The following is a 43,050-nucleotide window of genomic DNA, read 5'->3' on the forward strand; positions in this document are numbered from 1 at the left end:
CATCAGGAACTGTGTAACCTTGATCGATAATTAAAGCTACAGCTTCTTCTTTAAATGCTTTCGTGTAAGTTTTGTATTGTCGTTTTTGATTCATAAACACCTCGATTAACTAGGATATTATCCTTTATCAAAGTGTCAAATGCCATTAAACCAGATCAAATCGTAAAAAACAAAACAAAGAAAAATCAGATAAGAAACCAGGTGGACAAGAAGGTCTATACCCTTATCCAAACAGACACGCCCGATGCCGTTAACGTTATTTTTGTTGACCGAAAGGGTCTACCTCAAGGTAAATATCGTGATGTAGGGGTCATTAAGCGACAGGTTGTTAATATAGACATCAGTAAAGTGGTGACAGAGTACCAACAATCAAGGTGAAAATGATATTCGTATGACGAAAATACATCAACAGATATCAGGGTGTTTTAGAAAGATGAACGGCGCTCAAATGTTTTGTTTACTAAGAAGTTATATTTCAAGCTGTAGGAAACAACAAGTAACCGCCAGTCATGCACTGAAATTATTGTTTGAAAAGCAATTACCTGATATTTTTAAAACTACTGTTCAAAAACCCTTTTCATATCTTCATGAGCTTTTTCATACCATCCTTCTTTTACACACACCACAGGTAAGGCTTCGATTTCAATAACACCACTTTTTGCTGTACGTTTTGATTCATTATAAATAGATAAAATATTTTTAATGACCACAGGTTGCGCTTTGAGGTTTAATTTTTCGACTAACACTTTAGTGCCTGGTTCAAAATTCTCAATTTTACCTGATTGTGAACGAGTGCCTTCAGGAAATATGATCACCTTTTTACCTTTACAAGCACGAACATCTTTTAGCAACTTAATGATTGCCCTTCTGTCTTGTTGATCTACCGTAATATGCCCCACTCTACTAACGATGCGAGAAATAGGCCATTTATCCATTATTCCAGTTCTACCAACAAAGCGCACATCGTTACCGATAACTTCCTCTAATACAAAAATATCAGTCATGGTTTGGTGGTTAACAATTAAAATATCAGTATCATCATCAATAACCCCTGTTAAATTAACAGTAGCCCCGGCATTTCTAACAATAGCAATACTAAAAAAACGACGTAATTTATTAAATAAACTACCATGGCGTGGACACAGAGAAAGCACAATAGATTCAGCAGCAATAGTTAAATATACTTTGTATTTTTTGAGGGTAAAAGACAACATAAATTTTGATCAAGTATCGCAAAAACAATCGTTTAAGCTTCTATACCCCAACCATCATTATAACCAGAAAATTTGGTTGCCAGTTGCTCAAAATCAGCCTCTTGTTTCACGACCGCTTCATGGCTTGGTACCATTTGTACAGTGCAGTCAACATCCCAAACATTGGGCGTTTCATCGGCATGCACACTCACTTTAACATTGGCTATATTTTGCGTAACAAAATCTGCCATTGCTTGCGCTTGAGTTTGCTGCTCAAACAAATGAAAAAAAACCACATCATGAGAGATGCTAAGATCAATACCTGCTTGCTGCATTTCTGTTAACACTTGGCCAGTTTCATCAGAAGGAAAGTTCATATACGCTTTTTCTCGGCTTGATTTAAATTGCTTGCTTAATATGTGCATTATAAACAGTGGAGAACACCTTGAAAAGTTTTTTGATTAATTTAGTCCAATCAAATAAACATAGGTGATCTATTAAAATGGCCTTATACCAATGGTAGAGCTGCTACAACAATGCACACATAACAACTAATTCATTAGTATTGTACTTTTAGGGTAAAGCGCCAACATTAAACTTACTGCTTGTTGGATTTTTTCATTTAGCTTTGCGCTATTGTCTTTAACGTCAATATCTAACGGATATGCACTACGCCAAACTGAACGCTTATTTTTCGGATCAACTAAGTCTAAAATCAAGCTTCCTTTGGCAATATTTGAATATTGGTTAGTAGTTTGCCAAGCATTAGCACGCAGACATTGAACACAAAACCGTACAACGTCATTGTATTTAGCGTATTCAGTGGAATTTCCATTAAGTAAATAATAAGTCACAATTACATCAGCTTGTTCTAGCTCAGCATAGTTAAATTTATTAATACTCATATTACGTTCTATCGCAAGTTCAATTGCATTTCTACGTGTATCAATGAGACTTTGACTGTCTGTAAAAGGAGAATTACGATTATATAAACTGTAACTTTTCACCTGTGAAAAATCAAAACGGTCATGATAAACAACCCCAACTTTATGATTACTTGAACAGGCATTCAGCAGGACACATAACAGGGTTATAGAATGGATTTTAAGCATGGAATATTAAGGTTATAAAATAAAAGAACTCACCCTAGACTAGCAAGTTCTTTATTAACAATATACTCAAGTTACTTCAAAATGCAGGATTTGGCTGGAATTAGAAACGTCTTGGGGATAAAGCAAAGTAGATCTACATTAAGGCATCATAGTTAATGTCAGCAAAGCTTAATACTTTGCCACCAAACTCTTTAGCAAATGCTTGCGCATCATGTTGCTGGCTAAAGCTGGCTAAGGTTTCGCCCATAGCACCCGTTTTTTCTGAGCCGGCAACATACCACGCTGTTTTAGCATCAATAAAATACTTGTCATCAATACTGTCACTGCCCCAAGGCATTTTACTCATATCGTGTACGAGCATTTGCGCAACATTGCGTTTATTTTCTGGATCTAAATAGTAGCTAAACATATCACGCGTTGAGCAAAATTTAAAAACCTTGTCTGCTGTTTCTTTACGAAACACTTCGCCTTTAGGACCATCAAAACGGGTAATTAACATGCCACATAAATGACATTCATCCGCAGACTCCATTGCGACTGCTTTATGTAGCATTTGCTCTTGTTCCGCGTTATCAGAGCACGACATTAACGAAGTAACGGCGATTGTAAGTACAGTAATGATGGCTAGTAGTTTATAGGGTTTCATTGTAAATTTTCTCGTAAATAATACCAAGTGAAGTAATCGATATAGGTTAAAGGGTCTTTTTCTTGAATATAAAAATGGCTAAAGTTAACGGTAAAATTACCCAAGCAACCAGGGCAGATATTAACTGAACTTGCGATAAACTGGCATTGATGGCAACCGCTAATGCGCCATTTACATCACTGCTATCTAGCCCTGAAAGGTTAACTAATCTAAAAATATCGGTCGGATTTAGCATCATCAACTGCGTTAAGCCCTGTTGAGTAACACCATCTTCAACACCAACTAATAAAGCGAGCAATGCTAAATCAAATGCAAGCGCAAACAAAAACCAAGTGATCAACGCAAAACCGGCTGCTTTAGATTTTTCACTCACCGAGAGGCTAATCAAATAGGAAATAGCTGTAAAGCTTAACCCCAATAATATCGCGCTGATAATAAACAAGCCAAAGGCACTAAAAATTTCAGTATCCCCTAACTGGAAATATAACAACACCGCAGAGGCGCCAAAACCAAGTAAGGTTGCAAGGGCAATAATACCACCTTGCCCAATAAATTTACCTAATAACAATTGGCTTTTACTTAAGGGGTAAGTGAGCAGTAACAACAAAGTTCCACTTTCTTGTTCACCAACAAAACTGTCGTAACTGAGTAACAAAGCAATTAGCGGAATGAGGAATACCGCTAAACTAGCTAAACTGGCCACGGTGGTTGAAAGTGAAGTAACACCAACCGCACCGGATGCCGCTGCGCCAAAATAAGTTAAACCAACAGATAACAAGGCAAAAATGAGGGTAATTGATACTAACCAGCGATTTCTTAAGCCATCATGAAATTCTTTATTGGCAACCGTTAAAATTTGTTTCATTAGTTCTGCTCTCCTTGAGTTTTTTGCTGTAAATCAAGCTCATGCTGCTCAAGAAAATGTTGATATACTTGTTCTAAATTTGCCGACTCAACATGAATATCGTCAAGCCCGTCTAGGTTAAGAAGTTGTTTTAATACCGCCAATTTATCTTGCTCTGGCACCATTAAGGTCTGTTGACAATTTTTAGTTAAAAAAGCGTTTAATTTACTATCTTGTGCCACTGCGCCATTTAAGCCAGAAGGTTTAATAATAACTGGCAACGCGGCTTGTTGACGCAATTCACTTAACGTTCCCATCGCTAATAACTTTCCAGAAGATAAAATCATCGCACGGTCAATATGTTGCTCTACTCCCGGTAAAACATGGGAGCACAAAATAACACTTGAGCCATTGGATTTAAGTTCATCAACCGTTTTATAAAAGTCTCTTGTTGCAATAGGATCAAGACCAACGGTTGGTTCATCAAGTAATAATAATTTCGGCTCGCCAATAAAGGCTTGCGCTAAACCAAGGCGTTGACGCATACCTTTTGAATACGTTTTCACTTGCCGCTTCATCGCATAGGTTATACCTACTTGCTCTAATAAATCTATTGCCTGCTTTTTACTAAAACCTTTTAGTTTGGCAAAATAAGTCAGTACTTCTAAGCCAGTTAACTGTTCATAAAAACTCACATTTTCAGGTAAATACCCTACTTTGCTACGAGCATGCCACGCTTCTTTTGAGTCAGGAGCCATCCCCATGACTTCAACTTTGCCTTTATCTGGTGAAATAACACCTAGGATTAGCTTCATCATGGTGGTTTTCCCTGCACCATTATGACCAAACAAACCGAGCACTTCGCCTTCATTTAACGACATAGTCATAGCGCTTAATACGTCTAATTGACCATAAGTTTTACCTGCCTCAACTAATGAGACTAATGGGGTATTCATAATTTATCTTCCTGCAAGGACTCTATCTTTGGGTTGCTAGCTAACGATACTTGTTTTTTACTAGCGTTATCTTGAGAAAAGTGGGGGGTCATTAACGGATAGCTATCTTTAACACCTGGCGGCTTTAATACCGGAAACTGTTTTTGCACCCAACGTAAAATTAAAATAGCCGGGCTATCCATGATCATTTTCATTTCAGGGTACTGCCACACTAATTTATCAATACCATCATTGGGTTCAAAAATAGCATCGCCAATACCGTCATTATTCATATCCCAACCTAAATAATTACTCCAGTAATTACCGCGGCCATCCTTACTCCATTCTTGCTTTTTATTTGAAACATATTTCACTTGCGTAGGGTTATTAATAAAACTATTGCCGTGAATTTTAATATTTTCAGAACCAGCAGTTAAATGAATACCTATTTCAGCGGTATCAACAATGTTATTTTCTAACGTGTTATAACCAGAGTTATAAACAAATAAACCTTTGCCATCGCGACCTAGCACCTTATTTTCCGGTTTAGTCCATACGTTCTTAACATGATTATTGGTAAAGGTTGATTGGGTAATAAAATTCAATAAAAAACCATAATCTTCACTGTCGGTAGTTTTATTACCGGTGATAGTTAAACGACGAGAACTCATTAATGCATAACCCGCCCGTGTGCTGTAGGCGGTATTGTTTTTCACGGTATTATCATAAGAATACATATAGTGAATACCATAGCGCAAATGATGCATGGTATTTTCTTCTATCAGATTATTTTGACTAGAAATCACATAAATACCATCACGCGTTTTATGAGTTTCATTATTAAAAACATGGCTATGAGTTACATTCGCGACTTGAATACCATTACCTCTATCAGCAGAGCGTAATGTTAAGTTTCCTTCAACTTTATTATTGAAAATTTTTGCCTTGGTGACATGGTTTAACCAAATACCAAAACCATCTCCTGATAAGGTATTATTTGAAATAACTAAACCAACTGCTCTTTTCTTATCTGAATTTGAGCCAACTTTCTCATTAGAATAAATACCTGAACTTTGCTCAGTAAGATCATGCCCCCAATTGATAATATTTAGGTTATCTATAGTAATATGAGAGTTTTTTAGCACAAGTGCATGTCCGTTGCCCTGCGCATCAATTATGCTACCTTTTTCGCCACCCTCACTACTACCACGTAAAGTAATTTGTTTGGTAATAACGAAGTTGCCAAAGTATTCACCTGCACTCAACGTAAGGGTATCGCCATCTTGGCTCGCGTCAATAATTTTTTGTAGATCATCAGTAGCAACTACAGCAAACTCTTTTGCAAATATATGTTGGCTACAGCTACACATAAAAATGAGTAGTATTAGCAGCAAAGGTTGTTTTTTATTCATGAATAACAAGGAAAATTCATCACTGAGTTTTAATATGATAATAGGATAACATTGTAAACTATTTGTCTGTTGATCTTAAATAAAAAAGTCAACGAAAATCATTTACAAAAAAGCTCAATATCTTGCGATATTGAGCTTTTAAAATTCATACTAACCGTTTTTAACTAAAACCTATTCTAAATGAACAGGATTTAGACAAAGCCGTCAAAATATGAGCCCCTGAGCTTATTAAAGCCTTTAGCTATAAATAAATAGCTAAGTGATTGGGCAAATATTGATGACAATGCAGCATAAATTATGTTCATGACGAATTTATGCTGTAACAAACATACGACCGCGCATTTCCATATGCAAAGCATGACAGAACCAGTTACAGTAATACCACTGTACGCCTGGCTTGTTGGCCGTAAAGGTAATAGAAGCAGTCTGTTGAGGACCAATTTCCATTTGAACACCATGGTTAGTCATACAGAAACCATGAGTTACATCTTCTACTTGGTCAAGGTTAGTTATGATAACCGTTACTTCGTTACCTAACTTAACGTCAAACGATTCCATACCATAAGTAGGTGCAACAGATGTCATATAAACACGAACTTTATTGCCGTCACGAATGACCTTGTTATCACTCATGGTATCAACACCATCGCGCTTAGCTATTGCTAACGTTTCAGCAAACGTAGCATCATCACGAGTATAAACTTTCTTAGGCTTAAGTTTACTACGGTGTACCATAATACAGTCATGCGGTTCAGCAAATGTTGGGCCATCATGAACAAGCTTCATTTCATCACCAGAAATATCAATTAATTGATCATTTTCTGGTTTAAGTGGTCCAGTAGGTAAGAATCTATCTTTAGAGAACTTACATAGAACAACTAACCATTTACCATCAGCATCACGTGATTCACCTTGTGTGGTATGGTTATGGCCTGGTTGATAATGCACATCTAGTTTTTGACGTATATAATTAACTTTTTCACCATTGTAAGCTTTAATGGCATCTTCAACATTCCATTTAGCAACTTGGCTATCTAGGAATAATGTAGTGTAAGCATTACCGCGGCCATCAAAAGCCGTATGAAGAGGACCTAAACCTAGCTCTGGCTCTGCTACCACAGTGTCACGAGGTTTAATTTTGTTAGCAAATAAATCATCTAATTTAGCAATAGAAATAACGGTTACTGTTGGTGATAATTTACCATTTGCCATGAAGTATTTACCTTCTGGCGACGTATTCAAACCATGAGGTGATTTAGGTACAGGAATATAACGGGTTAATTCAGAGCCTTTACGACCGTCTAAAACAGGTACATCACTACCATTATACGTTTTAAATTTACCTGCTTTTACTGCTGCTTCACAAGCGGCTAAACTAAAGATAACAACGTGATCGCGTTCTGCGGAGATCATATCGCCTAAGTTCATACCCATTTCTGAGTTGTAACAAGTAGAAGCGAAGTATTTGCCATCAAAATCTGCATCAGTATTATCTAAGTTACCGTCAACCATTACCTGAAAAGCCATTTCCATGGTCTCGGCATCAATAACATTGTATAACGAACGGTAAGTATTGACATCTCTCATGCCGTCTTTACCATCGTTATTCATCGGAATTTCAAATTCACCATTACAAACAACATATTTAGTGTATGGCGCTTTCTGTACCCGTAAACCATGCACTGCTTGTACGTTTGGTACCGTAAGCATTTTGTCACACTTCATGATGTCACAGCGAATACGAGCAACACGAGAGTTAGCTTTATCATTAATGAAAACGTATTTACCGTTGTAACTACCGTCGGTCATGCTCATATGAGGATGATGCGAGTCACCCATCATGATATCAGCACTATCGCCTTTAATTCGCTTAGACTCTTCAGTTAAGCCCCAGCCCGTTGCTGAATCGGTATTAAATACCGGAATACGCATTAACTCACGCATTGATGGAATACCCATAATACGAACTTCACCAGAATGACCACCTGACCAGAAGCCATAGTATTCATCTAATTCACCCGGATGAACCACTGGACTCATTGCCATTTCTTTTCTCTGTGCTTGCGCTGTAGAAGCAAACATAGCAGCAGTCATCGGGGCAGCTACTACTCCAGCACCAATGAGTGCCGTTTTCCCGAAAAACTTTCTGCGGTCTACATTATCTAATGCGACTTCATTATTTTCTTGATCTTCATTACTCATTGCTTTTCTCCACTTTGCTTTTTTAAATTAGTTTATTTTCTTAAAATACATATTTTTCTATATACAAGTTACGCGACTTCTTTTACCTTTATTTCTGTTTCTTTGTACTTGGCTTTCTTACGTGCCAACTTTTTAAGTGGCGGGCACTTCTCTTCATTAAAATAAGTTACCTGACAATCAAGACAGTAATGGCATTCACGCATGTTAATAACACCATCTGGATCTATTGCCTGAATTTCACATTCTTTCGCACACGTTTTACAAGGCTGACCACATTCTGGACGACGACGTAACCAGCTAAATAATCGAACACTATTACTGGTTGATAACGCTGCGCCTAATGGACATAAGTAGCGACAGAAAAACTTACGATTAAAAATATTGATAATCAGTAATACTGATGCATATAAAACAAATGGCCATTCACGGTCAAACTTCAACAGGAACGTTGTTTTAAATGGTTCAACTTCAGCAAACTGCTCTGCAAGGGCTAGAGATTCCATTGATAAACCAAATAAGGCTAATAAAATTAGATATTTAATTGCCCACAAACGTTCATGTACAGCCCAAGGTAATTCAAATTGTGGAATTTTGATATAACGAGCGAAAATATTCATCAGCTCTTGCAGCGCACCAAATGGGCACAACCAACCACAATAAACGGCACGGCCCCATAAGATCATTGTTACTGCTGCAGCTCCCCATAAAATAAAGATAACAGGGTCCAGTAAAAACAAATCCCAAGAAAAATCAGACATAAAGGCTTGCAAGAAGGTAAATACATTGACCACTGACAACTGACCACCCCATGACCAACCGATAAAGACTACGGTGACAATTAAGAACAAATGACGGAAATTGTGCATAAAGGTTGGGTGACGAACTAAAACATCTTGAAAGAATAAACTCATCACAACCAGAACAAGCAAAATAATCAGAATAATTACTTCTACCTCTTTCTCTTTCCACACTTGCTGCGCTAAAGATAATTCAGGCTCAGGCATAATGAGTGGTGGACGGTCTACGTAGTTATCTAAGGTGTGATAATCAGCTTTAAAACTGGTGAATATACTCTCTAAAGGACCTGTTTGACGGCGAACTAATAATTCTAACTGCCAGTCTGAAGCGGGATTAAATTCATGATGTTCACGGACAATAAAGATAGACCGTTCTTTAAACGTTGGCGCGCCATCAATATAAATATCAGGCACACGACTATGATCTAAATCTCTAAAAGCAAAAGCATTCTCGTTTTGCAATATTTGAATGCGATCAAAAATGGCGCCACGCACATAACCAGAGCCTTTAAATGAATAACCTTTGCCCATTAAAATCATCGCGTGCTCGCCCGGCTTTAATGTAGATAATAAGTATTCATATTCACTGTCGCCTAATAAGTTACGTCCTACAGAGGGAATATTAACTTGCGCAAAGTAAACTTCAGCAAACATATCCTGCTTTTGTTCTGCTGCAGCTTCATCAACATGCTCGGCATCTGTATCAACAAAAGCGTCATCAACTGTTTTTCTATTGAGATATAATTTTCGAATGGCGCCATTACCCGTAAGCGTTGTCCAATCTGCTTTTTCATACACATCAGGATAAATAGTACCCATAGGCTGAATAGCTTGTTGAGTTGTACTAATAATACCAAGTGAACGCGCGACTAATTTTGCCGCTTTTACAATAGCGACGTTCATTACCATTACGGTAACCGTTGCACCCGAAAGACCATCAATGTGTATAACACCCTCGGTTTTATTTCCACCAACTTTTAATCGATCATCTGCACTTAAGCCGTTATATTGCTCCGTAAAGGCGTGTAATTTACTCTCGGGAATACCTGCTAAAATAATAGGTTCATGATGCTCAAGCACCTTAGCGCCTAAGTAAATACCTTTGGTGTCAATAGCCACTAGCATGTTTACTGGCTCACCTGAATAAGCAGGAATTCTTGCTAAGTCATTTGTTTCAAAGGCATAACCTAAAACGACTTCCTTACCTTCTTTTTCTCCATAAATGGTCCAAATTAACGGCGCACCTTCTTTGGCAACCACTTTTTCGGAAATATGAGTTTGCTCTGTAAAGATCTCTTTTATCAGTGGCATTGGATCTTTAGGCGGACTAACAAATAGCGCTTGAGCGGGAAAGGTAATTGCCAGAGAAAGCATACATATAGGGCCTAATAAGCTAAGCACCTTTTTCAATAGACTTTTAACGGGAAAGAAAAACATCAAGCATCCACTTCTTAATAGAGAACTAGTGGGCAATCAAAATTACACACTGCGACAATATGTCACAGTGTACGCTGATGATATTTAGCCGATATGATATAGATCAAAAAATAATAACGAAAAAAGATTAATAAGAACATAACGATATAACCCTATTTTTTATATGGATTTAATAGACAGGTTTATCTCTAGCAATAATACCCAGTAAAATATTTCGTTACTTTCGCGATATTTATTAGTGTTACAAGGCCTCTTTTAGCTGATGAGATTTTCTTTTACTTTCAGGCAGACAAAAAAATAGGCTACAACAACTGCTGTAACCTATTAGAAAACTATCAATGATTCGTTCAATACCTTAAAGAAATTTGCATTGATTAATTGACTAGTTTTTAGTTAACACTAACTCGAGCAAATTTGCGTTTACCCACTTGGTATACTGCTTTACTCCCACTAATGATTGTTAAGCCTTTGTCGGTAATTTTTTCACCATCAATTTTGGCTGCGCCTTGTTTGATCATTCGGTATGCATCTGAAGTACTACCGACTAAGCCCGCTTCTTTTAATAAGTTAGCAATGGCTATTTCACCACTTTCAGGGTTAAGTTCAAACTCTGGCATTTCATCAGGCATCGCACCTTTTTGAAAGCGATTAATAAATTCTTGATGAGCCGCTGTTGCAGCTGCTTCATCATGAAAACGGGCAATAAGCTCTTTCGCTAAATCTATTTTCACATCACGTGGGTTTTTGCCGTTTTCAATCTCGGTTTTATAGCCTTTAATTTCTGCCAAAGGCTTAAAGCTAAGTAATTCGTAATAACGCCACATTAATACATCAGAAATCGACATGATTTTACCGAACATATCTGAAGGGCTATCCGTAATACCAATATAATTACCTAAAGATTTCGACATTTTCTGCACACCGTCTAAACCTTCAAGTAATGGCATCATTAGTACAGTTTGCGGGCGCTGGCCTTCGCTTTTTTGTAATTCACGACCCATTAATAAATTAAATTTTTGATCGGTGCCACCTAACTCTACATCGGCTTCAAGCGCGACAGAATCCCAACCTTGTACTAACGGATACATAAATTCATGAATTGCGATGGCCTGGCCATTAGCGTAACGTTTTTTAAAATCATCACGTTCCATCATACGAGCAACAGTTTGACGAGAAGCAAGCTGTAACATGCCCGCAGCGCCTAATTTTTCCATCCAAGTGGAGTTAAAGGCAACCGTTGTTTTTGCCGGATCTAGAATTTTAAATACTTGCTCTTTATACGTTTCCGCATTGGCTAAAACATCTTCTTTAGTGAGTGCCTTGCGAGTAACGTTTTTACCCGTTGGATCACCAATCATGCCAGTAAAGTCACCAATTAAGAAGATAACTTCATGACCTTGTAACTGAAACTGACGTAATTTATTAATTAATACTGTATGACCAAGATGTAAGTCTGGCGCAGTAGGATCAAAACCAGCCTTAATTTTTAATGGTTTACCTGTTTTTAACTTTGCTAAAAGCTCATCTTCTACTAATATTTCTTCCGCACCGCGTTTCAACTCTGCAAACGCTTGACTAACATCGGTCATTTCTAGCTCCACTTGTGATATTCATGTTACTTCAAAATCCTCAATAGCCCTGAAATAGGCATTTTGAAGTATCATGAGTATAGGTCTATATTCATTTCAATAGCCGAATTCTACTCACTTTATCCGCTACATAAAAGAATAAAAGCAATTGTGGCCTTATTTTTATAAATCTTTTATAAAAACTTTGATATAGTGCAGAGCAATTAACGACAGTTATCGTATTTCAGTTACCATCTAATAAATAAATATCTCCGTGAATAAACAACAAATAATACAACGTCAATTAAAAAGCCTGCAAGGAATACTGCTGAGTTTGCGCGATATGTTTATGCGCCTTCCCAAAAAACATCGCTTGATCATTATGTCCATCAGTGTATTTTTATTACTCTTGATGATATTACCAACCGAGCAAGAACTAACCTCAAAAGATGCTAGTAGTGAGGGCTTCGAATTAGGTAAGCGCTACCAGGTTGCGATGCCTCAACAAGCCAGTGGTTCAATCACTGATAGCCCAATAAAAATACCGTCTATTCCTATTAAAGACACCACTATGCCTGATGAGCCATCTCCTAGCGCTATAGTGAATACGGTTAACTCACAGCAGCAAAATAATATGTCTTGGCAAACGGCAAAAGTACGTAGTGGCGATTCATTAGCAAGAATATTTAAACGTTTAGGTTTTAGTGCGCAAGAAACTTACGCGGTAAGTACTGCTCAAGGCAAAGATAGTAAATTACTAATGAAAATTAATGTTGGCGATACTTTGCGCATAGCAAGTAATGACGAAAATCAAGTAACCGCGTTGGAATACCCATTATCCAAAATAGATACCTTATATATCAACCTTGTTGGTGATAAATTTCAATCACATAAAGAATCTAAAACCGTTGAAATTCGTCAAGCATTCGCTCATGGCACTATCAGTTCAAGTTTTTGGAATGCGGGTACTACTGCCGGTTTAACTGACGCGCAAATTATCACTTTTGCTAATATTTTTGGTTGGGACATTGATTTTGCTTTAGATCTTCGCGCTGGTGATAGCTTTCACATGATTTATGAAAAAAAATATATCGAAGGAGAATATATAGGGTCAGGTAATATTCTCGCCGCGGAGTTTATTAATCAAGACGAGCCTTTTCAAGCAGTGCGCTTTACTGATGACGAATACTACACGCCCGATGGTAAAAGCATGCGTAAAGCTTTTTTACGTGCACCCGTTAGTTTTAAATATATTAGTTCAAACTTTAAACGTAAACGCTTTCATCCAGTACAAAAGCGCTGGAAGGCTCATAGAGGCGTTGATTACGCGGCTAAAACAGGTACACCTGTAGTCGCTGCAGGTAATGGTAAAGTCACCCACTCAACCTATAACAAATACAATGGAAATTATGTATTTATTCAGCATGGCAATGGCATTGTGACTAAATATTTACATTTTTCAAAACGCGCAGTTAAAAAAGGTCAACGAGTGAAACAGGGACAACTCATTGGCAAAGTTGGAGCAACCGGCTTAGCCGCTGGTCCTCACTTACATTATGAATTCCTCCTTAATGGTGTACATCGCAACCCCAGAACAGTCAAACTTCCTGATGCCAAACCGATAGCCAAAAAATATAAAACAGAATTTTCAGCACTTGCTAAAAAACGCATAGACACGTTAGTTGGCTCTAAAAATGCCATATTTTCTAGAATAACTAAAGAAGAAAGCACACAACAAAGTGATGATTGATATGCAGATAAATTCGGCAAAGAAGAAAAGCTCTTACCTTGGCTTAATGTCTGGTACCAGTGCCGATGGCATAGATCTAGCCTTAGTTACTTTTGATGAAGATAATAAACTTGAACACCATGCTAGTTATTATCAAGCCTATAGTGATCAAACTGCCGCTAAAATTATCGCCTTGTACTGCGCTGAAAATAATAACCCTAATAATAATGAAATAGATCGTGCTTTTGAGTTAGATGTAGAATTGGCACACCTTTTTGCCAAGGCCATTAGTGCCTTTTTAGTCCAAGAGCAACTAAGCTGTGATGATATTGTTGCCATCGGTAGCCACGGACAAACTATTCGTCACCGACCACGAGTAAAACATCCTTTCACCTTACAAATTGGTTGCTGTCAAACGTTAGCAACCTTAACTAATATTCGCGTTATTGGTCAGTTTAGGCGTAAAGATATGGCATTTGGTGGCCAGGGTGCTCCCTTAGTGCCGGCCTTTCATCAAACCATCTTTAGTGAAAGTGTTGTTAGTAATAGTTTTGTTACTGAAAGTGCTATTGATCAAAGCTTAATAAAAAATGCCAGTGATGTTTTTGTGGTTAACATTGGCGGTATTGCTAATCTCACTTTTCTTCCTGCAATGAATAAATTAAATGTCATCGGCTATGATACCGGTACAGGTAATGCTTTAATGGATGATTGGTTTCGGTTGCACAACTCCAATAGCCATACTCACTATGATAAAAATGGTGATTGGGCGGCAAAGGGGAAAATAAACGATGATTTATTAAGGCAATTACTGTCTGATGATTATTTTCAGCTAGCGCCACCTAAAAGTACAGGTCGAGAATACTTCCATTTATCATGGTTAAAAAAACAACTAAGCAACATTAAGCCAATTAGAAATCAAGATGTTCAAGCAACACTTACCGCTTTTACTGCAATAACCATAGTCAATGCGATTAAACAGCATAGCACTGATAATTCTAATATCACTAAGGTTTACCTTTGTGGCGGCGGCGCCCACAACAACACATTGAAAAATTTAATAAATCAACAATTAGAATCAGAGTCACAATCAAAAAGTAATAAGTACGAACTCTTACTTACTAGTCAAAAAGGTATTGATGGCGATCAATTAGAAGCAGTCGCTTTTGCTTGGCTAGCATTTGCTTATGACAAAAAGTTATTAAGCAGTATGCCTGCAGTTACAGGGGCTAGAAAAAGTTGCACCCTTGGCACAGCATATTTTCCGTAAATGGTACTAGTAAACATTCTATACCCACACGACTCAAGTTACTCAAAGAATAAAAAACTTGGTGTTTTTTCTGTTGCACCAATCAATCTTTGTATAAAAAATGAACTAATGCAACAATGAGCACTCTAAGTAATTACGTCTAGTATTGATAATGAAAGGAGGAACTATGGAATTTAATGATATTCATATTGGTATGAGGTGTGGCAGTAAAAAAGGTAGCGGCACTGTAACTTGGATCGATGGTTCAACCCGTACAATCTATTTAGCAGATACCTGCAACAATAATAATTTTGAAGTCGAGTTTGAGGAAATTATCGAAGATCCCCAAGTACATAATAGAGAAGATACTTTTTATTAAACTAATCTCCTAAATATTTTAGTATTTTAACCCCGTAAACGTCTGTTTACGGGGTTTTCTTTATCCAAAAAAACCTCCATTCGACTATTTCATTTACACATTTTTCTCTTGATTTTATTCATACTGCTTACACTTTTATAACTTCACCGAGAATTTATACCCGCTCCACTTGAAGATGCTTGTTTCAGGAAGTCTGAGCGATTCATAATCAAGGCACATTTTTTTACATGTCTATGTAGTTACTTGAGGCTAACTGGCAATATCCCTAGTGCTTTTTGCTTACCAGAAATAATCGCCATACTGGTGGTATAACCTGAACTATGCGCTTGTTCTTTATTGGATTGTTCGTCTCTATGTTGATAAATATGATCATCAAAAGTTACCAAAATCGTGCCTGCTAAATCAATATAAGGGTGCAGTAAATACGGAGAGCCTTTTGCAATTAACACACTAGGTACTTTTTGCTTTTGTGCTTGTTGTAACTGAGAACTGAGTAACAGCCCGTAACCGACTTTATATTGTTTATTTTCCATAGACGTAATTTGAGTTAACAGATCCTCTACACCTCCGGTGTCTACTACACTAGTTATGGCACTCGCTACCTTAGTGTCAACCGTTGCAATCACTAAATCTGCCTTCGCTAACTTTTCGCCGCTTTGTAATTGTGCTTGCGTATCACCTTGTGCCACAACCGTTGCGCTAACTTCTGGAACCACTTTACCAACACTTTGCCATTGATTAATAATGGCGTGTTTTAACGCACCAAACTCTTGCCAATTTAACACAAACAAATGAATACGATTAATCTCGGCAACATTAACGGGTAATATACTTTGTTTAGCCGTTAACTGAACCACAGCATTATTAGCTAAGCTCTGCTCAAGGGATAAATGTTCCGGTTGAGCTATTAGTTGCTCAGCTAACGTGATCTGCTTAGCAACCGAGGTTTTAGGTAGTTGACAATATTGCGCTTTGTAATGATTTATTCTCGCGATTGATTGCGTTAATTCTGCTGATAACAATTTATTATTGTGGCTTTTTTGTTTTAACCTTTGCGCAACGTCTTTGATAAATTGATAAAATTTATCAATATCTTCAACCTTTCTTATTTTAAAAGGCATCACAGCTAAATCAGCGCCTGCAACAAAGGTTTCAACCACGGCGGTAACTTTATCAAAATAATGGGTAATACCCGCCATATCAAGGGCGTCTGTAGCAATAATACCTTCAAAACCCATTTTTTCTCTTAATAAGTCAGTTAATATTTTACGTGACATGGTGGCTGGTCTAACAATATATTCGCCTGCGTTATTCACTACCGTTGAATCATCTAAGGCCGGATATTGAATATGGGCAGTCATAATCATAGCCGGTGAGCTGTGCTTAATTGCCCACTGAAAAGGGGCTAAATCTTGCTTTTCTATGGTAGCAAGATCATGGGCGACGAGCGGTAAACCTAAATGGCTATCAACATGGGTATCACCGTGTCCGGGAAAATGTTTTAAGGTTGCCATAACGCCATTTTGTTGAAAACCATTAACTGCAGCGACGCCTAACTCGGCCACTCGCTGCGGATTTTCACCAAAAGAGCGAGTATTTATTACTGGGTTAGCTGCATTGGTATTCACATCAACCACAGGTGCATAGTTATTATTAATGCCTAACGCGCTCAATTCTTTTGCAATAACGGTGCTTGTTTGTGAAGCAAACGTAACGCTATGATCTACATAAGTAGCACCGATTGCCATATTGCCAGCAAACGAAGTAGCATGAGGTAAACGCACAACCCTACCGCCTTCTTGATCGATAGAAATAATTAATGGCTGTCCTGACGGAGATTGCACTGCAGCCTTTTGTAAATCATGGGTTAGCTGAATTATTTGTTTGGTTGTTGCCAAATTTTCAGTAAAAAGCACAACACTACCGATACCCGATACAGTAACCATGTCAGCTAATGCTTGTGGTAATTTGGTCACGGGCTTTAAGCATTGCTCAGTTGCCTCTGGTTTATTAGACGAGTTACTGGAGCAAAAATAACGAATATCTAACGCCATTTTTGTCGCAACTAACCTTTCAAAATCAGAAAGTTGTGTTGTAGATTTAAACGCTTTAGTCATAAAATTATTTGCTTTATTCTTATTCGACATATTATTGGACACATTTTTATTAGGCATCTCTTTACTAGGCAATGCGTAACAAGCACTCAAGGTTAAAAAACAAATAGTGATAAAATAAAAAGTAACAGAAAAAATTTTGCTACTTTTTATCAGGCTAAATATCATTCAACTAATGCCAGAACATTTTTAACCAATTTATTAATACCAGATGACGCTTCAGTTAATGATGTTGCCAACATATAAGCAGGCGTAGACACTAATTTATGGGCTTGATCGATAACCACACCTTCAACACTGCAATTATTATGCACTAATCCTTTCGCTTCTATTAATGCCGCCGTATCTGAATCGGTGCCAATTGTTCCCTGCACACCTTTAGGATAAATTAATGGCAACATCGTCGGCGCAATGCACATATAACCTGCGGGTTTATCTGCTTTAGCAAAAGCCTGACAAGTCGTTAAGACTTGCTCATTCACTTTATAGTTTTCGGCATCAAGCGCAAAGTTACATAAATTTTTCGCTGCTCCAAAGCCACCAGGGACAATCAAGGCATCAAAATCTTGTTCGCGTAACTCGCATAAATCTTCAACATCACCACGGGCAATGCGAGCCGACTCAACCAATACATTACGCGTTTCATTTTCGCTGACTTCACCCGTTAAATGATTAATAACATGGTGTTGAGCAATATTCGGAGCAAAACAACGATAACTTGCACCATTTTGTTCTATGGCTAACAACGTTAATACTGCCTCATGAATTTCACTGCCATCATAAACACCACAGCCACTTAAAATTACTGCTACTTTTTTCATGCTAACCCCTTTAGGATAATTTGTTCTCATTGATCTTAACATTTTCATTCATGCTAATTATAATCTGACATATTAGCACCACCAATACAGCAGAGAACATTAATACTGCAAAAGGAAAAGCACTACCATCATAAAAGTAAGCTAATATTGGCCCGGCCAGAGCGCCAATACCAAAGCGTAACGTACCTAACACAGCGGTTGCCGTACCTGAGTGCTCTGGAAATTTAGTGATAACTAAGGCATCTAAGTTAACCGACACCATGGAAATCCCCCCCATTAAAGGCAAGATAGATATAACAGTATAAACAAGCGGTAATGAAAGGTAATTGACCACTAATAATGTTAACCCCATAATCAGTGCGCAGGTTAAACCGTAAGCTAGCATTTTTCTTGAGCCCTTACGCGCAACTAAACGCGTATTAATAAACTGCGATGTAATTAATGCCAGCACATTAATACCAAACAGTATACTAAAGTTAAATTCTGACACTTTAAATACAGTTAAGTACACAAAAGGAACTGCCGTGAGATAAGCAAAAAAAGCCAGAGATGCCATCATAGAACTGATCATATCTAATCGTGCTTCATTATTTGAAAAAACAATTTTATAGCGAGTTAAAAAGCTAATTTGTTTATCTGGTACAGTGTTATTTCTAGCCACTTCAGGCAAATATTTTACTACCAATAACAATATCGCCACACTATACAATGACAACACATAAAAAATCATCTGCCAACTGTGCGCTATTAATAATATACTCCCAATACTTGGGGCAATCATCGGCGCTAACATCATAATCATAGAGACATACGATAGCCCCTTGGCAGTGTCTTTTTTATAATATTCTCGAATAGCACTTGGAACAACAACCGTTGCGGCACTACTAATAAATGCTTGACCAAAACGCAGTGATAAAAATTGCTCAATGTTACTAACAAAGGGGAGTAAAAAACTTGCTAATAAAAAACCACTGATGCCAAATACCACCATTTTTCGACGTGAATATTTATCAGCCATTGGGCCAAATAACACTAATCCTAAAGCATAACCAAATAAGTAAATACTTAGACTGTTTTGTACCATAGGCATATCTGTGGCTAGATACTCAGCCAAAATAGGCATTGCCGGTAAATACATATCAATGGCTAACGGTGACAAAGCCATAATTGACGCTAACAAGGGCAATAATAATTTAAATGAAATGCTATTGGGGTTATTCATGTTAGGAGTCATTTTATAATTGCTCTTCTAATTTGTTATTGCGCTCGTAGCATAAGTGTTTCACTAAATATTCAAACACTAATTTCCCAATGTTTTATTACATTTTCATTGTTCTGTACATGTTATTAAACCAAGTTATAGTTACACTGTCATCTCATCTTTTGATATTCAATAAAAAGGAGCAACAGCGTTAATGAACAATCATTTTTTATATTTGATCACCGTTTTGATTTGGGGATCAACCTGGATTGCCATTAATTATCAACTAGGCGATGTTGCTCTAGAAGCTTCTATCACCTATCGCTTTGCTCTTGCCGCTTTTATTTTGTTCTTGTTTGCTAAAATAAAGCAGTTACCGATGCTATTTTCTCTGAAACAACATGGTTTATTCGCCGCTTTTGGCATTTGTTTGTTTGGACTAAATTACTTATTACTTTATTCAGCTCAACAACACATCAATTCAGCATTAACCTGTATTGCCTTTTCGACCTTGATGATAATGAATATAGTCAACACTAGGATTTTTTATAAAACTAAAATCACCACGCAAGTATATGTTGGCGGTGCTTTTGGTTTATTCGGGATAGTCACACTTTTTTGGCCTCAATTAACCGATATAACAATCGGTGCAGCTACATTTTTGGGGTTAGGCTTATGTTTACTTGGCTCTTTTTCAGCCTCAATAGGTAATATGCTATCGATTAAAAATCAAAAAAATAATGTGCCTATCATGCCAGCAAATGCGTGGGGAATGTTATACGGCGCAATGTTCACCGGTTTAGCAGTGATTTTTCAAGGTAAACAATTTAGCTTTTCTTTTGAAATAGCCTATGTAAGTTCATTAGTGTATTTATCACTGTTTGGTTCAGTAATCGCGTTTGGTTGTTATTTAACTTTAATGACTCGTATAGGCGCGCACAAAACCTCTTATGCTAATATTCTCTTTCCTGCTATTGCCGTATTAATCTCTACACTCGTTGAAGGCTTTCATTGGAGTGAATACACAGTTGTTGGTTTAAGTTTTATCTTACTGGGAAATTTAGTATTACTAACAAAGTTTAGCTTACTACCACGATTCTTTAGCAATAAATAATCAACTAGCAATAAGTGATTTAGGTATCTTAGGGTCTGTTGAGTAAAACTAAACCGGTCGAATAGCGAACAGCAGACCAAAAACACCTTTTTCCCATCAATTTAACTAAATTTATCGGATTAAAGCTTCTGAAAGATGACATAAACTTGTTATAATTAAGATGAAAATAGAGAAATCACGACATAAATAATGATTAAATACTTTCAGGTTCAAGTAATAAAGCGCTATTAACAAGTACGCACTCCATTAATAGCTACTATTAACTTATATTATAAAGTGTATAAATAACTTTAAAGCAATTAGGTAACCCAATGCAACGATTAGCTCCCGCTTTACGTCAAGACAATGTAGCACTAGATCTTATTTCATTAATCAAAACCATTTTAGCAGCTACCAAAGAAATTTCTTTTCGCGTTAGCCAAGCACATTTAGGTGATTTAATGGGGTCAACCTTAGATGAAAATATCCAAGGTGAAGTACAAAAAAAATTAGACGTGGTTGCTAACGAATTATTTAAAGATATTTTACTTGAGTCAGGTTTTGTTAAAGCCATTTCATCTGAAGAAGAAGACACCTCAGTAGCGGGCAATGATGATGGTAAGTACATTGTTTCATTTGACCCGTTAGACGGCAGCTCAAACATCGACATTAACTCACTTATTGGTACTATTTTTTCTATCCATGAAGCACCAAAAGATATGGCTGCTGATGACTCTGATATGTTCAAACAAGCTGGACATAAACAAGTTTGTGCTGGTTATGTATTATATGGCCCTGCAACCATGTTGGTTATGACTACTGGCAGCGGCACACATTTTTACGTACTAGATAGAACACACGGTGGATATTTATTAGCTGAACGTAACGTACAAGTGCCCGTTGATACGCAAGAGTTTGCTGTTAACATGTCAAACCAACGTTTCTGGCAAACACCAATGAAGAATTACATCAGCGACTTAATTGCTGGTGACACGGGACCACGTAATAAAAACTTTAATATGCGTTGGATTGCAGCAATGGTTGGCGATATTCACCGTGTTTTATGTCGTGGTGGTATATTCACCTACCCTACCGACAGCAAAAACGCAGAACAACCTTATAAATTGCGTTTAATGTATGAAGCCAACCCTATGGCATTTCTTCTAGAACAAGCCGGTGCTTTAGCTATGACTAGTAAAGGTCGTATTATGGACATAGAGCCAAGTAGCATTCACCAAAGAGTTGAAGTTATTATGGGCTCTAAAAACGAAGTAGAAACGTGTCTAAGTTATTATAAGTAAATGACCCCTTTCTCAGAATAAAGCCTTACTTTGTTAAGGCTTTTTTATTGCCTGAAATAAAAGGCTTGGCCTGCCAAAGGGGAATAGCAATATTACGAAGTTGAGCAATACGAGACTCTTGGAGTTATGTATTTACAATGCTAACTATTAACATTGTAAATACAACAAAGTGCGCATTCATTAGTTTATTTTCATCTAGGAAGCTATATTGCTTTAAAAAAGAGCTACCATGCAAATAATCAAATATTTTCATTTGATTATTGAAGAAAAGCGTTTAACATCCGAGCCATTGTTTAGACAGTAAAAGACTCGGTAGGTCATTTAGATCGTTTTCCATTATAAAAACTAAATTGACGTCAATCTTTATTATAAAGGATTTTTCAGAAAGGAATTATTATGAAAAAAATAGCATTATTTATCGTAAGCTTACTAACCATTACAACTTTACACAGCCATGCAAAAAATTTAGCAATTGATATTGGTAACGATGTATTTAGCGTTGAAGTGGGTTCAAAAAACTTTACACAAGATAATGAATTTTCAGTAGCAATGTTGCATGCCGATGACCTTCATTTATATTCATTCAAAGGTTTGGTTACAGGGGTTTTAGAACAAAATAAAAACCTTGAAGTAGCTTTGGGTGGAAAAGCTTACTATATCAGTTTTTTTGACCAGGACATTCAAGGCTTAGCGCTCGGTGGTGAACTTAATTATAAAATACCAATGAATGAAAAATTTGAATTACATGGTTCAGTTTATTATGCACCTAGTCCTATGTTAACAGATGATTTAGATTATTTAACAGACCTAACCATAACAGCGAGTTATAAAGTATTAAAAAATGGCGCTATTTACATTAACTACCGTAATATAAAAGCAAATCAAGAATCTGGTAGTGATTTAAAAATAGACAATGGTTTTAATGTTGGTCTTAACTTTTTATTTTAATGACCATTATTTAGCGTTATCAGTAAGGCCTAATTGTATTAATAGGCCTTATTTTTAAAGGCGGAACTATTAAATGAATAACACTCGCCTATCCATTAATTTCATAGCACAATTAAATTTCCGTATTTAGTCTTCATAATCTGTAAGGTGCAAAAATGAAAAATACACTAAAAAACTTGTCAGAGATTGTCGCTAAGGCAAATGACATGTTCTATAGCAAGTTTGATAATATCGATACTGTAATAGGCATAATGGATAAGAACTTGCGCAATCAAGGTATAAAAGCTGATGCAATCACAATTGACTGTATTGCGCTAGACAAGAAGATAGTTTTTCTTATCCATGATGATAAGCCTAACGTTATTAGCATAGCGCTGGGTAACAAAAATGGTGATATTCATTCATCTTCAGAATACGCTCTTAACGAAATATCAGAAACGGTTATTGTAGATATAATGGCTGTGAACTTCATTATATAATGGCGGTAGTGAAACCTAACAAGACTATGAGGGTTTTTCAATAAAATCTACCTATACCAAATGGATCGAATAGGCTTTATTTATCCCAATAGAGCAAGTATTCGACGACGTTACTTACCCATACAACAAACCGTTTAGCTAATAATCATGATGGCATTGCTAATTACTGGTCTTCCATATTGGTCAAATCTTCAACACCCGCCATATCGGCAAGTGCCTGTGTATAGCCGTGTAGAAAAATCTGTAGCCTCGCCAAGTCTTCGCGAAACTGGCGACAAGTATCTTCGTCTTCAAAACCACCTTCTTTTGCAATGCTATGCCACTTCGCAGTAAAAGGCCGAATCACCTGATTGAGGACTATAATGGCTAGTTTAGTGAATTCGAAACAATCTCGACCATAATGTTTGATGATAGAGCGAGTAAGTGAAAATAGTGAATAGATACTATCAAGCGCCGTTTTTTCGTCTCCGTCTTCTGGTGCTAGTCGCTGTGTTGTTATCCGGGTGAGTAACTCAATATATAACTCCCAGGCCGCGTCACTATCTGCTTCCATTGGTTGCCACACTGCTTCTGCAAAGGGTGTTGTTATTTTCAGTGATTCCAGCTGCCACTTTTTAAACCATTCATTCCATATCATCCTAAATATCCTTCTGCCAATAAATGAACCGTTGCATTGATATTTCGCTAAATTATTAACTGTTACTTTATACCTGAAGACTCATTTTGGATTATATAATTCACATATATACTGCTATTTACGAACAACCAAAGTACTCGCTATTTTATCGTATAGCGCTTGCTTTTTTTCAGTAAATGGTTGGAGCAACAATCCAACCCCGTACAAAAGAAATTTTCCTATAAACCTTGCCGAAGCCCGAAGAAATGTCAACCTTTCACCTTTTATATCAGTAACATATATACCTACTACCATTTTTCCAAAAGTAGCTTGTCGCCATCTACTTGTCATAATTGCTTCGTATAACCACATGGTTAATAACAAGGTAGCTACAATAAATGTTTCTATTAAATCGAATAAGCTATCACTTATTGAGTCTTCAAACATAAAAAAAGCTGCCATCACCGCGATGAGGGTTGTGTATAAAACAAACACGTCAATCACTCCAGCAATTAGACGTCTCCAAAAGCCCGAATACGCTATTTCATCAGCATTTGTATCGGGGTCAATCAATGAATCACTCGATACTTTTCGTCTGATAGGTTCAATACTAAATCTTCGAAAAAGCCCTTTTAAAAAATACTCCAATCCTAAATACAACACCACGTGTGCTGATACGAGAAAGACTTCAGATAAAGCATAGCTGAACTCATCTGAAAGCCCTAAATCATAAGCTATATCAGCAATTTGATCCAAAATAGCTAATGTAATTAAGCCAGAATCTGATTTAGAGCCGAAAAATAAAACAAAAACAAAAATAAAAATAAAGAATCGGGGGATACGCCATCGATGTTGAATTTCCACCTCTGCCCTTTCGTGATCACGAGCATTATTACTTTCATCAAGGAAGTTTAAAGCCAAATCAAAGTGTTCATTATATTGACCTGCCCAAACTTTATTAGGAACCACTGATGCCTTCCAGTTAAGCGCTATTTGAAGTTCAGGGTCTACTAAAAGCTGAGCTTTTTTTTCTTTATGCAATATAGCTGTGTCTACCAGACGTTTATAAATTTGTGCCGAACTAGCTTCGTTTTCAATCCAGGTAGTCAACCGGTTCCATTGACGAAGCAGTGCTTCATGGCTTATATCTAGTACTGATTTTTTATTCAACTCGCCCAAAGGTGAAGCCATTATAAAGTTGCGCTCGTTATCTTGAAAAACACGAACGACATCGATTACCTCATCAGGCTTAACGTTCGCCATTTCTGCTACTTCGCCTAGTTTTACCATGCGTCGGATGAACGTTCCTTCGCCAGCGTGCTCACACAAGCAAAGAAACAACTGTTTGGCGATTTTTTGTTGATTATTATCTAGCTGTTCCCAAGCTTCATCAAGGTGTCTGGACAAAGCTTCGTTAAAGCGGCCAACATTTTCATAGTCGACTCGCTTTAATTCTATATCATCATTCTCGCTACCCACTTTTTCCTGAGTCGCAAACCAAGTTCGCATCAGAGCATGTTGCATTAAAGGTAGATGGTCTGGGTCGGTACCGGTATCATTGAGAATCTGATTTACTAGATCAGGTGCGATATGGCCACCAAATAGCTGGATAGGTTTTTTCGATAACAACCTTCATTTGTTTGCGAGTCAGTCTTGGTACTAAAAATTGGCTATCGCTAATTGCCTGTGAAAGACCAGGAAAAAAGTCACATGCGCCGATAAAGTCTGAACGCATAGTGAGCAACACATAAATGGGAAGATCCATTTTTGCTGCCTGCTCTACCGTAGTTAACAACAGGTTAACAAAAGCAGTGGCCTCATTTCGTACTTTATGAGTAGTATGATCGCGATCCTTAGAGTGTAAAGAACCCTGACCACGCTGGAAGCGGAATATCTCTTCGAACTGGTCGACCAACAAAAGCAATGGTCTGCCCTTTTCGATACCTATTTGTTCAATAACTTCTAGTAACCCTAAATGGCTGGTTTGCAATTCTGCTTGGGTGAAAGCAATGTCACTGGCATCAAAGCTACATTGGTCGTCTGCAAGTGTGTGATAAAGCTCTGTCGCCAGATTGGTAAAAGGGTCACCACCTGGCTTCATAACAATGAATATCCAATCGACACCGGCGCCTAAAAGATACCCTTGTTTGAGGACGGGAAGAAGGCCTGCACGAACCAGTGAAGACTTTCCCGAACCACTGCCACCAACAACTGCAAGAAAGTGATTTTCCTCTAATCGACCCAGCATTTTATTAATTTGTTCACTGCGTCCAAAAAACAGTTCTGATTCATGTTGTAAATATGTTCGAAGACCGGGATAAGGCTGAGTTAACTTTGTTAGTTTCGATGACACATTCATGACGTGGCATCCATTTGTTGGAGTTCGGAAATAAACTGCTCAAACTCAATTTCATTACTTGTACTATCAATAGTGTGAAAAAATGGTGGTGGCGTAGCCAATAATTCGTTACGTTTTTCGGGCGGTTCAAAATACAATACGCATGCGGGTTGGATAGGTTGCTTAGCTAACCTCAACTCTCTAAATGTACGCATCTTCTGTTTTATCCACACACCTGATGAACACTTCCCGTATACTAGAACCAAACCAGTGTAATCTCGGATACTAGCCAATTCTTCAAGAGATTCGTCTTCATCTACTATTATTTCATAGTCTAAATTCTGTTCAACCAGTCGATCCCGTATATGAAATGCAGCGCTAGTATCGCTTTTTAGCGTATAGATAAATACAGGTTTATCCCCTGAATCTGCTGTTGCCGGTTTTGATTCCCGCAAAGCAAGGTCTTTGAGTTTATCTTTGATAGCCACTTTTAATTCTTCAAGATCTTGTGCCATAACATCGCTGGCTTCGAGGAACTGGCGTTGTTCACTTTTTAACTTATCTAAATTAAAAGTTTCACGCTCATAGGCGCGAAGAAGTGGTACTTTTGCAGCTAACGCTCTATTGAGTTGCAGGCCTTCGTAGCCTTCAGGAAATTCGTCGGTTCGTGGCGTACCATATGCCCCCAGTAGTTGAACAAATAACTTAGAATGAGCTAAATCATGATCAAGCATTTGTTCAAATTCCTGTGCACCTCGAAGATATAGCTTAGAGGGTAAAACACGGTAGCCAAGTTTCTCGATGAACATTGCTAGAGTACTGCGGGAATCCTCCATGTCCGGTGTTGTCTCCGCGAGAAAAACAGCAGGTGAGATCATATCTTCACTTTCAGCGTCTTCACCTGATTCACGTATATTCTGCATTTCGGCTAACTTTCCAGCCAATTTATCTCTTAGTTTTAAGAGTTCCTTAGAGTATTCGCTACTTGATGGGTCGAGTTCAGCTTTAAGTTCTCTGTCGTAAAAGCTATAACCAATAAGATCACGAATGTCTTCTGGTCGATTCTCGATTGGGATTTCAGCCAGATGAATTACAAATAGCCGACCATCGGCGCTTGCAGCTTCCACAAAGCCTCGAATTTCCTTTCTACACCATTCAGATTTGAGATAGCCATCTGACAGCACTATTACCAGAGCTGCAGTATTGTCTATGGCTGTCTTGATGGTAGGTGTGACAGCATCATTCCCTGCCAAATCGTCTAGATCCATCCAGATCTTACAGTCTGATATACGTCCTAGCTTTTGGTCAACGCGCTTTTGTAATTGTTTTTTTAGGTAGTTTACCCAACGAACTTCGCGACCACAGTAGTCTAACGGCTCATTATCAACTTGAGCATAACTGATAAAGATGTCCTGATCGAACCCTGATACATATGCCATTCCATTTGCCTTTGATGTTTATATTGAGAAAAACTTTATTTATTCAATCAACTGGATATTTCTTTCTTCACAGTCCTAAACAATACGTTTGAGAATACCAAATAAAAATAAAAGAACTATTTGAGAATAGTTCACCAATATAACTTATACAAATTGAATATAGGAAAATAGAAGAGAAATGAAAGAACCAATACTCAAATAAAAGCTTTATTATTCATCGTCATTATTTGTGCAGCATTTGTTTCATAATATAAATATCTTTCTATTATGAAATCGTAAACCTAGTTTGAATTTCTTATTTCTGCTCAAGTAGCCTTACTTTGGATAAGGCTTGGTATTTTATCATTGCATCTATTTTTACTATAAATCACTTGGGCGTCCTTGATCTATTTGGTTGTAATCACATACACCATTTGGAAATATTTTTTCCAGTTTTTGTTGATAAAGACCCATATTAACAGAGCCATACAAGCCTTGTTTCATTGCTTGATTAACCGACATTAATTGGCATTTAAACATGTCGCCAGACCAAGTGCTGCCAGCCTGAATACGACTAGTACTAAACATTGGGTATACTTTTTGACACTCCCCTTCACTTTTATTATTCCATTGACCGTCCCAAATGCCTTTCCCTTTAAAAAGCACTTCCCCCTTGGCTGAGAAGCATTGATCAAACAAACTCTTTGGCTTAGCTTCTACCGTTGAAAAGCTAGGGTTGCTCCTTAATGCTAATAACCATTCATCCATCATCTTAAAAGCCAAAACGGCCGGGTTATAATTTTTATTCGAAATCCAAATAACATGATTATCACTGTGTCCGTGTTGTTCTATTATCCTTAATCGAGAAAAGAACGAAGCCGATACATGATGCATATCTAAATCTTCCTCTAAATAATGACGTACATCGATGACAGGTAAAGTGATTTTGCCAATAAAAACCTGTCCTGCTCGGTATGCAGCCTGCATAGCATTAATTGAACCCTCATGCCTATTGGCAATTCCTTCAATAATTGGCGTGATATTTTGACTACCCCACAGTGATAACCATAGAGGTATTTTCCTTCCTAAAGGTAACCAAATATGCTCTGCTTCCATTTCAATTTGTGGCTTCCAACTGCCAATTTTACTATTGAGATCAACAAATTCATCAATTGTTATCGAGTTTTCCTGTAAAGCCAATAGGCCGTACTGAACCCCCACATTGTCCCAGGTAGATAATCCAAAACCTTGTTTATCCTGTCCTAATACGTTGACTAAATCTTGCCAAAAACTCCATTTCACTTGTTTAACAACATCAGGATGAAACAAGTCCCTTAAAAAACCTTGTTTTGGATTATTAATAAAGCTTGATAAGCCAAAGTAGCCATTAATACATTCACTATTTCCATCGGGTAATGAGGGCACAAATCCGGACATAATTTGATTAACTGGCTGTAAATAGCCCGCCCGTTGAGGGAAGTTATTTAGGGCGTTCATGCCTTCCACCGTTTGCCTTTTATGCCAATCAAGCCACTGAGTATTATTTTGTGTTCGAAAAGTAAAATAGTTATTCAGCAAATCACAATCTAGTGCGTAAGTCGTTTGGGTAATCATATCTGGATATGAATAAAGTGGAATCAAACCATCAAGTATACCTGTACTATTTTGAGCTATTAAATACTGAGCTAAACCACCACCTGAGCCACCTATGCCAACGGTATATAAGGGTTTTCCATACAAACTAACAAAGTGTTTTTTTACCCTTCTTGCGGTATCTTCGGCTAACAACATATTGTAGGTATAACTGGTTTTATTACCACTAGAGCTAATAACTGCATAACCATCAAGTAGCTGCTGCTTTTGCCGAGCAATAACCCGTTTAGCTTTTTGCTTTCCTTGACGGAAACCAATGCCTGAGCCACCATTAAATTGAAAGACTAAGCGTTTATTCCACTTTGACTGCGCTAAACGCCGACCAATTTCATCCGCACTAATTGGCATCACTACCGTATAAATAAATCGGTTAATTGTTCCTTGCTCTACTCTTAGTAATGTTCTGTCGGTATTATTAACATAAGCAGTTAGATCAGACGGGGTTAATTTGATTATTTTGCCACTATGATATAAAGAATAATATTGAACCTTGGTTGCGAGGCTGCAATCTTTCGAATAACCGATAATTTTTTTTTGCTGTAAAAAATCACTATAAACAGGTACGCCATAAGCCGACTGATTATCGACTAAAGGTTGTCCTAAACCTGAATCAACTGTCATGCAGTAAAATGGATATTGGATGTCTCCGGAATATAGGCTTTTAACAGGGCCATGTTGGCCGATTTTGATTGGAAAGTTGAAGTATTCTGTAGGTCTAACGATTAGGCTAATATGTTTGTTGATAAGCAATAACTGGTTATCAACCTTTGGCGCTATTTTTTTTACTTGTCGAAAAGCATAAGATTCTGCTGGTATGAAAAAATGTATACTTAATTTTCCCACGATGACGATAAATATGATTGAAACCGAATAAAGAAGTAGTTTCTTCAACATAATTGTCTCCTATTCTATACCTCAGGATTAAATTGAAACCGGAAATCACTTACACCTATTTAAGCCTAGTGCAAAAAAGTGATTTTCTCATAATTGAAAGACAAAGTTTTATTACCATTTAATTGAAATATCAATATTTTTACAATAGATAACAAATAGTTAACTTCCATTAAACTTATTCCAACTAAAAAACCATCTTAAGTAGACTTTTTGCTATATACCCAAGTAATAAAGAGTTTGGTAGAATAGTAATAAATTTAAGGAGAGTACTACTTATGCCAAATTATGTTGTTGGTCACAAAATTCCAGATTCAGACTCTATCTGTTCAGCTATTGCATTATCATATTTAAAAACTACGTTAGGCGAGGAAACCGTTCCTGCGCGTTTAGGTGAGTTGACCCCTGAAACTTTATTTATTTTAGACAAGTTTGGCTTTGAGCAACCTGAATTGAAAACTAGCTACGCGGGTGAAAGCCTTTATATTGTTGATCACTCTGAGCGTACGCAAGGCCCCGATGATATTGACGATGCTACTATTTTAGGCATTATTGATCATCATAAATTAGGCGATATCACTACGTCTACCCCCTTAGAAATATGGGTGCGCCCGGTAGGCTGTACTAATACTATTATTAAAATGATGTATGACTTTCATAACGTTGAAATTCCTAAAAACATCGCTGGTGCCATGATGTGCGCTATTTTAAGCGATACCGTTATTTTTAAATCTCCGACCTGTACTACAGCCGATATCAAATGTGTTGAAGCGTTAGCAGAAATTGCTGGCATTGAAAATCCTGCTGAGTTGGGCATGGATATGTTCAAAGTAAAATCAGCCGTTGAAGGTACACCGGTACGTGATTTAGTATTGCGTGATTTTAAAGATTTCAATATGAATGGCAACCTTGTCGGTATCGGTCAATTAGAAGTCATCGATTTAGCTATTTTTGATGAAATGAAAGCTGATTTAGCAGCCGATATCGCTAAGTTAAAAGCTGAAGGTGAACGCCACAGTGTATTGCTATTATTAACCGATATCATGAAAGAAGGCTCTGAAATTCTCGTAGTAAGTGATAATGACAACTTAGCACAAGCCGCTTTTGGTAAAGCTACCACAGACGGTAAAGTATGGCTTGATGGTGTACTTAGTCGTAAGAAGCAAGTTGTACCACCTTTACAAGGCGTTTTTGCTTAATCAATAAAGCGATTTCATCTTGAATACAAAAAAACCAGCAATTGCTGGTTTTTTATTGTCTATTCTTTGAAAGCATTCATCGTTATTATCGAAGATAATAGGTTTTTAGATAAGGTGAAAGCACGGAGTTGACGTTAGTCATTACTCCGTACATCCTGTACTTCGCCTTTCAGGCCACCCTTCGGGTGTTCAAATTATTTCCCGAAGAATTTGTGAGTACTTTCAACGCTGCATAAACGCTTATTAACAAAGAGAAAAGCAATTAATTAAACGCGTTCGAATACAGTGGCAATACCTTGGCCTAATCCTATACACATAGTCGCTAGTCCTAGGTTGGCATCTTGCCCTTCCATTAAGTTTATTAAAGTACCTGAAATACGCGTACCTGAACAACCTAGCGGATGACCCAAGGCAATAGCGCCGCCATTTAAGTTAATTGCATCATCCAATTTATCTTCAACTTTTAATGCTCTTACACAGGATAATGCCTGTGCACCAAAAGCTTCGTTAAATTCAAATAATTCAATATCTTCAATAGATAAGCCTGCGCGCTTTAATGCTTTGTTCGTCGCAGGAACAGGACCATAGCCCATAGTAGCAGGATCACAACCAGCAAAGGCCATACCACGGATTTTAACACGTGGTGTTAAACCTAATTCTTTCGCTTTATCTGCTGACATAATTAACATGGCTGATGCGCCATCAGACATTGCTGATGAAGTACCTGCTGTCACTGTGCCGTTAACTGGGTCAAAAACAGGTCTTAGCGTTGCGAGACTTTCTGCAGTGGTATCAGGACGAATCACTTCATCGTGTTCAACTAGCGTTAATGCACCATCGGCATCATGACCTAAGGTTGGTACAATTTCGTTATCCCAACGACCATCCAGCATTGCTTGGTGGGCGCGTTGGTGTGAACGAGCACCAAAAGCATCTTGCATTTCACGCGTAATACCGTGCTGCTTACCCAACAACTCTGCGGTTAAACCCATGTTGCCTGAAGCACGCGCCATGTGTTTACTTAGTTCAGGTGCAAAATCAACATCATACATCATAGGTACGTGACCCATATGCTCAACACCGCCAACAAGGAAAACATCTCCTTGGCCAGCAATAATACTGGTGGCTGCATCATGCATTGCTTGCATTGACGAACCACATAAACGGTTTACCGTTAAACCACCAATGGATTTTGGTAAGCCTGCAAGTAGTGATGCGTTACGAGCAATGTTGAAACCTTGCTCTTTAGTTTGCTTAACGCAACCCCAAATAACATCTTCAATATCGTTTGGATCTAACGCTGGGTTACGCTTTAAAATTTGTTCCATCAAATGAGCTGATAGAGTTTCAGCGCGAACATTTCTAAAAACACCCGCTTTTGAACGTCCCATAGGAGTTCGAATACAATCAATAATAACAACTTCTTTCATAACAGTTCTCCTTAGGCTTGTGAAACATTAGTGTTGAAATAAGACTTACCTGATTTAGCCATTTCTCTCATACCATCAGTGACTTGATAATACTCGCCTAAATGCGCATATTTATCAGCCATAGCAATGTAGTTACCTAAACCAAGCGTTTCTAAGTAACGAATTGCGCCGCCTCTAAACGGAGGGAAACCAAGGCCGTAGATTAGCCCCATGTCAGCTTCAGCTGCACTAGCAATCACGCCCTCTTCTAAACAACGCACTACTTCGTTAACCATAGGAATCATTAAACGGGCAATGACTTCTTCGTTTGAAAAGTCTTTTTTGTCTGCACAATGAGCGCTTAATAAATCATAAGCGGTTTGAGCAGCAACTTTCTTAGGACGGCCACGTTTATCTTTAACATGATCGTAAAAGCCTTTACCATTTTTCTGACCAAGGCGTCCATTGCTATAGAGCGTGCTAACCGGATCATTATCCACTTTTTTCATGCGGATAGGAAAACCTGAAGACATAACACCAGTACAATGATCAGCAGTATCAATACCAACTACGTCAATTAAATAGGCAGGTCCCATTGGCCAGCCAAATTCTTTCTCCATGACTTTATCAACAGCAACAAAATCAGCACCTTCCAGTACTAGTTGACTAAAGCCAGCAAGGTAAGGGAATAATACGCGGTTTACATAAAAGCCAGCACAGTCATTAACAACGATAGGCGATTTGCCCATTTTAGCGGCATAGGCTACTACTGCTGCAACTGTTTCGTCTGAGGTGTCTTTACCACGAATAACTTCAACTAATGGCATTCTATTAACAGGGTTAAAAAAGTGCATACCACAGAAGTTTTCAGGACGTTTAACGCTTTGCGCGAGTAAATCAATAGAAATGGTTGAGGTGTTTGAGGTTAAAATTGCGTCATCAGCCAACACACCTTCAACTTCTGCTAATACAAACCCTTTAACTTTCGGGTTTTCAACTACCGCTTCAACAACAATATCAACATCTTTAACGCTGTCATAACTAAGTGATGGGGTGATGTTGTTTAATACACCCGCCATTTTTTTAGCATTCATGTGACCACGTCCAACTTGTTTGATTAAAATACCTGCGGCGGTACTTAGTCCTAAATCAAGGGCTTGATCGTTAATGTCTTTCATTATGATTGGTGTGCCTTTATAAGCAGATTGATAAGCAATACCACCACCCATAATTCCTGCACCTAATACCGCAGCTTTGTTCACAGCCTTAGTTGCTTGCTTTGCCGCTTTTTTCGCTTTGCCTTTGATCACTTGATCAGACATAAACAAACCAATTTGCGCAGTAGCAGCATCAGTTTTTGCTAGTTTTGCGAAATTGGTATTTTCTAATGCCATTGCGCCTGCTCTATCAAGAGTAGCAGCAGCTTCTATCGTGTTTACCATCACCATAGGTGCTGGATAATGCTTACCTGCTTTTGCTGCAATCATGCCTTTACATGTAGTGAAGGTCATAACGTTTTCAATTTTACTTAACTTTAATGACTCTAATTTTTCTTGACGTTTTTCGCGCCAATCAAGCTTGCCCGCAATAGCTAACTTAAGCATGCTAATAGCTGCTTGTTGTAATTTGTCAGGTGCTACTACGGCATCTAATAAACCTACCGCTAGCGCAGCGTCAGCGCGAAAAGCTTTACCGGTACTCATCCACTCAATGGCATTATCAGCACCAATTATGCGTGGTAAACGTACTGTTCCACCAAAACCTGGCATTAAACCAAGCTTTGACTCTGGTAAACCTATACTGACGCTAGTATCAGCAATACGATAATCACATACTAGGGTCATTTCACAACCACCGCCCAATGCCACACTGTTTATGGCAGCAATAGTAGGTAGTTGAATATCTTCAAATGAGTCAAATATATCAGTCGCATTTTTGATCCAAGGAATTAATTCTTCCTCTGGCTGCTGGAAAGTTTCTAAAAATTCAGTGATATCTGCACCAACAATGAAGGTGGACTTACCTGAGGTAACCATCACCCCTTTGGCTTCACTACAATTATTAATAGCAGCGACAACTGCTCTATATTCTACAAATGTTGCTTGATCGAATTTGTTTACTGACCCTTGAGCATCGAACTTAAGTTCAACAATGCCGTCGTCAAGTAATTGCGCGCTAAGGCTTTTGCCTTGGAATATCATACGTTGTCTCCTTCACCTAAAATGTGGTGTTGATGTATTGATGATTTATTTTATACTCATTACCAATCAAGATAAATGTTTCAGAGTGCACTTTGAATGATAACGAGTATATGATAGCCACATAGGTAAGTTTCCTATCTGAGCAATTGAATATTATCGTGTTATTAGTCTATTGCTGTTAAATAATAGACGACTGAGTGTGCCTTGAATAAAGGTTAATTGCAACACTATTAAAACAAGCGTTTTAATCAAGCGTATCAACAACTGTTTTTATATTTAGCCGTTCGCCATAACTTAGTCAGGGTGGGATTATGCTTTGTTTGATTTATAGGCTGCAGGGATTGCTCAACTATAAAGAGCCATAGAATAGCTATAGTGGCACCAAAGAATTTGACCAAATTAAATGTGCTGATGCCGTTTTGGAAAGTTATAATTAAAAGGTACATACTTACAATTATTAAATGACTATAACAATTGATTTTTTCTTGAAAATTAGTATGTTTCTACAATATAAATTTATAAAAAACACAATAAAAATATGATATTACCTTGCGACATATACTTATCAGCTGTCTTCTTTTAACTTCTTTTTCTGTCTTTTCATCAGAGCAAAAAAGTGATGAAAAACATCATAAAGATCCAACAAAAGTTATCACAAAAATGGGGTGGGCTACTCTGATAATTTTACCTTGTCAGGCTCAGTCGCACTTGATCAAGTAAGAAAAATCAATGGTAACATTAATAAAGATGGAAGTGAGTGGAGACTCGGTGGCTCATGGTTAACTGATTTTGGTATTATCAATTTCTCAATGGGTCGTTCTGAATACGATGATGGTGGTCAAAAAGACAATTACTCTATTGGAACCTTTCTTCCATTAAGCGTATTAGGTGTTGATACAGGCGAGTGGATGATATTTCCAATGGCAGGTATAAATCATAATGAAGTAGATAGTTTTGTAGAAGAAGAACCAGCATCACTTGATGAACTTGTTATGCAGCAGAATACTAGTAATGGTGGTTATCTGGGCACTATGGCGCTTCGTCCGTTAACCGAGCATTGGACTGTTTTGGGGTTCGCGGGTGGAGGATTAGGCTCAGATGATTACAGTAATATATGGGCAGGAACTGGAGCGAGTTATAAAATTAATGATAATCATTCATTTAACATTTTTGGCTTTTATGCAGATGATAATTACGGTAGCACCAGTAAAATTACTGTCAATTATACCTATGAATTTAAGTAAACTCGCAGAATAAGATCATAGTTAGAGCGCATCACTACCAACTAAAAAGCTAACTCTGATCTTGTATATTATTGTTACTATTTGCTATGGTTATATGCTAATAACACAATAAATTATTTATTTTGTGTTAATTGAAAATTAAGTTAAGTTCTCAGGTATAGGGAAGTAAAAATGAAAACAGATAAAGCTTCAATTATTGTGATTGATGAGCAAAATGAAAACAATGGCAACCTTCCTATCGAAAGTAGTAATCCTAAAAAAAAATCAACTGATTCACCAGCCCATGATCAATTTTTCAAAATAACTCAACCATTTGGTCTTGAAGCGGCGATACTTCCAATTGAAAAACAAATGCCCATAGAAGATCGCAGTATAAAGCGTGAACGATTAGCAAGCTTACGTAAACAAAAAAATATTGAAACCATTGTCGAAAGAACCTTTGATTTTTGTGCGAGTAAATCTATTGATAAAAGGACAGACTTAGATTGGTTTAATCGCTATATTACCTTGGCTGAGAATGTTAGTAATAAAACTATGCAAGATTTATGGGCGAAAATATTAGCAGGTGAGTTATCTCGACCCGGCTCGTATTCACTCAAAGCATTAAAAGTATTTCGTGATATGAGTATTGTTGATGCAAAATTACTTGCTAAGGCATGTTCTTTAGCAGTAAAAGATCAAAGTAAAAAAAATATACGCATTATTTCAGGTACCTACCAGAAACCTGGCTTATTCAACTTTTTGAATAAAGACAGACAAAGATATATTAATTTAAGTCACTTTGGTTTGAATTATGCCGACATATTATCATTAGCTGATAATCATTTACTTTATCAACAGGAAAGTGAATCGAATATGATGATAAATGGCGAGATTATCAATTTTAACTACAATGGTGTGCCACTAAAATTGACGGCTAAAAAGCCAAATATTGCCTTACAGTTTTATAAGTTTACCCCAATCGGCACCGAGTTAGCTCGATTGATCAGCGATAAGCCTAATGATGACTTTTTTACTATATTAAAACAGCAACTCAGTCATCATTTTGAGATAAGCTCAGGATAAATGGTTATCCCGTGATTACCGCTCATACTGAGCGCAGGTACGAGTTGTCTAAGTAACGGTTTTTTTCGTTTATCCCGCTCATACTGAGCGCGAGGAACGAGCAGTCGAAGTATAAGCTTCCTTCGACGAGCTCAGGACAAACGGTTATCCAGTGATTACCGCCCATACTGAGCGTGAGGTACGAGCTGCCGAAGTGCAACGAGTAACTCGTCGCTTAAATTCCATCACCATCGGTATGTAAGCCACATTCTCGTTGCCCTGGACCAAAGCGAGTTTCACTTTCATCCATGCCTAAAGTAAGAGGTTTAGTACTATGAACATCACCAACAGAAACATAGCCTTCATCCCATAAAGGGTGATAAGGCAAGTTATTCTTAGTTAAATACTGATGAACATCTCTATTATGCCAATCAATAATTGGATGCACCTTGAAACGGCCACGTAATATACTGACAACTGACAAACCTTGTCTATGATCAGATTGCTGACGACGAACGCCAGAAAACCAAGTGCCAGAATTTAATTCAGACAAGCCACGTTCTAGCGGTTCAACTTTGTTTTTTCTGTTGTATTGCTTTAGCGCTTCATCATCTTGTGCCCATTGCTCGCCATATTTGGCTATTTGCCAAGCGGCACTTTCAACGGCACTATAAACATGTAAATTCAAATTTAAACGTTCAGTAAGCTCTTCAATAAAACGATAAGTCTCTGGAAACAAATGTCCCGTATCAGTGATTAGTACTGGAATATTAGGATCGACTTGCGTCATCATATGCAACATAACAGCTGACTGAATACCAAAGCTAGAAGACAACACAAACTGACTTGGGAGGTTTTCCATTGTCCATTCAATACGGGCAAGCGGAGTCTTCTTCTCTAAATCTTCATTCCACTGCGCTAACCAAGGTTTCGGTAAAGAGGCTGGGAAACGATTTTGTATAGATTTTTCAGCTATAGCGCCATTATTTACTATGGCGATAGCTTTGGTTGGTACTAATGAATTAGTCATCATGAAAATCCCTGACACTTATTTTTACTTCATCAACAATACCGGCACGGATAACAAAGTCACCAAATGCTTCAGCGTTATTACGCTCTGCAGCCCAGCGAGCACTTAATTGATCAATTTCAGTTAATACGCCAGCTTCATCAACATTTTCTTTATAAAGCTTTGGCACTCGCGAGCCGGCTAAGTCACTACCTAAATACATATTGTATTTACCTGGACCTTTACCTACTAAACCAATTTCAGCAAGCATGGCACGGCCACAACCGTTTGGACAACCTGTTACGCGCAAGATAATGCTTTCGTCTTTTAAACCATTTTTAGCAAGAATAGTTTCAACATCATCAACTAAACCTGGTAAGTAACGTTCAGCTTCAGCCATCGCTAATGGACAGGTAGGAAATGCTACACAAGCCATTGAACTCTTACGTTGGTTAGATACACCGTCATTAATTAAACCATGATCACGGGCAAGCTTTTCAATAGCGTCTTTGTCTTTTGGTTCAACACCAGCAACAATAAGGTTTTGATTTGCGGTTAAGCGGAAATCACCTTGGTGTATTTTAGCAATTTCTAGCATACCTGTTTTTAATGCTTTACTACCAGAATTAGCACCGTCAAAATCAGCTTTTTCGAAATCAAGTATGCGACCGTTTTCAATGAATAACGTTAAGTGTTCTTTGCCATCGATTCCTGCAACCCAACCAAAGCTATCGCCACGGTGTGTAAATTCATATGGACGTGAATCTGAAAATTCAACACCTGCTCTTGCTTCTACTTCGGCTCTGAATGCATCAGCACCAACACGATCAAGTGTGTATTTAGTTTTCGCATTTTTACGGTTAACACGGTTACCCCAATCACGCTGTGTAGTAACAACGGCTGCAGCAACAGCTAAGGTGTGTTCCTTAGAAATAAAACCAAAGTCATCAGCACAACGTGGGTAAGTAGCATTATCACCGTGAGTCATGGCTAAACCACCACCAACAAGCACGTTAAAACCAATTAGTTTACCGCCTTCGCTAATGGCAACAAAGTTTAAATCGTTAGCATGAAGGTCAATATCATTGTTCGGCGGAATAACAACCGTTGTTTTAAATTTACGTGGTAAGTAGTTGCTACCTAAAATCGGTTCAACTTCTTCATCTTCAGTTGTTTCAACGCGTTCTTCGTCTAACCAAATTTCAGCATAGGCACGAGTTTTAGGAAGTAAGTGTTCACTTATCTTCGTTGCCCACTCGTAAGCTTCTTGATGTAATTCAGATTCAACAGGGTTAGAAGTACAAAGTACGTTACGGTTAACATCACCGGCAGTTGCAATTGAATCTAAACCTACACTGTTAAGTGTTTGGTGCATCAATTTAATATTTGGTTTTAAAACGCCGTGAAACTGAAAGGTTTGACGAGTTGTTAAACGAATGCTGCCATATGATGTGTAATCATCCGCAAACTTATCAATAGCTAACCATTGATCTGTACTAATGATCCCGCCAGGTAACCGAGCTCTAAGCATTACATTGTGTAATGGCTCAAGCTTTTGTTTTTGACGCTCTGCACGAATATCGCGATCATCTTGTTGGTACATACCATGAGTACGGATCAACTGGAAGTTGTCGGCAGTAAAGCCACCCGTCATTCTGTCTTGAAGATCTTCAACGATAGTACCGCGTAAAAAATCACTTTCCGCTTTTAAGCGTTCGTTGTCGGCTTGTTTACCTTCAACAATCAATACAGGGTTTTCAATTTTTGTTAAATCGTTGCTCATTAGTAAACATCCTTCTGGTAACGCTTGTTAGATCTAAGTGATTTTAAATAGTCTTCTGCTTGCTCTGCACTTAATTTTCCGTGCTCTGCAATGATGTCAACCAAGGTTTGATGCACATCTTTTGCCATACGGTTAGCATCGCCACAAATATATAAATGTGCGCCACGCTCTAACCATGCGAAAACTTCACTGGCTTGTTCTTTTAATCGGTCTTGTACGTAAACTTTTGTCGCTTGGTCGCGAGAAAAAGCAACGTCCATACGCGTTAATAAACCCGATTTTAAGTAATTCTGCCATTCAACTTGATATAAGAAGTCTTGAGTAAAAGTCTGGTCACCAAAGAACATCCAGTTATCACCAGCAGCATCACGTGCTTCACGCTCTTGCATGAATGCTCTAAATGGCGCAACACCTGTACCAGGACCAATCATGATAACAGGCGTGTCGTCTGATTGTGGTAAGCGGAAGTTATCATTGTGCTCAACAAAAACACGTACTTTTTGACCTTCTTCTAAACGGTTTGCTAAGAAACTGGAAGCGCCACCTGTACGAGGCTCACCGTTGGCATCAAAACTGACTAAACCAACAGTTAAGTGAACCTCTTCTTCTACTTCTGATTGACTCGATGCAATTGAGTATAAACGTGGAGTGATTTTACGTAATGCCTCAACAAAAAATTGTGGATCAATTTCAGTTTCAGCCGCTTTTACCACATCGATAATTTGGTGTTCACCTGCATATTCTCTGGCGGTGTTTTTATCGGCAGCAATCGCAGTAAGTTCTTTATTTCCAGAGATTTTTGCCCAAAACTCAACAAATGCAGGTGCTGTTTGTGTGATTTCTAATTGTGTAGTTAAGGCATCAGTTAGTGTGAATACCTGATTTGCACCATCGACTTTTAGCTTAACATTTTCTTCGCCAGTGAGCTTTAACGTAGCAACTAATTCAGCGACTAAGTTAACGTCATTTTCAAACCAAATACCTAATGCATCACCTACTTGATAAGTTAGACCAGATTCGCCTAAATCAATTTCAATGTGACGAACATCTTTAGCTGAATCACGACCGGTGATTTTTTGGCTTAAAGAGAATTCTGCCGCATAAGGGTTTTGCTTAGAGTATTGGCTTGTTGCGCCTGCGGTTGGTAAATCAACAACAGCAGCTAAAGGCGCATCTGATTGAGTTAATTCTTCTTTTAAGCTTTCAACAATACTTAACGTCCAGCTATCACTGTCACTGTCATAATCAACATCACAATCAATACGAGGCGCTACTTGCTTAGCACCTAGTGCTTTTAAGCGTTCGTCAAAGTCTTTACCTGTTTGACAGAAGAACTCATAACTACTATCGCCTAGCGCAAGTACGCTATAACTTAAGTTAGGTAATTTAGGTGCTTTTTTACCTAATAAAAATTCATGAAATTCAATTGCATCATCAGGTGCTTCACCTTCACCATTAGTGCTCGCTACAATTAATAAATGCGTTTCATTTTTTATTGATTTTGCTTTATAGTCCGCAGTGTTTTTCAACACAACACTAATACCTGCCGCTTTTGCGCTTTCAGCAAGTTTGCTAGCAACACCTTTAGCATTGCCTGTTTGTGATGCATATAAAATAGTTAGTGTTTTAGCTGCTACTGGTGCTAGCGCAGGCGATAACGTAGCACTTTGCCCCGATTCACTTTTCGCGGCAAGATAACCACTTGCCCAGGCAAGTTGTAATGATGAGTAGCTTGATGTGGCTTGTTGAAGCAACGAAAGCTGAGTCGCATCAAGTGCGCTTGATACTGAGTTTAAGTTTTGCTGTAAAAATAGCTGCTCTTGTGGCATGAGAATATTCACCTATAACAATTTATAAGTGAATCATAAACGAGAATGAGTAAAACCAAAAAGAATAGATAATGATTTTTTATATCAAAAAAGAATATAAGAATACTACGGTAATAAAAAAACTTAGACAAAAAATAACTTAACCGCTATGTTACTCATAACACTAACTTTCCTGAGTTAACAATTATCACTTTTAAACACATATCTTTATGCTTAGTTTTAAGTTTTATTTTTTGCTGTAACCAAGGTTATAGCCAAGAAAAAACGCTGATTTATAAATACAAGTCTGCTAATGGTGTACTGTCTTTTTCAGATATTCAGCCACTAGATACCTTTTATGAACAAGTAAGGATTGGTTGCTTTGCCTGCCAAGTCGACTCTCTCATTGATTGGCATAATGCAAAACTCTATTTAACGCAATATCAACGCACCATTGAAGCTGCCGCGATGCTTTATAAAGTAAACCCTGCATTTATCCGCGCTATTATTCATGCCGAGTCTCATTTTAATGCGAAGGCAGTTTCTAAACAGGGTGCGCAAGGTTTAATGCAATTAATGCCGACAACAGCTCAAGCTCTTGGGGTAAAAAAACCCTTTATTGCTAAACAAAATATTTACGGTGGTGTAAAGCATTTAGCACATTTACTTAAGGTGTATCAGGGGAATAATCGATTAGCCTCGGCCGCTTATAACGCAGGGGAAGGTGCCGTAAAGAAATATTCAGGCATACCGCCTTTTGCCGAAACTAAAGTATATGTTGAACGTGTTGATATTTTATATCGTCGCTATCAAAGTGCCATTAAAATTTAAGCTAGCTATATCCTGCACCGTGTTGTTCCGGCAATGGCACACGCATTGATTATTTAATTTAAATATTTGCAATGCTAATTTTTTGCTCTACGCTTAATTATGTTGGCAACAACATGAAGCAGGATGCTTTGTTATAGATACTTTAA

35 protein-coding genes and 1 pseudogene are annotated in these 43,050 nt (G+C 37.8%); 13 read left to right on the forward strand and 23 right to left on the reverse strand.

Going from position 1 to position 43,050, the window contains the following annotated elements:
- Positions 1–201 precede the first annotated feature (201 nt).
- Positions 202–378 carry a hypothetical protein gene (locus DWA31_RS17080; protein ID WP_168427260.1) on the forward strand — a complete coding sequence of 59 codons (177 nt, stop codon included), beginning with the start codon at positions 202–204 and terminating at the stop codon, positions 376–378.
- Positions 362–547: pseudogene (locus DWA31_RS17810) on the forward strand (IS66 family transposase); the annotation flags it as partial. The gene DWA31_RS17080 and the pseudogene DWA31_RS17810, both read left to right, overlap by 17 nt.
- Positions 548–557: 10 nt before the next feature.
- On the opposite strand, the gene DWA31_RS00985 reads toward DWA31_RS17810, so the two are convergent.
- The 10 genes from DWA31_RS00985 to tyrS form a co-directional block, all read right to left on the reverse strand.
- Entirely contained in the window at positions 558–1,214 is a 657-nt protein-coding gene (locus DWA31_RS00985) for a lysophospholipid acyltransferase family protein (protein ID WP_114324819.1), read from the reverse strand.
- A 32-nt stretch (positions 1,215–1,246) separates the two neighbouring features.
- Positions 1,247–1,570, reverse strand: a complete 324-nt coding sequence (locus DWA31_RS00990) for a ribonuclease E inhibitor RraB (RefSeq protein WP_114324850.1) — start codon at positions 1,568–1,570, stop codon at positions 1,247–1,249.
- Between the two features lie 174 nt (positions 1,571–1,744).
- Positions 1,745–2,305 carry a DUF4136 domain-containing protein gene (locus DWA31_RS00995; RefSeq protein ID WP_114324820.1) on the reverse strand — a complete coding sequence of 187 codons (561 nt, stop codon included), beginning with the start codon at positions 2,303–2,305 and terminating at the stop codon, positions 1,745–1,747.
- 133 nt (positions 2,306–2,438) lie between these two features.
- The gene (locus DWA31_RS01000) at positions 2,439–2,951 is read right to left on the reverse strand and encodes a nitrous oxide reductase accessory protein NosL (protein ID WP_114324821.1); all 513 of its coding nucleotides are present in this window, start codon (positions 2,949–2,951) and stop codon (positions 2,439–2,441) included.
- A 46-nt stretch (positions 2,952–2,997) separates the two neighbouring features.
- A complete protein-coding gene (locus DWA31_RS01005; protein WP_114324822.1) occupies positions 2,998–3,816 on the reverse strand; it encodes an ABC transporter permease in 819 nt (272 codons plus the stop codon).
- The gene (locus DWA31_RS01010) at positions 3,816–4,751 is read right to left on the reverse strand and encodes an ABC transporter ATP-binding protein (protein WP_114324823.1); all 936 of its coding nucleotides are present in this window, start codon (positions 4,749–4,751) and stop codon (positions 3,816–3,818) included. The genes DWA31_RS01005 and DWA31_RS01010 overlap by 1 nt, the downstream gene beginning before the upstream one ends.
- Positions 4,748–6,142, reverse strand: a complete 1,395-nt coding sequence (locus DWA31_RS01015) for a nitrous oxide reductase family maturation protein NosD (protein ID WP_114324824.1) — start codon at positions 6,140–6,142, stop codon at positions 4,748–4,750. The genes DWA31_RS01010 and DWA31_RS01015 overlap by 4 nt, the downstream gene beginning before the upstream one ends.
- A 312-nt stretch (positions 6,143–6,454) precedes the next feature.
- Complete coding sequence (gene nosZ, locus DWA31_RS01020) at positions 6,455–8,344, reverse strand: TAT-dependent nitrous-oxide reductase (protein ID WP_114324825.1); 1,890 nt, start codon at positions 8,342–8,344, stop codon at positions 6,455–6,457.
- Between the two features lie 68 nt (positions 8,345–8,412).
- Positions 8,413–10,515 (reverse strand): transcriptional regulator NosR, encoded by a 2,103-nt coding sequence (gene nosR, locus DWA31_RS01025; RefSeq protein WP_245942417.1) that lies wholly within the window; start codon positions 10,513–10,515, stop codon positions 8,413–8,415.
- A 452-nt stretch (positions 10,516–10,967) separates the two neighbouring features.
- Positions 10,968–12,167, reverse strand: coding sequence for a tyrosine--tRNA ligase (gene tyrS / locus DWA31_RS01030; protein ID WP_114324827.1), 1,200 nt, complete (start codon positions 12,165–12,167; stop codon positions 10,968–10,970).
- Positions 12,168–12,420: 253 nt separating this feature from the next.
- Here tyrS and DWA31_RS01035 point away from each other — a divergent pair, with 253 nt between their 5' ends.
- The 3 genes from DWA31_RS01035 to DWA31_RS01045 all read left to right on the forward strand — a co-directional run bounded on the left by DWA31_RS01035 (position 12,421) and on the right by DWA31_RS01045 (position 15,503).
- Complete coding sequence (locus DWA31_RS01035) at positions 12,421–13,896, forward strand: OapA family protein (protein WP_342766942.1); 1,476 nt, start codon at positions 12,421–12,423, stop codon at positions 13,894–13,896.
- Between the two features lies 1 nt (position 13,897).
- On the forward strand, positions 13,898–15,145 hold the full coding sequence (locus tag DWA31_RS01040; RefSeq protein ID WP_114324851.1) for an anhydro-N-acetylmuramic acid kinase: 1,248 nt from the start codon (positions 13,898–13,900) through the stop codon (positions 15,143–15,145).
- Positions 15,146–15,311: 166 nt separating this feature from the next.
- Positions 15,312–15,503, forward strand: coding sequence for a hypothetical protein (locus tag DWA31_RS01045; RefSeq protein ID WP_114324829.1), 192 nt, complete (start codon positions 15,312–15,314; stop codon positions 15,501–15,503).
- Between the two features lie 239 nt (positions 15,504–15,742).
- Here DWA31_RS01045 and DWA31_RS01050 read toward each other — a convergent pair whose 3' ends face one another.
- The 3 genes from DWA31_RS01050 to DWA31_RS01060 form a co-directional block, all read right to left on the reverse strand.
- The gene (locus tag DWA31_RS01050) at positions 15,743–17,620 is read right to left on the reverse strand and encodes a glycoside hydrolase family 3 N-terminal domain-containing protein (RefSeq protein ID WP_168427261.1); all 1,878 of its coding nucleotides are present in this window, start codon (positions 17,618–17,620) and stop codon (positions 15,743–15,745) included.
- A 161-nt stretch (positions 17,621–17,781) separates the two neighbouring features.
- Entirely contained in the window at positions 17,782–18,438 is a 657-nt protein-coding gene (gene elbB / locus DWA31_RS01055; protein WP_114324831.1) for an isoprenoid biosynthesis glyoxalase ElbB, read from the reverse strand.
- Positions 18,439–18,448: 10 nt separating this feature from the next.
- Positions 18,449–19,660: a multidrug effflux MFS transporter gene (locus tag DWA31_RS01060; protein WP_245942418.1), complete on the reverse strand. Its 1,212-nt coding sequence runs from the start codon at positions 19,658–19,660 to the stop codon at positions 18,449–18,451.
- Positions 19,661–19,853: 193 nt separating this feature from the next.
- On the opposite strand from DWA31_RS01060, the gene DWA31_RS01065 reads away from it, so the two are divergent.
- From DWA31_RS01065 to DWA31_RS01080, 4 genes are all read left to right on the forward strand, one after another.
- Positions 19,854–20,753: a DMT family transporter gene (locus DWA31_RS01065; RefSeq protein ID WP_114324833.1), complete on the forward strand. Its 900-nt coding sequence runs from the start codon at positions 19,854–19,856 to the stop codon at positions 20,751–20,753.
- 311 nt (positions 20,754–21,064) lie between these two features.
- A complete protein-coding gene (locus DWA31_RS01070; RefSeq protein WP_114324834.1) occupies positions 21,065–22,033 on the forward strand; it encodes a class 1 fructose-bisphosphatase in 969 nt (322 codons plus the stop codon).
- Positions 22,034–22,429: 396 nt separating this feature from the next.
- Positions 22,430–22,981, forward strand: coding sequence for a YfaZ family outer membrane protein (locus tag DWA31_RS01075; RefSeq protein ID WP_114324835.1), 552 nt, complete (start codon positions 22,430–22,432; stop codon positions 22,979–22,981).
- Between the two features lie 155 nt (positions 22,982–23,136).
- The gene (locus DWA31_RS01080) at positions 23,137–23,460 is read left to right on the forward strand and encodes a hypothetical protein (RefSeq protein WP_114324836.1); all 324 of its coding nucleotides are present in this window, start codon (positions 23,137–23,139) and stop codon (positions 23,458–23,460) included.
- Positions 23,461–23,623: 163 nt separating this feature from the next.
- Here DWA31_RS01080 and DWA31_RS01085 read toward each other — a convergent pair whose 3' ends face one another.
- From DWA31_RS01085 to DWA31_RS01105, 5 genes are all read right to left on the reverse strand, one after another.
- Positions 23,624–24,097: a hypothetical protein gene (locus DWA31_RS01085; RefSeq protein ID WP_114324837.1), complete on the reverse strand. Its 474-nt coding sequence runs from the start codon at positions 24,095–24,097 to the stop codon at positions 23,624–23,626.
- Positions 24,098–24,211: 114 nt separating this feature from the next.
- The gene (locus DWA31_RS01090) at positions 24,212–25,705 is read right to left on the reverse strand and encodes an RDD family protein (RefSeq protein WP_114324838.1); all 1,494 of its coding nucleotides are present in this window, start codon (positions 25,703–25,705) and stop codon (positions 24,212–24,214) included.
- Positions 25,656–26,435, reverse strand: a complete 780-nt coding sequence (locus DWA31_RS01095) for an nSTAND1 domain-containing NTPase (protein WP_114324839.1) — start codon at positions 26,433–26,435, stop codon at positions 25,656–25,658. The genes DWA31_RS01090 and DWA31_RS01095 overlap by 50 nt, the downstream gene beginning before the upstream one ends.
- Entirely contained in the window at positions 26,432–27,853 is a 1,422-nt protein-coding gene (locus DWA31_RS01100) for a toll/interleukin-1 receptor domain-containing protein (RefSeq protein WP_114324840.1), read from the reverse strand. Before DWA31_RS01100 ends, DWA31_RS01095 begins: the two co-directional genes overlap by 4 nt.
- 360 nt (positions 27,854–28,213) lie before the next feature.
- The gene (locus DWA31_RS01105) at positions 28,214–30,379 is read right to left on the reverse strand and encodes a DUF6351 family protein (protein WP_114324841.1); all 2,166 of its coding nucleotides are present in this window, start codon (positions 30,377–30,379) and stop codon (positions 28,214–28,216) included.
- Positions 30,380–30,654: 275 nt separating this feature from the next.
- Here DWA31_RS01105 and DWA31_RS01110 point away from each other — a divergent pair, with 275 nt between their 5' ends.
- Positions 30,655–31,575 (forward strand): manganese-dependent inorganic pyrophosphatase, encoded by a 921-nt coding sequence (locus DWA31_RS01110; protein ID WP_114324842.1) that lies wholly within the window; start codon positions 30,655–30,657, stop codon positions 31,573–31,575.
- A 266-nt stretch (positions 31,576–31,841) separates the two neighbouring features.
- On the opposite strand, the gene fadA is transcribed toward DWA31_RS01110, so the two are convergent.
- Complete coding sequence (gene fadA, locus DWA31_RS01115) at positions 31,842–33,005, reverse strand: acetyl-CoA C-acyltransferase FadA (protein ID WP_114324843.1); 1,164 nt, start codon at positions 33,003–33,005, stop codon at positions 31,842–31,844.
- An 11-nt stretch (positions 33,006–33,016) separates the two neighbouring features.
- The gene (fadB, locus tag DWA31_RS01120; protein WP_114324844.1) at positions 33,017–35,185 is read right to left on the reverse strand and encodes a fatty acid oxidation complex subunit alpha FadB; all 2,169 of its coding nucleotides are present in this window, start codon (positions 35,183–35,185) and stop codon (positions 33,017–33,019) included.
- Positions 35,186–35,874: 689 nt separating this feature from the next.
- Between fadB and DWA31_RS01125 the strand changes: the two genes are divergently transcribed.
- Both DWA31_RS01125 and DWA31_RS01130 read left to right on the forward strand, forming a co-directional pair.
- On the forward strand, positions 35,875–36,429 hold the full coding sequence (locus tag DWA31_RS01125; protein WP_136037968.1) for a hypothetical protein: 555 nt from the start codon (positions 35,875–35,877) through the stop codon (positions 36,427–36,429).
- Positions 36,430–36,600: 171 nt separating this feature from the next.
- A complete protein-coding gene (locus tag DWA31_RS01130; RefSeq protein ID WP_114324846.1) occupies positions 36,601–37,494 on the forward strand; it encodes a TIGR03899 family protein in 894 nt (297 codons plus the stop codon).
- A 214-nt stretch (positions 37,495–37,708) separates the two neighbouring features.
- On the opposite strand, the gene DWA31_RS01135 is transcribed toward DWA31_RS01130, so the two are convergent.
- From DWA31_RS01135 to DWA31_RS01145, 3 genes are read right to left on the reverse strand one after another with little or no spacing between them, the layout of a single operon-like run.
- On the reverse strand, positions 37,709–38,503 hold the full coding sequence (locus DWA31_RS01135; protein ID WP_114324852.1) for a phosphoadenylyl-sulfate reductase: 795 nt from the start codon (positions 38,501–38,503) through the stop codon (positions 37,709–37,711).
- Positions 38,496–40,265 (reverse strand): assimilatory sulfite reductase (NADPH) hemoprotein subunit, encoded by a 1,770-nt coding sequence (gene cysI, locus DWA31_RS01140; protein ID WP_114324847.1) that lies wholly within the window; start codon positions 40,263–40,265, stop codon positions 38,496–38,498. Before cysI ends, DWA31_RS01135 begins: the two co-directional genes overlap by 8 nt.
- On the reverse strand, positions 40,265–42,094 hold the full coding sequence (locus DWA31_RS01145; protein WP_114324848.1) for an assimilatory sulfite reductase (NADPH) flavoprotein subunit: 1,830 nt from the start codon (positions 42,092–42,094) through the stop codon (positions 40,265–40,267). The genes cysI and DWA31_RS01145 overlap by 1 nt, the downstream gene beginning before the upstream one ends.
- 432 nt (positions 42,095–42,526) lie before the next feature.
- Here DWA31_RS01145 and DWA31_RS17385 point away from each other — a divergent pair, with 432 nt between their 5' ends.
- Positions 42,527–42,904 carry a lytic transglycosylase domain-containing protein gene (locus DWA31_RS17385; protein ID WP_281268610.1) on the forward strand — a complete coding sequence of 126 codons (378 nt, stop codon included), beginning with the start codon at positions 42,527–42,529 and terminating at the stop codon, positions 42,902–42,904.
- Positions 42,905–43,050 lie beyond the last annotated feature (146 nt).

It is taken from the genome of Candidatus Colwellia aromaticivorans (genome assembly GCF_003333305.1).
GTDB lineage: Bacteria > Pseudomonadota > Gammaproteobacteria > Enterobacterales > Alteromonadaceae > Colwellia > Colwellia aromaticivorans.

Coding starts and splice junctions, on each gene's coding strand:
- DWA31_RS01080 (WP_114324836.1), top strand. CDS start 23,137: ATGAAAAATACACTAAAAAACTTGTCAGAGATTGTCGCTAAGGCAAAT.
- DWA31_RS01070 (WP_114324834.1), top strand. CDS start 21,065: ATGCAACGATTAGCTCCCGCTTTACGTCAAGACAATGTAGCACTAGAT.
- DWA31_RS01050 (WP_168427261.1), bottom strand. CDS start 17,620: ATGACTAAAGCGTTTAAATCTACAACACAACTTTCTGATTTTGAAAGG.
- DWA31_RS00995 (WP_114324820.1), bottom strand. CDS start 2,305: ATGCTTAAAATCCATTCTATAACCCTGTTATGTGTCCTGCTGAATGCC.
- nosR (WP_245942417.1), bottom strand. CDS start 10,515: ATGCTTTCTCTGGCAATTACCTTTCCCGCTCAAGCGCTATTTGTTAGT.
- DWA31_RS01005 (WP_114324822.1), bottom strand. CDS start 3,816: ATGAAACAAATTTTAACGGTTGCCAATAAAGAATTTCATGATGGCTTA.
- DWA31_RS01040 (WP_114324851.1), top strand. CDS start 13,898: ATGCAGATAAATTCGGCAAAGAAGAAAAGCTCTTACCTTGGCTTAATG.
- DWA31_RS01105 (WP_114324841.1), bottom strand. CDS start 30,379: ATGTTGAAGAAACTACTTCTTTATTCGGTTTCAATCATATTTATCGTC.
- DWA31_RS01045 (WP_114324829.1), top strand. CDS start 15,312: ATGGAATTTAATGATATTCATATTGGTATGAGGTGTGGCAGTAAAAAA.
- DWA31_RS01000 (WP_114324821.1), bottom strand. CDS start 2,951: ATGAAACCCTATAAACTACTAGCCATCATTACTGTACTTACAATCGCC.
- fadA (WP_114324843.1), bottom strand. CDS start 33,005: ATGAAAGAAGTTGTTATTATTGATTGTATTCGAACTCCTATGGGACGT.
- DWA31_RS00985 (WP_114324819.1), bottom strand. CDS start 1,214: ATGTTGTCTTTTACCCTCAAAAAATACAAAGTATATTTAACTATTGCT.
- cysI (WP_114324847.1), bottom strand. CDS start 40,265: ATGAGCAACGATTTAACAAAAATTGAAAACCCTGTATTGATTGTTGAA.
- tyrS (WP_114324827.1), bottom strand. CDS start 12,167: ATGACCGATGTTAGTCAAGCGTTTGCAGAGTTGAAACGCGGTGCGGAA.
- DWA31_RS01130 (WP_114324846.1), top strand. CDS start 36,601: ATGAAAACAGATAAAGCTTCAATTATTGTGATTGATGAGCAAAATGAA.
- DWA31_RS01135 (WP_114324852.1), bottom strand. CDS start 38,503: ATGACTAATTCATTAGTACCAACCAAAGCTATCGCCATAGTAAATAAT.
- DWA31_RS00990 (WP_114324850.1), bottom strand. CDS start 1,570: ATGAACTTTCCTTCTGATGAAACTGGCCAAGTGTTAACAGAAATGCAG.
- fadB (WP_114324844.1), bottom strand. CDS start 35,185: ATGATATTCCAAGGCAAAAGCCTTAGCGCGCAATTACTTGACGACGGC.
- DWA31_RS01060 (WP_245942418.1), bottom strand. CDS start 19,660: ATGAATAACCCCAATAGCATTTCATTTAAATTATTATTGCCCTTGTTA.
- nosZ (WP_114324825.1), bottom strand. CDS start 8,344: ATGAGTAATGAAGATCAAGAAAATAATGAAGTCGCATTAGATAATGTA.
- DWA31_RS01015 (WP_114324824.1), bottom strand. CDS start 6,142: ATGAATAAAAAACAACCTTTGCTGCTAATACTACTCATTTTTATGTGT.
- DWA31_RS01100 (WP_114324840.1), bottom strand. CDS start 27,853: ATGGCATATGTATCAGGGTTCGATCAGGACATCTTTATCAGTTATGCT.
- DWA31_RS01075 (WP_114324835.1), top strand. CDS start 22,430: ATGAAAAAAATAGCATTATTTATCGTAAGCTTACTAACCATTACAACT.
- DWA31_RS01010 (WP_114324823.1), bottom strand. CDS start 4,751: ATGAATACCCCATTAGTCTCATTAGTTGAGGCAGGTAAAACTTATGGT.
- DWA31_RS01065 (WP_114324833.1), top strand. CDS start 19,854: ATGAACAATCATTTTTTATATTTGATCACCGTTTTGATTTGGGGATCA.
- elbB (WP_114324831.1), bottom strand. CDS start 18,438: ATGAAAAAAGTAGCAGTAATTTTAAGTGGCTGTGGTGTTTATGATGGC.
- DWA31_RS01085 (WP_114324837.1), bottom strand. CDS start 24,097: ATGATATGGAATGAATGGTTTAAAAAGTGGCAGCTGGAATCACTGAAA.
- DWA31_RS01145 (WP_114324848.1), bottom strand. CDS start 42,094: ATGCCACAAGAGCAGCTATTTTTACAGCAAAACTTAAACTCAGTATCA.
- DWA31_RS01095 (WP_114324839.1), bottom strand. CDS start 26,435: ATGAATGTGTCATCGAAACTAACAAAGTTAACTCAGCCTTATCCCGGT.
- DWA31_RS01110 (WP_114324842.1), top strand. CDS start 30,655: ATGCCAAATTATGTTGTTGGTCACAAAATTCCAGATTCAGACTCTATC.